At 40.4% G+C, this 57,671-nt stretch carries 55 protein-coding genes (2 of these 55 only partly in view); 46 read left to right on the top strand and 9 right to left on the bottom strand.

The features are described 5' to 3' along the window. The 17 genes from yfmF to ACQV1I_RS16635 all read left to right on the top strand — a co-directional run. Positions 1 to 501, top strand: partial view of an EF-P 5-aminopentanol modification-associated protein YfmF gene (gene yfmF / locus ACQV1I_RS16715; protein WP_116333328.1) — the final stretch only. Its footprint begins 795 nt before the window's first position; 501 of the gene's 1,296 nt are visible here — the last part of the coding sequence; the start codon falls outside the window, past its left edge; the stop codon is at positions 499 to 501. Between the two features lies 1 nt (position 502). Then, a complete protein-coding gene (yfmH, locus tag ACQV1I_RS16710) occupies positions 503 to 1,786 on the top strand; it encodes an EF-P 5-aminopentanol modification-associated protein YfmH (RefSeq protein WP_018670900.1) in 1,284 nt (427 codons plus the stop codon). A 25-nt stretch (positions 1,787 to 1,811) separates the two neighbouring features. Beyond that, positions 1,812 to 2,546, top strand: a complete 735-nt coding sequence (gene ymfI, locus ACQV1I_RS16705) for an elongation factor P 5-aminopentanone reductase (protein WP_094699340.1) — start codon at positions 1,812 to 1,814, stop codon at positions 2,544 to 2,546. Between the two features lie 127 nt (positions 2,547 to 2,673). Beyond that, positions 2,674 to 2,931, top strand: coding sequence for a DUF3243 domain-containing protein (locus ACQV1I_RS16700; RefSeq protein WP_018670902.1), 258 nt, complete (start codon positions 2,674 to 2,676; stop codon positions 2,929 to 2,931). Positions 2,932 to 3,265: 334 nt separating this feature from the next. After that, positions 3,266 to 4,057, top strand: coding sequence for a DUF3388 domain-containing protein (locus ACQV1I_RS16695; RefSeq protein ID WP_018670903.1), 792 nt, complete (start codon positions 3,266 to 3,268; stop codon positions 4,055 to 4,057). Positions 4,058 to 4,069: 12 nt separating this feature from the next. Beyond that, a complete protein-coding gene (locus ACQV1I_RS16690; protein WP_094699339.1) occupies positions 4,070 to 4,996 on the top strand; it encodes a helix-turn-helix domain-containing protein in 927 nt (308 codons plus the stop codon). Positions 4,997 to 5,238: 242 nt separating this feature from the next. Next, positions 5,239 to 6,582, top strand: coding sequence for a 30S ribosomal protein S12 methylthiotransferase RimO (gene rimO, locus ACQV1I_RS16685; RefSeq protein WP_018670905.1), 1,344 nt, complete (start codon positions 5,239 to 5,241; stop codon positions 6,580 to 6,582). Continuing rightward, entirely contained in the window at positions 6,583 to 7,158 is a 576-nt protein-coding gene (gene pgsA / locus ACQV1I_RS16680; RefSeq protein WP_018670906.1) for a CDP-diacylglycerol--glycerol-3-phosphate 3-phosphatidyltransferase, read from the top strand. A 19-nt stretch (positions 7,159 to 7,177) separates the two neighbouring features. Beyond that, positions 7,178 to 8,422 carry a competence/damage-inducible protein A gene (locus ACQV1I_RS16675; protein WP_094699338.1) on the top strand — a complete coding sequence of 415 codons (1,245 nt, stop codon included), beginning with the start codon at positions 7,178 to 7,180 and terminating at the stop codon, positions 8,420 to 8,422. Between the two features lie 16 nt (positions 8,423 to 8,438). Next, the gene (locus tag ACQV1I_RS16670; protein WP_094699337.1) at positions 8,439 to 10,028 is read left to right on the top strand and encodes a DEAD/DEAH box helicase; all 1,590 of its coding nucleotides are present in this window, start codon (positions 8,439 to 8,441) and stop codon (positions 10,026 to 10,028) included. A 174-nt stretch (positions 10,029 to 10,202) separates the two neighbouring features. Continuing rightward, positions 10,203 to 11,261 (top strand): recombinase RecA, encoded by a 1,059-nt coding sequence (recA, locus tag ACQV1I_RS16665; protein WP_018670909.1) that lies wholly within the window; start codon positions 10,203 to 10,205, stop codon positions 11,259 to 11,261. Positions 11,262 to 11,343: 82 nt separating this feature from the next. Beyond that, positions 11,344 to 12,006, top strand: coding sequence for a RecX family transcriptional regulator (locus ACQV1I_RS16660; RefSeq protein ID WP_094699336.1), 663 nt, complete (start codon positions 11,344 to 11,346; stop codon positions 12,004 to 12,006). A 360-nt stretch (positions 12,007 to 12,366) separates the two neighbouring features. Continuing rightward, positions 12,367 to 13,917 carry a ribonuclease Y gene (rny, locus tag ACQV1I_RS16655; protein ID WP_018670911.1) on the top strand — a complete coding sequence of 517 codons (1,551 nt, stop codon included), beginning with the start codon at positions 12,367 to 12,369 and terminating at the stop codon, positions 13,915 to 13,917. Between the two features lie 151 nt (positions 13,918 to 14,068). Beyond that, positions 14,069 to 14,863, top strand: coding sequence for a TIGR00282 family metallophosphoesterase (locus ACQV1I_RS16650; RefSeq protein WP_018670912.1), 795 nt, complete (start codon positions 14,069 to 14,071; stop codon positions 14,861 to 14,863). A gap of 115 nt (positions 14,864 to 14,978) precedes the next feature. Beyond that, positions 14,979 to 15,239, top strand: a complete 261-nt coding sequence (gene spoVS, locus ACQV1I_RS16645; RefSeq protein ID WP_003337012.1) for a stage V sporulation protein SpoVS — start codon at positions 14,979 to 14,981, stop codon at positions 15,237 to 15,239. A 577-nt stretch (positions 15,240 to 15,816) separates the two neighbouring features. Continuing rightward, positions 15,817 to 17,595, top strand: a complete 1,779-nt coding sequence (locus ACQV1I_RS16640) for a 2-oxoacid:acceptor oxidoreductase subunit alpha (protein WP_104032762.1) — start codon at positions 15,817 to 15,819, stop codon at positions 17,593 to 17,595. Further along, positions 17,567 to 18,433 carry a 2-oxoacid:ferredoxin oxidoreductase subunit beta gene (locus tag ACQV1I_RS16635; RefSeq protein WP_018670914.1) on the top strand — a complete coding sequence of 289 codons (867 nt, stop codon included), beginning with the start codon at positions 17,567 to 17,569 and terminating at the stop codon, positions 18,431 to 18,433. The genes ACQV1I_RS16640 and ACQV1I_RS16635 overlap by 29 nt, the downstream gene beginning before the upstream one ends. A gap of 185 nt (positions 18,434 to 18,618) precedes the next feature. On the opposite strand, the gene ACQV1I_RS16630 is transcribed toward ACQV1I_RS16635, so the two are convergent. After that, positions 18,619 to 19,677 (bottom strand): YkvI family membrane protein, encoded by a 1,059-nt coding sequence (locus ACQV1I_RS16630; protein WP_018670916.1) that lies wholly within the window; start codon positions 19,675 to 19,677, stop codon positions 18,619 to 18,621. Positions 19,678 to 19,728: 51 nt separating this feature from the next. Between ACQV1I_RS16630 and ACQV1I_RS16625 the strand changes: the two genes are divergently transcribed. From ACQV1I_RS16625 to ACQV1I_RS16615, 3 genes are all read left to right on the top strand, one after another. Then, positions 19,729 to 20,466, top strand: coding sequence for an MBL fold metallo-hydrolase (locus tag ACQV1I_RS16625; protein WP_116333327.1), 738 nt, complete (start codon positions 19,729 to 19,731; stop codon positions 20,464 to 20,466). Positions 20,467 to 20,482: 16 nt separating this feature from the next. After that, positions 20,483 to 21,037 (top strand): tRNA (mnm(5)s(2)U34)-methyltransferase, encoded by a 555-nt coding sequence (locus ACQV1I_RS16620; RefSeq protein ID WP_018670918.1) that lies wholly within the window; start codon positions 20,483 to 20,485, stop codon positions 21,035 to 21,037. A gap of 179 nt (positions 21,038 to 21,216) precedes the next feature. Next, the gene (locus tag ACQV1I_RS16615; protein ID WP_116333326.1) at positions 21,217 to 22,278 is read left to right on the top strand and encodes a YheC/YheD family endospore coat-associated protein; all 1,062 of its coding nucleotides are present in this window, start codon (positions 21,217 to 21,219) and stop codon (positions 22,276 to 22,278) included. Between the two features lie 108 nt (positions 22,279 to 22,386). Here ACQV1I_RS16615 and cbpB read toward each other — a convergent pair whose 3' ends face one another. Both cbpB and ACQV1I_RS16605 read right to left on the bottom strand, forming a co-directional pair. Further along, the gene (gene cbpB, locus ACQV1I_RS16610) at positions 22,387 to 22,827 is read right to left on the bottom strand and encodes a cyclic-di-AMP-binding protein CbpB (RefSeq protein WP_094699584.1); all 441 of its coding nucleotides are present in this window, start codon (positions 22,825 to 22,827) and stop codon (positions 22,387 to 22,389) included. Positions 22,828 to 23,140: 313 nt separating this feature from the next. Beyond that, positions 23,141 to 24,013: a lipoate--protein ligase family protein gene (locus ACQV1I_RS16605; protein ID WP_116333325.1), complete on the bottom strand. Its 873-nt coding sequence runs from the start codon at positions 24,011 to 24,013 to the stop codon at positions 23,141 to 23,143. Positions 24,014 to 24,171: 158 nt separating this feature from the next. Between ACQV1I_RS16605 and ACQV1I_RS16600 the strand changes: the two genes are divergently transcribed. Continuing rightward, the gene (locus tag ACQV1I_RS16600; protein ID WP_094699331.1) at positions 24,172 to 24,642 is read left to right on the top strand and encodes a GNAT family N-acetyltransferase; all 471 of its coding nucleotides are present in this window, start codon (positions 24,172 to 24,174) and stop codon (positions 24,640 to 24,642) included. A gap of 104 nt (positions 24,643 to 24,746) precedes the next feature. On the opposite strand, the gene ACQV1I_RS16595 is transcribed toward ACQV1I_RS16600, so the two are convergent. Beyond that, the gene (locus tag ACQV1I_RS16595) at positions 24,747 to 25,997 is read right to left on the bottom strand and encodes an S-layer homology domain-containing protein (RefSeq protein ID WP_094699330.1); all 1,251 of its coding nucleotides are present in this window, start codon (positions 25,995 to 25,997) and stop codon (positions 24,747 to 24,749) included. Between the two features lie 329 nt (positions 25,998 to 26,326). Between ACQV1I_RS16595 and ACQV1I_RS16590 the strand changes: the two genes are divergently transcribed. From ACQV1I_RS16590 to ACQV1I_RS16555, 8 genes are all read left to right on the top strand, one after another. Continuing rightward, the gene (locus ACQV1I_RS16590) at positions 26,327 to 28,453 is read left to right on the top strand and encodes an AMP-binding protein (RefSeq protein WP_116333324.1); all 2,127 of its coding nucleotides are present in this window, start codon (positions 26,327 to 26,329) and stop codon (positions 28,451 to 28,453) included. Between the two features lie 19 nt (positions 28,454 to 28,472). After that, positions 28,473 to 29,675: a lysophospholipid transporter LplT gene (lplT, locus tag ACQV1I_RS16585; protein ID WP_094699328.1), complete on the top strand. Its 1,203-nt coding sequence runs from the start codon at positions 28,473 to 28,475 to the stop codon at positions 29,673 to 29,675. A gap of 115 nt (positions 29,676 to 29,790) precedes the next feature. Next, on the top strand, positions 29,791 to 32,619 hold the full coding sequence (locus ACQV1I_RS16580) for a sigma 54-interacting transcriptional regulator (protein WP_116333323.1): 2,829 nt from the start codon (positions 29,791 to 29,793) through the stop codon (positions 32,617 to 32,619). A 188-nt stretch (positions 32,620 to 32,807) separates the two neighbouring features. Continuing rightward, positions 32,808 to 33,110 (top strand): PTS sugar transporter subunit IIB, encoded by a 303-nt coding sequence (locus tag ACQV1I_RS16575; protein WP_094699326.1) that lies wholly within the window; start codon positions 32,808 to 32,810, stop codon positions 33,108 to 33,110. A gap of 15 nt (positions 33,111 to 33,125) precedes the next feature. After that, on the top strand, positions 33,126 to 34,475 hold the full coding sequence (gene celB, locus ACQV1I_RS16570) for a PTS cellobiose transporter subunit IIC (RefSeq protein ID WP_116333322.1): 1,350 nt from the start codon (positions 33,126 to 33,128) through the stop codon (positions 34,473 to 34,475). Positions 34,476 to 34,511: 36 nt separating this feature from the next. Continuing rightward, a complete protein-coding gene (gene chbG / locus ACQV1I_RS16565; protein ID WP_094699324.1) occupies positions 34,512 to 35,261 on the top strand; it encodes a chitin disaccharide deacetylase in 750 nt (249 codons plus the stop codon). A 29-nt stretch (positions 35,262 to 35,290) separates the two neighbouring features. Next, a complete protein-coding gene (locus ACQV1I_RS16560) occupies positions 35,291 to 35,626 on the top strand; it encodes a PTS lactose/cellobiose transporter subunit IIA (RefSeq protein ID WP_018670930.1) in 336 nt (111 codons plus the stop codon). Then, on the top strand, positions 35,613 to 36,968 hold the full coding sequence (locus ACQV1I_RS16555) for a 6-phospho-beta-glucosidase (RefSeq protein ID WP_116333321.1): 1,356 nt from the start codon (positions 35,613 to 35,615) through the stop codon (positions 36,966 to 36,968). The genes ACQV1I_RS16560 and ACQV1I_RS16555 overlap by 14 nt, the downstream gene beginning before the upstream one ends. A gap of 145 nt (positions 36,969 to 37,113) precedes the next feature. Here the strand turns inward: ACQV1I_RS16555 and ACQV1I_RS16550 are convergent, their stop codons facing one another. Genes ACQV1I_RS16550 through ACQV1I_RS16540 form a run of 3 tightly spaced genes read right to left on the bottom strand, consistent with a single transcriptional unit; the run spans position 37,114 to position 38,396 of the window. After that, a complete protein-coding gene (locus tag ACQV1I_RS16550) occupies positions 37,114 to 37,428 on the bottom strand; it encodes a DMT family transporter (RefSeq protein WP_018670932.1) in 315 nt (104 codons plus the stop codon). A gap of 2 nt (positions 37,429 to 37,430) precedes the next feature. Then, complete coding sequence (locus tag ACQV1I_RS16545; protein WP_018670933.1) at positions 37,431 to 37,787, bottom strand: DMT family transporter; 357 nt, start codon at positions 37,785 to 37,787, stop codon at positions 37,431 to 37,433. Between the two features lie 21 nt (positions 37,788 to 37,808). Continuing rightward, complete coding sequence (locus ACQV1I_RS16540) at positions 37,809 to 38,396, bottom strand: TetR/AcrR family transcriptional regulator (protein ID WP_104065122.1); 588 nt, start codon at positions 38,394 to 38,396, stop codon at positions 37,809 to 37,811. A 260-nt stretch (positions 38,397 to 38,656) separates the two neighbouring features. On the opposite strand from ACQV1I_RS16540, the gene ACQV1I_RS16535 reads away from it, so the two are divergent. Further along, positions 38,657 to 39,298, top strand: coding sequence for an FMN-dependent NADH-azoreductase (locus ACQV1I_RS16535; RefSeq protein WP_176452335.1), 642 nt, complete (start codon positions 38,657 to 38,659; stop codon positions 39,296 to 39,298). Between the two features lie 266 nt (positions 39,299 to 39,564). Here ACQV1I_RS16535 and ACQV1I_RS16530 read toward each other — a convergent pair whose 3' ends face one another. Then, entirely contained in the window at positions 39,565 to 40,773 is a 1,209-nt protein-coding gene (locus tag ACQV1I_RS16530) for an NAD(P)/FAD-dependent oxidoreductase (protein ID WP_116333320.1), read from the bottom strand. Positions 40,774 to 41,374: 601 nt separating this feature from the next. On the opposite strand from ACQV1I_RS16530, the gene ACQV1I_RS16525 reads away from it, so the two are divergent. From ACQV1I_RS16525 to ACQV1I_RS16505, 5 genes are all read left to right on the top strand, one after another. Then, positions 41,375 to 42,046, top strand: a complete 672-nt coding sequence (locus ACQV1I_RS16525) for a hypothetical protein (RefSeq protein ID WP_003337041.1) — start codon at positions 41,375 to 41,377, stop codon at positions 42,044 to 42,046. Then, positions 42,039 to 42,563, top strand: coding sequence for an accessory gene regulator B family protein (locus tag ACQV1I_RS16520; RefSeq protein ID WP_116333319.1), 525 nt, complete (start codon positions 42,039 to 42,041; stop codon positions 42,561 to 42,563). The genes ACQV1I_RS16525 and ACQV1I_RS16520 overlap by 8 nt, the downstream gene beginning before the upstream one ends. Further along, positions 42,560 to 42,694, top strand: coding sequence for a hypothetical protein (locus tag ACQV1I_RS16515; RefSeq protein WP_268878061.1), 135 nt, complete (start codon positions 42,560 to 42,562; stop codon positions 42,692 to 42,694). Before ACQV1I_RS16520 ends, ACQV1I_RS16515 begins: the two co-directional genes overlap by 4 nt. Beyond that, positions 42,691 to 43,065, top strand: coding sequence for a LytTR family transcriptional regulator DNA-binding domain-containing protein (locus ACQV1I_RS16510; RefSeq protein WP_003337044.1), 375 nt, complete (start codon positions 42,691 to 42,693; stop codon positions 43,063 to 43,065). Before ACQV1I_RS16515 ends, ACQV1I_RS16510 begins: the two co-directional genes overlap by 4 nt. A 166-nt stretch (positions 43,066 to 43,231) precedes the next feature. Then, positions 43,232 to 43,399, top strand: a complete 168-nt coding sequence (locus ACQV1I_RS16505; protein WP_022584449.1) for a hypothetical protein — start codon at positions 43,232 to 43,234, stop codon at positions 43,397 to 43,399. Here ACQV1I_RS16505 and ACQV1I_RS16500 read toward each other — a convergent pair. After that, positions 43,393 to 43,785 (bottom strand): helix-turn-helix domain-containing protein, encoded by a 393-nt coding sequence (locus ACQV1I_RS16500; RefSeq protein ID WP_116333318.1) that lies wholly within the window; start codon positions 43,783 to 43,785, stop codon positions 43,393 to 43,395. The genes ACQV1I_RS16505 and ACQV1I_RS16500 overlap by 7 nt on opposite strands. Before the next feature lie 490 nt (positions 43,786 to 44,275). Here ACQV1I_RS16500 and ACQV1I_RS16495 point away from each other — a divergent pair, with 490 nt between their 5' ends. The 11 genes from ACQV1I_RS16495 to ACQV1I_RS16445 all read left to right on the top strand — a co-directional run. Then, entirely contained in the window at positions 44,276 to 45,091 is an 816-nt protein-coding gene (locus tag ACQV1I_RS16495; protein WP_116333317.1) for a (2Fe-2S)-binding protein, read from the top strand. A 394-nt stretch (positions 45,092 to 45,485) separates the two neighbouring features. After that, entirely contained in the window at positions 45,486 to 46,997 is a 1,512-nt protein-coding gene (gene miaB, locus ACQV1I_RS16490; protein ID WP_018674307.1) for a tRNA (N6-isopentenyl adenosine(37)-C2)-methylthiotransferase MiaB, read from the top strand. Between the two features lie 6 nt (positions 46,998 to 47,003). After that, entirely contained in the window at positions 47,004 to 47,456 is a 453-nt protein-coding gene (locus tag ACQV1I_RS16485) for a RicAFT regulatory complex protein RicA family protein (protein ID WP_018674308.1), read from the top strand. Positions 47,457 to 47,561: 105 nt separating this feature from the next. Further along, positions 47,562 to 48,116, top strand: coding sequence for an outer spore coat protein CotE (gene cotE, locus ACQV1I_RS16480; RefSeq protein ID WP_018674309.1), 555 nt, complete (start codon positions 47,562 to 47,564; stop codon positions 48,114 to 48,116). A gap of 168 nt (positions 48,117 to 48,284) precedes the next feature. Continuing rightward, complete coding sequence (locus ACQV1I_RS16475; RefSeq protein WP_116333316.1) at positions 48,285 to 49,589, top strand: putative amidoligase domain-containing protein; 1,305 nt, start codon at positions 48,285 to 48,287, stop codon at positions 49,587 to 49,589. 53 nt (positions 49,590 to 49,642) lie between these two features. Next, entirely contained in the window at positions 49,643 to 52,423 is a 2,781-nt protein-coding gene (gene mutS, locus ACQV1I_RS16470) for a DNA mismatch repair protein MutS (protein WP_116333315.1), read from the top strand. 30 nt (positions 52,424 to 52,453) lie between these two features. Next, a complete protein-coding gene (gene mutL / locus ACQV1I_RS16465) occupies positions 52,454 to 54,712 on the top strand; it encodes a DNA mismatch repair endonuclease MutL (RefSeq protein WP_116333314.1) in 2,259 nt (752 codons plus the stop codon). 279 nt (positions 54,713 to 54,991) lie between these two features. After that, positions 54,992 to 55,783 carry a class I SAM-dependent methyltransferase gene (locus ACQV1I_RS16460; protein ID WP_094701877.1) on the top strand — a complete coding sequence of 264 codons (792 nt, stop codon included), beginning with the start codon at positions 54,992 to 54,994 and terminating at the stop codon, positions 55,781 to 55,783. Further along, positions 55,780 to 56,733 carry a tRNA (adenosine(37)-N6)-dimethylallyltransferase MiaA gene (gene miaA / locus ACQV1I_RS16455; protein WP_094701876.1) on the top strand — a complete coding sequence of 318 codons (954 nt, stop codon included), beginning with the start codon at positions 55,780 to 55,782 and terminating at the stop codon, positions 56,731 to 56,733. The genes ACQV1I_RS16460 and miaA overlap by 4 nt, the downstream gene beginning before the upstream one ends. Positions 56,734 to 56,762: 29 nt before the next feature. Then, the gene (gene hfq, locus ACQV1I_RS16450; protein ID WP_116333313.1) at positions 56,763 to 57,005 is read left to right on the top strand and encodes an RNA chaperone Hfq; all 243 of its coding nucleotides are present in this window, start codon (positions 56,763 to 56,765) and stop codon (positions 57,003 to 57,005) included. Positions 57,006 to 57,133: 128 nt separating this feature from the next. Beyond that, positions 57,134 to 57,671, top strand: partial view of a DeoR/GlpR family DNA-binding transcription regulator gene (locus ACQV1I_RS16445; RefSeq protein ID WP_236645704.1) — the 5' portion only. It continues 278 nt past the right edge of the window; 538 of the gene's 816 nt are visible here — the first part of the coding sequence; it begins with the start codon at positions 57,134 to 57,136; the stop codon falls past the right edge of the window.

Genomic DNA, 57,671 nt, shown 5'->3' with positions numbered 1-57,671 from the left:
ATAGGATGTCGTTCAAATATTGTTTACAAAGACGACGATTATCCTGCTTTGCTTGTGTATAACGGAATTCTGGGTGGTTTCCCACACTCCAAACTCTTTTTAAATGTACGTGAAAAGGCTAGCTTGGCCTACTATGCAGTGTCTCGTTTGGAAAGCCATAAGGGCGTAGTTATGATGATGTCAGGTATCGATGTAAATAATTATGAAAAAGCTGTCACTATTATAAAAGAACAGATGGCGATGATGGAAAATGGCGAGATCAGTCAAGAAGAGATGGATATGACGAAAGCTACGTTGTATAACCAATTTAAAGAATTGCTTGATAGCGGTAGAATGATGGTGGACTTTGCTTATAACGGGGTCATAAGTGGCAGAGCACGTGATTTACAAACCCTGCTGTCCGAGATTGAAAAAGTGAAGGTACAAGATGTCGTTAACGTAGCTCAAAAGATTGAACTGGATACAATTTATCTATTACGCGATAAGAAGGGTGGGGAATAGAGTGAAAACAGTAACATTTGATCAGTTAAATGAAACACTCTATCATGAAAAACTGCCAAATGGCTTGTCCGTCTATTTGTTACCAAAAGAAGGCTTTAGCAAGACATATGCAGTTTTTACAACCCGTTATGGTTCAAATGATAGTCATTTCCGATTAAATAATCAGGAAACCATCAATGTACCTGATGGCATCGCCCATTTTTTAGAGCATAAGCTATTTGAAAAAGAAGACCGCGATGTTTTTCAGGATTTTTCACGTAACGGTGCTTCTTATAATGCATTTACCAGCTTTAACCGAACAGCGTACCTCTTTTCTTCTACGGATAAAGTAGAGGAGAATGTGAAGATATTGCTTGATTTCGTACAGGAACCATATTTTTCTGAAGCAAGTGTTGAAAAAGAAAAAGGAATTATTGGTCAAGAAATTCAGATGTATGATGACAATCCGGATTGGAAAGTATACGTTAATTTGTTGAAAGCCATGTATCAAAAATATCCGGTACGAATTGAGATTGCTGGAACCATCGAAACCATTACTCCGATCACGAAAGACATGCTATACCAATGCTACGAGACATTTTACCATCCAAGTAATATGGTGTTATTTGTGGTGGGGGGATTTGATAAAGACCAGATAGGTGAATTGATTCGCAGTAATCAACAAACTAAAAAGTTTCCACCAGCCCCTATCATTGAACGCTTTTTTCCAGAGGAACCGGCTGAGGTTGGTGAAAAGCTTGTGGAAGCCCATCTTTCCGTGGCAATTCCGAAGATATACATCGGGTTTAAAGAAGCGAAAAACCAATTATTTGGTGAAGAGCTGTTAAAACGAGAACTAACCACAAAATTGATGCTAGATTTACTTTTTGGAAACAGCTCTAGCTTTTACCAAAAATATTATGATGAAGGACTAATTACTGAAGCCTTTGATTTTGATTACAGCAACGAGACTGATTACGGCTATACCATTCTAGGTGGAGATACTCCTGATCCTGAAAAGCTAGTTAGCGTTATTACACAGGAAATTAAGGAGGCGAAATCGCGAGGAATTGATGAGGAATCGTTCCAACGGCAAAAACGAAGAAGAATCGGGCTGTTCCTACGCTCGCTCAATTCCATTGAATTTATTGCCAATCAGTTTACTAGTTACAAATTTAATGGGATTGATTTGTTTGAGATCGTACCTACTTTAGAAAAAATTACATTAGAGGATGTACAGAAACGTATGCATGATCATCTGCAAGAAAGTCAGATGGCTGTTTCGATCGTGCGTTCACAGTCTTAGGCAACGTGGGGAAGAGGAGAAATACATGGAAGACAAGCAAGTATGGGCGTTGGTTACGGGAGCTTCCGGTGAAATTGGGCAAGCTATTGCCAGAAAGCTAGCAGACGAATCAATCCCACTATATCTTCATTACAACACACAGATAGACAAAATAAATTTGCTGTTATCGTATTGTGAAAGCAAAAATGTGCCAGCGATTGCTTTGCAGGCTGATTTATCTCAACCAGATGCAGTCGCCACTATGTTTACTCAAATGCCAGTGAAGCCACTCTATATCATTAATAATGCCTCGATTGATCATGTGGGCCTACTAAGCGAGGTTAGCCCAGAGTTATTTGATGAATTGGTTCGAGTTAACATGGGCTCTTGCTTTTTTGTATCACAGCACGGATTACCTGCGATGCTACAGGCTAGATTTGGGCGAATTGTTACCATCTCCTCCATTTGGGGAGAGACAGGTGCAGCGTGTGAGGTCCTGTATTCTATGACAAAAGGTGCCATTCTTAGTTTTACGAAAGCTTTGGCCAAAGAAGTAGCCCTTAACCATATTACAGTCAATGCAGTATCACCAGGTGCTGTTTCAGGTGGGATGATGGATCGATTTACCTTAGAGGATAGGGAAGCTGTATGCGAAGAAATTCCGATGGGACGACTTGGACGACCAGAGGAAGTAGCTGTCGCAGTTTCGTTCTTATTACAAAAAGAAGCCGAATATATTACTGGCCAAACCATCTCTGTTAATGGTGGCTGGCATACCTAAGAAATGAAAATATGAACGTTGGAGTTCAGTACTTTCCTTGCTACTTGCATAAAAATCAGGACTGAAACGCATTCTAATTCTGAGCGGACAAGAGAAAACGTCCGAAGAGTGCTAAGGAGGGATTTGGATGTCAGTGCTTGATAACTTTAGTGATTGGAAAGGTTTTTTATCTGAACGCGTCCAACAAGCTACACAAGCTGGTATGAACTCCGATACCATCCACAATGTAGCATATCAAATCGGTGGATACCTTGCTGAACAGGTAGATCCAAAAAACGAACAAGAGCGTTTACTTAAACAACTATGGGATGCTGGAGATGACGAGCAGCGTCGTGCGATCGCTAGTGTTATGGTTAAAATTGTAAGCGATGGTAAAGCAGAATAGATATTTATTTCTCTTGACAGAAAAGTAGCTCTTACGTTAAAAACGTAAGGGCTGTTTTTTTATAAGAGGGAATGTAAGGTCACAGCCAGATTGTAAGAAGCACATTTTCTTATAATGGCATAAAAAGTAGAACATAGCATAGAAATGATTATTGATAAACAAAAGAAGAGACTTATTGATAAAATGTAATAAAAGAATTTTTATTAGGTTGATTGGCATGTTTTCTGCATTTTTCCTTTGTCCTTCTACATGCAAATGGTATACTATTGTTGAAAAGCCATCTATCACGGGGGAAGAACAATAGGATTGTTCTTACAGAAAAAGGGGATACATGATGCTCACGGAGGAGAAAGAATTTTTTGAGTGGTATCTAGAATATCGCTTAATTAAGGATCGTCCTGGTCTGCTAGGAGACTTAGCTTCTATTCTGGGGATGCTTAACATCAACATTCGTACAATTAATGGTGTACAAACCAACACGCGAGGAATGTTATTATCCACCGATGACAATGATAAGATTGAAGCCTTACGTAGCTTGTTGTTAAAAGTAAGCAATATTGAAATTAACAAGTTACGTCCGCCTACCATGCTTGACCGTCTAGCTGTTCGTCATGGACGTTATATTGAACGTGATGCGGAAGATAAAAAAACATTTCGCTTTATCCGTGACGAATTGGGGATTCTGGTTGATTTTCTGGGCGAGCTATTTAAAAAAGAGGGCCATCAATTAATTGGAATTCGCGGAATGCCTCGCGTAGGTAAAACAGAGTCTATGATCGCAGCCAGTGTATCCTCCAATAAGCGTTGGACGTTTATTTCATCAACTTTATTGAGACAAACAGTTCGTAGTTCCTTGACCGTTGATGAAATGACAGCCAATCATGTATATTTGATTGATGGGATCGTCTCAACCATGCGCTCTACGGAACGTCACCACAGCTTGTTGCGTGAGATTATGGCTTTCCCAGCTACTAAAGTCATTGAACACCCTGATATTTTTGCAAGAGAGACAGAGTACAAGCTGTCTGACTTCCACTACATTATTGAGTTGAGACATCATCCTGATGAAGAGATTACATATGAATTAATCAACACGAGAAGTTTTAATGACTTCGAGATGACGTAAGGAGGCTACATTGTGTCTGAGCTCGGCCAAGTATTGAAGAGAGCAAGAGAAGAAAAAGGCATCTCGCTCAATGATATACAAAAAATGACAAAAATCCAAACCAGATATTTAGAAGCGATTGAGCGGGGAGATTTTCACATGTTGCCCGGCCACTTTTATGCAAGAGCTTTTATCAAAAGCTATGCGGAAGCGGTAGGATTGGATCCTAATCAGATCGTAGAGCATTACCAGGCCGACTTGCCATCCCAACCTCCACAAGAACAGGTGGAACGACTACAACGACGTCATGTGGTTCAAAGGCGATCACCTTTTCAAACCGGTAGCTGGGTAGCTCCTACTTTGTTAACTCTATTTATCATCTTAGTTCTTGGTGTTGCTTACATGGCACTAGTGAATCGGGATAGCACACCACCTATTGTTCAAAAGCCTGCTGAAGGTATCATTGATACCACACAAGGTGGAGGAGGAGTTCCTACTCCGAATCAAACACCGGATCAGGGACAGGTTCCAACTACTCCTGAAACAGCTACTCCGCCAGCAACTACAACACCACCAGATGCTACTATGCCTGATGTGAATATGCCTGAGACTGATGGGGTTGGGGCTACTGGTACACTTACTTTTGAATCCCAACAAGGAAAGTATTACAATTATAAGGTTGGTAATACGGATAAAATCTCAGTGACGATTAAAGCAACTCATGGCGCTTGCTGGGTACAGGTGCGAGATAAAGATCAAGGTAAAAAACTATTTGAGTCTACTCTTAAAAAAGGTGAAGAAAAAACCATAGAGGCACAAGATACTGCTTTTCTACATGTAGGTTTTTCACCTGCAGTTGAAATAATAGTTAATCAGGTTCCTATTACGATGAGTGATATTAAAGCACAAACGGCTAAGTTTAATTTCACTTTGCAAAAGGAAGAAGTGCCGGTACAATAGGTTTTTAAAAGGTCTTCAACTCCCGTTTCACTATTAAAAGTGAGGCGGGAGTTTTTTATCTGGGAGTCAGGTTTCTATCTTTAATTAATTGTGTATACAATCAAAATAACTCATTTAGAATAAAGGCTTTGAATGCTTGTAAACAGTTGATTTTAAGTGTTACTCTTTTTGACTACTCGCCTTTGCTTATATTATACTGGGTAGGTGAATTTGGGCTGGAATATGCAATTGGAGGAAGAAAAATGACCGAAAAGACAACACCCCGTGAAAAGGTTGCCATAGTGACCTTGGGTTGTGAGAAGAACTTGGTTGATTCAGATATGATGGCACATCTGATCGATGAGAAGGGTTATGAGCTAGTTGATAATCCAGATGACGCAACAGTCGTTATCGTGAATACCTGTGGATTCATCGATGCTGCAAAAGAAGAATCCGTGAACAAGATTTTAGACATGGCCGAGTTAAAAGAGAGCGGAAAATTAAAGTCGTTGGTAGTAGCTGGCTGTTTAACCCAACGCTATAAAGAAGATTTATTACATGAGATCCCTGAAGTGGATGGTATTGTTGGAACCGGCGATTTCATGTCCATTATTAACGTGATTGAAGATACACTAATTGGTAAGCGTACAAGCCTGATCGGAAATCCCGTGTTTAACTACGAGCAAGTTGTTAAACGGAAGGTAAAAGAGGGAACTTATACGACATATACCAAAATTGCAGAAGGCTGCGATAACAATTGCACATTCTGTAGTATCCCACTCATGCGCGGTAAATTTCGCAGTCGTTCAATAGAATCTATCGTAGAGGAAGCGACATATCTGGCAACGAAAGGCATTGTAGAAATTTCGTTGATTGCCCAGGACTCAACCAACTACGGCATGGATTTATATGGCAAGCTAATGTTGCCTGAGCTTTTGAACAGACTGTCTGAAATAGACGGTATTGAGTGGGTTCGACTACACTATGCATATCCAGGGTTCTTTACAGATGAGCTAATTGAAACGTTTGCTAAAAACCCGAAAGTTTGTAAGTATATTGATATGCCTTTGCAACACTCAGAGGACGGTATTCTGAAACGAATGCGCCGTCCGGGACGTCAAACTGATATTCGTAAGCTTGTTGCCAAAATCCGCGCTGAAGTACCGGATGTAGCTTTGAGAACCTCTTTAATTGTTGGTTTCCCAGGTGAAACAGAGGAGGACTTCTTGAAGCTGTGTGATTTTGTGAAAGACATTAAGTTTGATCGTCTAGGTGTGTTTACGTATTCAAATGAAGATGATACTCCTGCGACACGCCTGCCTGATCAGATTGATGAAGATGTCAAAGAAAAACGCGCTAACATATTGATGGAAATTCAACGTGAGATTGCTAACGAGAAGAATGGTCAATACGTGGGTAAGGTATTGGATGTCCTAGTAGAGAGATACGAAGGCAGAAACAACATTTACGTAGGCCGTACCCAATACGATGCTCCAGAAATCGATGGGGAAGTCTTTATTTCAAATTATCAAGGAGAACTAGGTAAGATTGTAAAGGTGAGAATTACCCACTCATACGATTATGATCTAGCTGGGGAGGTTATTTAGTTGAATCTTGCCAACCGCATCACGCTTGCCAGAATTTTTCTGGTTCCTGTCGTCATGTTTTTTCTACTAGTAGAATACAAATTTGGCACGTTTACCATCGGGACTCTAACTATGACGTACAATGAGCTGATAGCGGCTTTGGTATTCATCTTGGCAGCCAGCACAGATGGTCTAGATGGGTACATTGCCCGTAAGCGGAAGATTGTTACGAATCTGGGCAAATTTTTAGATCCATTAGCGGACAAATTGTTGGTATCGGCTTCGCTTATTTCTCTTGTTGAGATGCAACGAATCGAGGCGTGGGTCGTTATAGTGATTATTAGTCGTGAATTTGCAGTGACAGGACTTCGAATGATTGCAGCGGCAGAAGGAAAGGTCATTGCTGCAAGCGCTTGGGGAAAAATTAAGACCTGGGTGCAAATCGTAGCGATTGCTGTATTAATGATGAATAATTTCCCATTTGAGTTTATTGGTATACCTTTTGACAAAATCGCGATTTGGGCAATGGTTTTAATTACCCTTTGGTCAGGGTATGACTATTTTTCTAAGAATCGCAATGTCATTCAATATTCGTAAAAGATTGGGATGAAGAGTGATGAAAGCGGAAATTATCGCGGTTGGAACTGAGTTATTACTTGGACAAATTGCTAATACAAACGCACAATTCTTATCGCAAAAGTTAGCTGAAGTAGGAATTAATGTTTATTATCACATAACAGTTGGCGATAATTATGAACGAATGCTACAAGTGATAGAACGTGCGAAATCGCGTTCCGATCTCATCATTTTTACCGGAGGGTTGGGCCCTACGCAGGATGATTTGACCAAAGACGTAGTGGCCGACCATCTTGGTCACAAGCTGGTCACGGATGAAAAAGCAATGGCGAACATTCGTGATTTTTTTGAGCGACGCGGTATTGACATGACAGATAACAATCGTAAGCAAGCCCTTGTAATTGAGGGATCGACGGTCTTTGACAATGATCACGGAATGGCACCAGGAATGGGGATTACCCAAGAGGGCGTAACGTATGTCTTGTTGCCTGGTCCCCCAAGCGAAATGTATCCGATGGTGGAAAATTATTTGATGCCATTTTTGGCTTCTTTAGGGAATGAGCATCAAATCTTTCATTCTCGTGTCTTTCGCTTTTTTGGTATCGGAGAATCTTTGTTAGAAGCAAAGCTGATTGACTTAATTGAAGGGCAATCCAACCCGACAATTGCCCCATATGCCAAGGAGTTTGAGGTGACGTTGCGCATAACGGCTCGCGCTACTTCTGTGGAGGAAGCCGAGAGTTTGTTACTTCCTGTCGAAGAGGAGATTCGCAATCGCGTAGGTGAGTTTATATATGCAGTAGGGGAATCTCCGTTGCATCAGGTACTCTATGAGCAACTACTATTAAAACAGCAGACGATCTCTTTTGCTGAAAGCTGTACAGGGGGCACTGTTTCACAACTGCTTACCTCGATTCCTGGCGCGTCGCAAGTATATCGAGGAGGTATTGTTTGTTATTCTAACGAAATGAAACATCAATGGCTGGATGTGCCTCTTGACGTCCTAGAGACAGAAGGAGCTGTCAGTGAAACAACGGCTCGGCTTTTAGCTGAGAATATTCGCCAAAAGATGGGCACAACCTATGGCGTTTCTGTTACCGGTGTAGCAGGACCTGAATCTTCCGAGGGAAAACCTGTAGGACTGGTCTATATCGGAATCGCCAGTGAGAAGCAGCCTACTTTGGTAAAAAAGGTGCAGGTTGCGGGACAGCGCAGAGCTATAATTGGACGTGTTGCCAAGTATGCTCTATATCACACCCTCCAGCAGCTTCACTGTAATGACTAAAAGAAAGGTGACTATCATGACGATTTTTTCAGATTTAGCTTTACATAAAAATGTGTTGCAAGCTATTCATGATATGGGCTTTGAAGAACCATCACCAATTCAAGCGGCTTGCATCCCCAAGATATTAGAGGGTGGCGACCTGATCGGACAGGCTCAAACAGGAACAGGGAAAACTGCTGCGTTTGGGATTCCACTAGTCGAGGCCTTAAACCCTACTAACAATCGGATACAGGCGATTGTGTTGACTCCAACTCGTGAACTTGCCATACAGGTGGCAGGAGAATTGGTGAGAATATGTAAATACAAAAAAATTCGCACCCTTCCCATCTATGGTGGTCAATCGATTAGTCATCAGATTCGTGCGCTTCGACAAGGTGTGCATGTGGTGATCGGTACTCCTGGGCGTGTTTTGGACCATTTGCGTCGTAAAACGCTCCATCTTGAAAATGTAAAAATGCTTGTTCTCGATGAAGCAGATGAAATGCTGGATATGGGTTTTATTGAAGATATCGAGACAATTCTTAGTCACATGAAAGCTGAACGTCAAACCTTGCTTTTCTCAGCAACGATGCCTCCTGAAATCAAGCGATTAGCTCATCGCTACATGAAAAATCCCGAGACCGTGGCTATCAGTCGTGAAGAAGTCACAGCTCCTTCTATTGAACAAGTGTATTATAAAGTTTTTGAACGTAATAAACGGGAGAGCTTATGCCGGATTCTCGATAGTCAGGATGTAGAGCTTGGTATCATTTTCTGTAGGACAAAGCGTGGAGTAGACGAATTAAGCGAAGCCTTGCAAGCACGAGGATATTTGGCAGATGGATTACATGGTGACTTATCGCAAGCACAGCGCGATAAAGTGATGAAGGCTTTCCGGGAAGGTACTATTGAGTTCTTGATTGCTACAGATGTAGCAGCTCGTGGTATTGATGTAGGTAACGTATCACATGTTATTAATTATGATATTCCACAAGATCCGGAAAGCTACGTGCATCGAATTGGCCGTACAGGACGGGCTGGACGTAAGGGAATTGCCATGACACTAGTTACTCCACGAGAGATGCGTCAACTGATGGTGATTCAAAAACAGACCAAAGCATCTCTGGTTACTCGCACTGTGCCTACCTTAGAAGAGATTGCTGAGCGTAAACGTACCCAATTACGTGAACAACTACGTTCGTTGATTGTAAGTGATTCTACGAACAGTATGTATCAAGAAATTGTTGAAGAGTTAATGCAGGAGCATGAACCGGCTAAAGTTGCCGCGGCAGCCCTACATCTTGCATTTCATACTGATCCAAGTGGAAATGATGAGGAAGAAGGGTACAACTTTGGTGAGACGGGTGCAGCTAGAGGAATGGTGCGTTTCTTCCTAAATGTAGGACGAAATGTTAACATGAAGCCTCAAGATCTTGTACGGGAGATTTCCGAATCGGTGGGCATTCCGGGCAAATCAGTCGGACGGATTGATATTTTTGAAAACTTCACCTTTGTAGAAGTTCCAGAAGATGTTGCTCCGTTTGTTTATGAGGCGTTAAGACAGACGCGCATCAACGGTAAACGTATTAATCTGGAGCCTGCTAAACCGCGAACACGAAAATCATAATTTGGCCGTATAGAAGGTTTTTTCACCTGGAGGTTGAGTGAAAATGCCTTCTTTTTTCTATATAATTTCCATGCGAATATTTGTTCGCAAAAAATACTTGGCAAACCCCTCTATCTCGATGTATGATACATACATAAGAAAAAGTTGAGTGGAACGAGAAAGGGAGTGTCACTATTGTCAGATCGTCGCGCTGCGCTAGAGAGTGCTTTAAGACAAATAGAAAAACAGTTCGGGAAAGGCTCCATCATGAAGATGGGGGAAATGGCACATTCACAGGTTTCTACTGTTTCAACAGGAGCCTTAGCTCTTGATATCGCACTTGGTGTCGGCGGTTTCCCACGTGGTCGTATTATTGAGATTTATGGACCAGAATCCTCTGGTAAAACGACGGTTGCGCTTCATGCCATTGCAGAGGTACAGAAGCAAGGTGGACAAGCAGCCTTTATTGATGCAGAGCATGCCTTAGACCCTGTTTATGCTGCTAAATTGGGTGTTAACATAGAAGAATTACTTTTATCCCAACCAGATACAGGAGAACAAGCATTAGAAATTGCGGAAGCTCTCGTACGCTCTGGCGCTGTAGATATTATCGTAGTAGACTCCGTAGCGGCTTTGGTTCCAAAAGCTGAGATTGAAGGAGAAATGGGAGACTCTCACGTTGGTCTACAAGCTCGTTTGATGTCTCAAGCTTTACGTAAGCTTTCTGGAGCTATTAACAAATCCAAAACGATTACGATCTTCATTAACCAGTTGCGTGAAAAAGTGGGTGTTATGTTTGGTAACCCAGAAACTACTCCTGGTGGACGAGCTTTGAAGTTCTATGCTAGTGTACGTCTAGATGTACGTAAAGCAGAGGGTATTAAACAAGGCAATGATGTAGTAGGTACGAAGACTAAAATTAAAGTTGTAAAAAATAAAGTGGCTCCTCCGTTTAAAGTAGCCGAAGTAGATATTATGTATGGAGAAGGTATTTCTAGAGAAGGAAGTATTCTGGATATTGGAGCTGAGCTGGACATTGTTGCAAAAAGCGGTGCTTGGTATGCATTTAATGATGAACGATTAGGTCAAGGTCGTGAAAATGCAAAACAGTTCTTGAAAGAGAACCCAGCTATTGCGGCTCAGATTGACCAAAAAATTCGAGAATATTACAGCCTGAATCCTAATTCCATCCCAGAGGGGGAAGCGGTTCTCGATCCAGAGCAGGAGGAAGAACCAACTTTTGATTTAGAGTAGAAGAGATGTAAGCCTGTCGTATTCTGTGCGACAGGCTTTTTATGTAAAGAGAAGGCAGTATTCGATAAGAGTAGGAGGAAACATGAAAACCTCAGGGGTAATCACGGCCGTTCATAGGGATTCTAAACGAAAACAGATATATTTGATTGATCTGGACAATGAATTTGCATTTGAAGTGCACGAGGAAGTCTTCATTAAGTATCACTTGATGAAAGGGACAGAGGTAGATAGTAATTTTTTCGCAGAGGTATTACGAGCGGATCATGAGAACAGAGCCTATTTGGCTGCTATCAATTATCTTAGCTATCGTCCACGTAGTTCCAGAGAAGTGGAAAGATATCTAATGGGTAAGGAGTTTTCACTAGAACTAGCGGAACGAATAGTAGAGAAGTGTACGCGAGAAGGGTATGTAAATGATGAGTTGTTTGCTAAAAAATGGGTAGAAGAGAGACTACGTTTGAAACCTCGGGGAGCTTATATGCTAAAGATGGAATTGAAGCAGAAGGGAATTGCCCCAAGTTTGATAGAAAAAGTATTGGGAAGAATAGAATATGAACAGGAGCTAGATGCAGCTCGTTCTTTATTACGAGGAAAATTGGCAAGGAAAACAGCCTCAATCGATCAAAAAACAGAGTATAAGCTCTTACAATTTTTGTTACGGAAAGGTTTTTCGCATTCTATTGTTCAACAGGTAAGAAATGAATGGAGAACAAAAAACTGGACTGAGGAAGAAGATGAGCAGTGAGGGCGTATACTGTATAATCTTTCCCTATTCGAAGCAATCCTACTCCCCACAAGGTCTACTCCTTGACAAGGCTTGTTCGCAAATAATAAAATAGGTTTGTATTACTTGGTGTTTGATAACTTTTTGCGATTAGCAATCCATAACTGAACATCCATGAGACCTATGTCTATCATGATTGCAGTCGACCGAGTCGCATCGGTCTTGTTTTTTAGGCTATGGATGCCAAATGTTTCCTTCTTCGCTCTTACTTGGTTTTCATTTGGTGTACCAAGATATGAAGATGATAGGAATCACCAAGAAAAAAATGATTTGTATGAGAAATGTAAAAGTCATAGACAAAGGAGGTGTAAGAGAACACGTATGGATCTATCTAACCCACTATTGTTAGTTTTGCTATTGTTGGTAGCACTAGCAATTGGTTTTGGGGTCGGATACTTCTTACGTAAATCCATTGCAGAAGCCAAAATTTCAAGCGCAGAAGAGGCGGCGAAGCAAATCGTCGAAGAAGCAAAACGCGATGCGGAGGCAGTGAAAAAGGAAAAAGTCTTAGAAGCCAAAGACGAAGTGTTTAAGCTGCGTACAGATGCTGATCATGAAATCAAAGAGCGTCGGAACGAAATTCAGCGTCAAGAGAGACGTATCCTTCAAAAAGAGGAGTCTCTTGACCGAAAGCTGGACCAATTGGAACGTAAAGAAGTAGAGCAGAGCGACCGTGAAAAATCAATTACTGAGTTGCAAGCCAAGGTTGAGCAATTATATAAAGATCAAGTTGCTGAACTCGAACGCATTTCAGGACTAACTCAAGATGAAGCAAAAACGATTATTTTAACAAACGTAGAAAACGAAGTACGCCATGACATGGCAATTATGATCAAGGATATTGAAACGCATGCTAAAGAGGACGCTGACAAAAAAGCTCGTGAGATTATCACAACAGCTATCCAACGCTGCGCGGCAGATCATGTGGCAGAGACGACCGTTTCAGTTGTTACTCTTCCCAATGATGAAATGAAAGGTCGAATTATCGGTCGTGAAGGTCGTAACATTCGAGCACTAGAGACATTAACTGGTATTGATCTTATTATTGATGATACTCCTGAGGCAGTTATTCTTTCAGGCTTTGACCCGATTCGACGTGAAATTGCTAAAACCGCCCTCGATAAGCTGGTGGCAGACGGACGTATTCACCCGGCTCGTATTGAGGAAATGGTAGAGAAATCACGACGTGAAGTAGATGAACGTATTCGTGAGTACGGGGAACAAGCAACATTTGAGACAGATGTACACGGATTACATCCTGATTTAATAAAGATTTTAGGACGCTTGCGTTACCGTACAAGTTATGGACAAAATGTCTTGAAACATTCAATGGAAGTAGCTCATCTTGCTGGTCTTATGGCTGCGGAATTGAAAGAAGACGTTAAACTGGCAAAAAGATCAGGTTTGTTACATGATATCGGTAAAGCAATTGATCATGAAGTAGAGGGTTCTCACGTAGAGATTGGCGTGGAACTAGCGAAGAAGTACAATGAGCACCCTGTTGTTATCAACAGTATTGCTTCTCACCATGGTGATACAGAACCTACCTCTGTTATTGCAATGTTAGTAGCTGCAGCTGATGCCCTTTCTGCTGCACGTCCAGGCGCTCGACGTGAAACCTTGGAAACATATATTAAACGCTTGGAGAAACTGGAGGAAATCTCCGAATCCTTCGATGGCGTAGAAAAATCATATGCAATCCAGGCAGGCCGAGAAGTGCGAGTGATGGTACAGCCAGAAAAAATTGATGATGCTGAGGCAATGAGGTTAGCTCGGGAAATTACGAAACGTATTGAAAATGAGCTGGATTATCCAGGACATATACGCGTAACAGTGATTCGGGAAACCCGCGCTGTTGAATACGCGAAGTAAAAATAAAGTGGCGAGATGCCACTTTATTTTTTTGACAAGATAGGAATTTATCTAAATTCTCATCTCTATATGTACAATCAAGCTACTGCTGGCAATAGAGACTTGGTCATCGCCCATTTTCTTTAAAGAACGAATAGTAGAGGTGATTAGAATGAAATTATTATTTATTGGGGATATTGTAGGTTCTCCAGGAAGAGAAATTGTGAAAGAATATGTACCACGTCTGAAACGTAAATATACTCCTGATCTGATTGTAGTAAACGGTGAAAATGCAGCACATGGACGTGGAATTACGCGAAAAATTGCTAATGAGTTTTTTCAGGTGGGTGTTCAGGCGATCACGATGGGGAATCACACGTGGGATAATCGAGAAATTTTTGATTTTATAGATGAGGACTCACGTATCGTTCGACCGGCAAATTTTCCTGAGGGAACTCCAGGTAGAGGTCTTACCTATGTTCAAACACATCTGGGAGAGGTAGCTATCATTAATGTACAAGGGAGAACCTTTTTACCACCATTGATGTGTCCGTTTGAAACGGCAGAGCAGCTAGTAGAAGAAGCAAGAAAGCGTACCAAATATATTTTTGTAGATGTGCATGCTGAGGCTACATCAGAAAAACAGGCACTAGGCTGGTATCTCGATGGCAAAATTAGCGCAATGGTTGGAACACATACCCATGTACAAACAGGAGATGAACGAATCTTACCTAATGGTACAGGCTATATTACTGATGCAGGGATGTGCGGTCCAACAGATGGGATTCTGGGTATGGAGCGTAGCGCAGTTATTATGAAGTTTTTAACACAATTACCTGTTAGATTTGAAGTAGCAGAAGGACCGACACAACTAAATGGTGTTCTCTTTACCCTTGATAAGTCAACAGGAAAAACTACAAAGATAGATCGAATTCGAATTGACGCCACTTGTCCTTTTATGGAATAATACAAGGTAGATTCGAATTTTGCGAATATTAATCGTAAAAGGCAGGAATTTTTAGGGGTTATGCGAATATCATTCTAGAGATAAGAGTTATTCTATCTGACGGGAGGTACAAAGGATGGACGTATTAAAAGTTTCAGCAAAGTCTAACCCCAACTCTGTTGCTGGTGCTCTTGCAGGCGTACTCCGTGAGCGCGGGGCCGCTGAGATTCAAGCTATTGGAGCGGGGGCGCTCAATCAAGCTGTGAAGGCAGTAGCTATCGCACGTGGATTCGTAGCGCCTAGTGGTGTTGATTTGATTTGTATCCCAGCCTTTACAGACATTATAATTGATGGAGAAGAGCGTACAGCCATAAAATTGATTGTGGAACCCAGATGATAGAGAACTAACCTACCTATTCACCTGTTTGTCCTCTTGGGAATAAACAGGTTTTTTATTTGCAGGGTAAGAAACAAGCCTGCCTGAACAAAGAGAGTTAGATGCCAAGCCTATCAGTCGATTGGCTTGGCTTTCTTATAGTATTTACATATAATTATCCTCAAAATTACATCGTAAAAAAGATGTCCAAGCAGTCAGAAAACAAAAAAATAAACATGACTTGCTTTCAGCGCTAAAATCGACGAAGATATAAAGAATAGCTAATGAATCAGCTTCAATGGAAGGACAAAACCTTCTAAATTTTTAGTAAAAATAGTTGCGACTTTATGGGAACATGTTACAATTACTTCAGAAGATCATTAATATACCGAGTACATTTATTTACACAATGCAACCATCTTTAGGAAAAGTACTTGCAATTTGAATAAGCTAGGTCTAAAATTGGTCTTGCTTATACACAAATTCTTCACAATTTGTCTACTATATTACATAGACAAATGCTGAATGACAGCTGTGTGCAGTTCGGATTGAATGATGATTGTAGATTTTCTCACAGTCGCTGAAGGGGTGGAATTTCATGATTAGTCAACTTTCTTGGAAAGTTGGAGGACAACAAGGGGAAGGTATTGAAAGTACGGGTGAAATCTTCTCTATTGCCATGAACCGCATGGGTTATTATCTGTATGGTTACCGTCATTTCTCCTCGCGTATTAAAGGAGGACATACCAATAACAAAATTCGTGTAAGCACGAAGCCTGTTCAGGCCATTTCGGATGTCCTAGATATGTTGGTAGCGTTTGACCAGGAAACGATTGATGTTAATGCTCCAGAGTTACGTGAAGGCGGAGTCATCATAGCAGATGCTAAATTCAACCCAGTGTTGCCAGAAGGATTACAGTCTGTTCGCCTATTAGCTGTTCCACTAACTGAAATTGCTGATGAATTGGGTACTTCCTTAATGAAGAACATGGTGTCCATTGGGGCAACCAGTGCGATCCTTGGTATTCCAGTTGAAGGATACCGAAACATTGTAGAGGACATGTTCTTGCGTAAAGGTGAAAAAGTAGTCGAATTAAACATGCAAGCGATTACTCGTGGAGCACAGTTTGTAAATGAATTGACAGGTGGACAACTTCCAGAATTCCAACTAGAGCCGGCAGATGGAAACAAACGTCTTTTCATGATCGGTAATGATGCGATAGCTCTAGGGTGTTTGACGGCCGGAGTCCGCTTTATGCCTGCATACCCAATCACACCAGCGTCTGAGATCATGGAATATCTTATTAAAAAATTACCGAAATTTGGCGGTACAGTTATACAAACAGAGGATGAAATTGCAGCTATTACAATGGCAATTGGAGCTAGCTACGGTGGTGTGCGTGCATTGACCGCATCAGCTGGTCCTGGTCTGTCTCTCATGATGGAAGCGATCGGTTTAGCAGGAATGACCGAGATGCCTGTCGTGATTGTAGATACACAACGTGGCGGTCCTTCTACAGGTCTACCTACAAAACAAGAACAATCAGATGTTAATGCCATGATCAATGGTACACATGGTGAAATTCCTAAGGTAGTAATGGCACCTACATCGGTTGAAGAGTGCTTCTATGATGCAGTAGAAGCTTTTAATATTGCGGAAGAATATCAAGTACCGGTTATTCTGATTACCGATTTGGCATTATCACTTGGTAAACAAACCGTCGAACCGCTTGATTATAATCGTGTTGAGATTCGTCGAGGAAAGCTACTTGCGGGTCAGGAGCTCCCAGAAACAGAGGCTGGTGCGATGTTCCAGCGTTATCAGGTAACAGAGGATGGCGTATCTCCACGCGTCATTCCAGGTCAAAAATTTGGTCTTCACCACGTAACAGGGGTAGAGCATGACCAAACAGGTAAACCATCAGAAAGTCCTACGAACCGTAAAGCCCAAATGGATAAACGCTTACGCAAATTAGACGTACTTCCTGCTAAATTCCCAACTCCGGTTCGCATTAATGGTGAGGGTGTAGAGTCTGATGTACTATTGGTTTCTATTAACTCTGTCGGGGGTACAGTAGAAGAAGCGCGTACACGTCTAGAAGCAGATGGACTAAAGGTAAATCATGCTCAAATCAGATTGCTTCACCCATTCCCTGTAGAAGCCATCAAACCTTACGTAGATCAAGCTAAAAAGATTATTGTGGTTGAAAATAACGCGACTGGTCAAATTGCCAATCTAGTTAAATTGAATGTAGGCTGTGCTGATAGACTGGAGAACGTGGTAAAATACGATGGAAATCCGTTCTTACCGAACGAGATTTATACACAAGTCAAGGGGCTGATAAAAGATGGCGACGTTCAAAGAGTTTCGCAATAGTACCAAGCCAAACTGGTGTCCAGGGTGTGGTGACTTCTCCGTACAAGCTGCAATTCAACGGGCAGCAGCAAACGTGGGATTGGAACCAGAAAACTTAGCCGTCGTGTCTGGTATTGGTTGTTCAGGACGTATTTCTGGTTATATCAATTGCTATGGTTTCCACGGCGTACATGGTCGAGCTTTACCAATCGCCCAAGGTCTAAAAATGGCAAACCGTGAATTAACTGTCATTGCATCTGGTGGAGACGGAGATGGTTTCGCCATTGGAATGGGGCATACTGTTCATGCGATTCGTCGTAATATGGATATTACGTATATTGTTATGGATAACCAGATCTATGGACTTACTAAAGGTCAAACTTCGCCTCGCTCTGCGGCAGGTTTTGTGACTAAATCTACCCCTGCTGGTGCGATTGAACAAGCTATTTCTCCTATCGAATTAGCCTTGTCAGCGGGAGCTACTTTTGTCGCACAGTCCGTATCCAGTGATTTAAAAGGGCTAACGGATGTTATTGAAAAGGGGATACAACATAAAGGCTTCTCGTTAATTAACGTATTTAGCCCCTGTGTAACCTTTAATAAAGTGAACACATATGACTGGTTCAAACAAAATATCGTACCAGTTGATAGTATTGAAGGCTATGACAAACACAATAAGATTATGGCAATGTCCCACTCGATGGCGAACAAAGGCTTGCTAACGGGCATTGTGTACCAAAATACAGAGCAACAGCGCTACGAGGATTTGGTAAAAGGATTTGATCAAGAAGCTCTTGTGAAAAAAGATTTGCATCTTGGTGAAGAACTCTTTAATCAATTACAAGCGGAATTTGCGTAAGGCAAATGCTAGAATAACTATTCTTATCTCATAACAACACATCCCTTCATCTACACTGAAAGCAAGGATTTCTTTTGCTAAACTAGTGTTTATGAGGGGATGATTTTTTTGTTGGCAAATTAGCAGATAACGAAAGCAAGCTGATTCTAGAAAAAACACAGAATCAGCTTTTGCACCTGCAAATATCAGTTCCATCGTCTGGATCGATCCATCAGTTGGCGATAAAATAGCATCACTAAAAAGAACACGACAATCTGTCCAAAAAGCGGGTACAATATAGTAAGCAAAGAACTAAACCCTACAAAACTAACCCCATAGCAGATTAGCAGTATGATCAATAGGATTAGTGAAAAGTGCAGGTTAATATAGCTTTTTACCTGTTCAACTAAGCCAAACAGATTGGCAACAAGCGAGGAGAAAACCTCTGCATAGACCAATAGCGCAAACAGGAAGGTAATCGTTTTGCCTAGCCCAGACAAAATGAAAATCGTAGGAGTATCTACAAATTGAACGTGGGGCATATTGTCGAGTAGTGATGCATACGCGAGAAAGAGAAGGAAGCCAATACCTAATCCACCAACTAAGCCTCCGTAAACTAAAGTACGCCTAGAAGAGCACTCTCGCCCTATAGGGATTAGGACTGCTTGTGCTAATGCAACATTAAGCGATACATAATAGATGGGGGATTGGAGCCATCCGTCACTCTCTAGTTCATCAAGAGGCAAGCCGGTTACGGTGGCAGTACTATCCCATGGCTTCGTGTAAAAGAAGACAAGCAGTGTAAATCCAATAAGGATCGGAACAAAAATACTATTTACCGTGTGGATAGCTCCCATACCTCTAGCCGTTACCAGGAAAATAAGTATCATACTTGCCCAAATTCCTATCTGAGCTGGTAAATGGAACGATTCTTTAAAAAGGGAACCAGTAAAGGCAAGCATAACTGAAGTTGTCCCGATTAAGACCAGAAGTAATATTGTATTAAAAAAAGTGCCGATCGTTTTGCCAAATAGGTAGAAGCTAACTTCCTGATAGGATTTGGCCTGTATGCGCTGTGCTACCAGCATGACCTGTATAGCAGACCAGACAAATAATAGACTAGCGATGCCAATTCCAAGTAAACCGTAGGGTCCAAAACGTACAAAAAATTCAAGAATCTCTCGACCTGAAGCAAATCCAGCACCTACAACCGTTCCGATATAAGTAAAGGCGATCTGCAAAATAGCTTTCCATGACTTTTGCATCGAGTACCTCCTGTCCACCATACTACATCCTATGAAATGGAGAGTGAAAACATGCGTATCACTGTGTTAGGCTTTCAATCACCATATCCAGGACCTGGAGGAGCTACCCCTGGTTATTTACTACAAACAGAATCAATGAATATATTAATTGACTGTGGGAGTGGGGTAATCAGCCAAGTAACGAAATACATACCAATTCATCAGTTAGATGCGGTTTTCTTATCACATTATCATCAAGATCATATTGCTGATGTTGGGGTTTTGCAGTATGGTTTGAATGTGCATCAAAGAGTGGAAGGAATACGCGCTAATCAACCTGTACCAATTTATGCCCCGACAGAGCCAGCCGAATATAGCAGTCAAATGGTATATAAAGAAGCAACAATTTATAAGCCCATAACCGAGCAGACAGAAGTGATTCTAGGAGACATAGCTGTTCGTTTTATCAGAACAGATCACCCCATTTTATGTTATGCTATGATGTTTACGCATAATGGGAAAAAAATTCTGTATGGTGCTGACACAGGAATGCAGATGCACTGGGAGAAGGTTATGGAACCCGATATATTTATATGTGAAGGCACGTATCTTGACGGTTTTGAGCCAAACAAGCCGAGTGGTCATTTATCTGTGCGCCAAGCGGCTCAGATTGCAAATGATATAAAAGCAAAATCATTATTGATAACGCATCTATTCCATAACACAAAGGAAGAGGATGTTTACGAACAGGCTAGCTCATATGGGGAATTATGCTACGTAGCACAGATAGGATTACAGATAGAGATATAAAAAGGAGAGAATCAACGTGTTTCCAAATGTTTTAGAAGTTGTACGTCAATATATTAGAGAGCGAGTAGTAGAGGGAGAGACTGTAGTGGACGCCACTATGGGCAATGGAAATGATACATTATTTCTTGCTCAATTAGTTGGGGAAAGAGGAAAAGTGTACGCTTATGATGTTCAAGCAGAAGCGATTGAGAAGACTAGAGCACGCTTAGAACGTGAACAGGTAGTAGAGCGGGTAAATTTGTTATTAACCAGTCACGAACAAATTAAAGAGATTCCGGTTGATCTTGGAGCCGTTATGTTTAACTTAGGATATTTACCGGGCGGAAATAAGGATATTACCACACAGGCTAATACTACCATTCGTGCAATTGAAGCCGGCTTGGATAAGCTACGAACAGGCGGAATAATGACTATCATTATTTATTGGGGTCACGAAGCAGGTACTATTGAGAAAGATGCAGTAGTAGCCTATTGTGAAAAATTACCGCAGTCAGAGTACCTTGTGCTCAGATACCAATATATGAATCAACAAAACCAAGCCCCTTTTATCATTGCAATTGAAAAACGGTAAGAACAAAACAAAAAAATAAACAATCTTATCCGAGTAATGGAAAATGTTCGTAGAATCCTTTACTCGGTTTTTTATTAGAAAGGAAGCAGATGAAAAATAGGCACCCCATTTGCCTATAGCCTACATAGAGTGATAAAGAGGAAAAATGTACTAAAGAAATGATGTAGGAAGGGATTAATGTGGAGAAAATTGGAATAATGCTCAATAAGAAAGTTATTTCTTTGAACAAACGGCGACGACACACTTATGAGCGACTTGCCTTTTATGTAGAGATTGGCGCTAGGCTTGGACTAGAAACTGTTTTTTTTCATTCAAGTCAAATTAACTTTGCCACGAATAAAATTAAAGGCTATGTGTGGAGAGATAAGAAGCTGGTACCATCCACTTTTATAATCCCAAAAGTCATTCACAATCGAGTACTTTCTGGTAAGAAAGATACGATTAAACGAATTAAAAAATTAGAAAAAGTAAGCCGGGTGTACAATGGAATTGTAACACGCAATAAATGGATAGTGCACAAGAGGCTTTGGACACAGGACAATTTACGTCATTATCTTCCAGAAACCAAATTATTTCGTAACCGAGCCTTTACTGACATGCTAAATAAGTATGATATTATATACGTCAAACCAGTCATTGGATCTGTAGGTACAGGTGTAGCTCGCATAGAACAAAAGCCAGATGGATATTTTTTTTACTCATCACAAACAAGCGAAAGTTTTCAAAATCTAGAAGAACTAGTACAATTTGTGGAAAAATGGGTAAATAATAAAACCTACATTATTCAACAAGGTATCCCGCTTTGTAAGTATCAGGATCGTACTTTCGATGTGCGTGTCTCTATTCAAAAAGATCAACTACACGAATGGAAAATATCGGGTATGGTAGCAAAGCTAGCAAATCTCGATAATAAATTAAGCAATTTAGCACAAGGTGGCAGTGCAGAACAACTGGAAATCGTTCTAGGCTCTCTTTTTGCTACTCAAAGTATTCCCATCGTTGTGAGACGTTTGCAGACTGCCTGCTTTGCTATTGTAGAGCATCTAGAACTCAACGAACCCTCACTTGTTGATTTGGGGTTAGACATGGGGATTGACCAGTTTGGATTACCTTATTTCATTGAGGCGAATGTTAGAGATCAAAGGTACTCATTTTTTAAAGCAGGTGAAAAGGCAATGTTTTATCAAACTTATGAAACCCCACTAGAATTTGGAGCTACTCTATACAGGAAGAAAAAATAATTAGATGAGATGTGAGACACCTATGCGTAATAAAAGGCCTGCTCCATGTGGATGCGGGCCTTTTTCTTCATTTCTAACATAACATGGTGTGTGTAAACTGAGACTGTCTTATTCGGCGTTACGGAAATGGTGGTATACGAGGGCAAGAACTGCTTTACGGGTCAAAATCCCCTCAAAGACACCTTGCTCATCCTCAACACATACAAATGGGTGATTAATGGACAACTCTAGAGCACGTTGAAAAGAGTCAGTAGGATGCAAACGTGGGATGTTGCGTTCCATAACCTCTTCTACATGATGTTCGTGCAATGTTTCATACTCCACACGCTCTAAACCTAGAATTGATTCCAGTATCATTGTTTTACTAATTTGTCCCATCACTTTATAGGAAGAATCCAATACAGGAATGGCTGAATATCTACTTTTCACCAATACCAGTAAAGCGTGTTCCAAAGAATTGCCCAATTGAACATGAGCTACTTTTGAGGCGGGCAATATTAAATCCATAATTGGGTAATTGAAAATATGCTTAGCTTGAGGATTATTCAATGCAAGATCCTCCTTACCTTTCATTGTTAATGGACATTCTTCTTTTATTGTATAAAAAATTAAGCAAAAATGCATTTTTTTCTCTATTTGAAATAAGATGAAAAACAACTTATCAGTAGCTCCCTATGATTTCGGGTACAGATGAATAGCTATTGTCCTGTTTTTGTCGAGGGTTGTTCACGGGACAATCATAACAGTTACTTTACAAAAGGATAGGTGATAAAGAAAAAACCTGAGACAATGAATCCTCAGGTTTTTTGAGTGAGAAGATGTCTTTTTTATAGATATGCAACACATGTCTTCGATTATGTGTCTATTTTAATAACTGCCAATCAGCTCGTTGAATCTCTGCTGCTGTAAAAGAGAAAAGACCAAGACGACCCGTTAGATGCTGGATTGCCACTTCTTTATCTGTTTCTGTCAAAGGCAAGGTTCCTTTAGGTGCTGTCCATTTTTTTGTAATGGCAAGATAAAGCTGCTCTTTTACTTCATCTACAGAGATGGCACGTCCAATATGTTCGGAGATACTGCCAATAGTCTCTTTTCGGACGGCTGGAACGGGACGTTGGGCTACTTCCATTTCATGTAATCCAGCTTGATGATAGAAGTCTTCCATCAGGGCTCCACGTTCTAATCCACTTCCTTCAATATTGATACAGAGTTGCAAAATGGAACCATAGCGCGTTCGGCGTTGTGCCATCCCACCAATTTTTTTACCAGCAAGCGCAAAATCATAATCACCTACACAATAGGAATCTACGACTTCTCCCAGTTCAATCTTTCCGTAGTCAGCAAGCCCGACTGACAGAATTTCGGCAGCTAGCTTATAAAAATCATCAATTGTCAAATTACACTGGGGGAATAAAATAGCCATATTTAAAACACCGCTATCTAGTGGAACACATGCGCCACCAGAGGAACGGAGTAGAGCCGAGTACCCTTTATGACTGTATGATTTCAATGCTTGTTCTAAGTGTGGTAGCTTGGCGTCACGTCGACCCAACCAAAAAGCTTTATCATAAATCCATAAATGGATAATCGGTTTTGCATTAGGCTCTTTCATAGCAGTAGCTAATGCTTCATCCAACGCAATCGGTTCTACCGGAGATTGTCGATAGATGCCGGAATCAATCCAGGTAAATGGAGAGTGCAGTAGTTCAGAATACACAGTAAAACCCCTTCCCAAATACCCTCCTGTAAGAGAGGTGTCTTTCTCCATTATACACATGTCATGAAAATCTCTGCTAGGTAAAAGGAGTATTCAGAAAAGATGGATTTTTCGATTTGATTTGTTTAATATTTGAGGAGAAGTCAAAGAAGTCCATGTAAGAGAGGAAGAGCGATTTGTCAGAGAAGGTAACTGTAGTCCTTGTACCCATGGAAGAACGAGATAAAGGTGAATATGATCGATTGTTGTTAGAGGCTGATGAATCAGAAGAAATGATTGCACGTTATAAGCATCGTGGTGATATGTACGCTGCCTATACGGAGGAGCGTTTGCTGGGTATCGCAATTTTGCTTCCGTGTACAGAGGAAATGGTCGAAATTAAAAATATTGCAGTATGTAGAGGCGAACAAGGAAAAGGCTACGGTAAACAATTTATTTCGTGTTTAGAAGAAAAAGCTAAAGAAGCAGACTATAAGGTGATGGTTGTAGGAACAGCTAATTCTAGCTTGGATAACCTAGCGTTTTATCAAAAGGTAGGGTTTCGAATTACTGGAATCAAAGCTGATTTCTTTTTACAGTATCCCTATCCAATTTGGGAAAATGGAATTCGTGCATTAGATATGGTGATCTTAAAAAAAAATCTATAAAACAAAAGCTGGTTTCCAAGAACATTTCGCCAAAGGTACCACAGTTTCCACAATTGTACCTTTATCTTAAAATGAAATGTTGTTCAAGGAGACCAGCTTCTTTTTTATTTTTTCGTAGCTGTAAATGTGAAATTGTCAAACCAAGTAGTCTTTGATGGAATTTGTTTAAAAGCATCTTTGCTCATGTACAATCCTATTTCGGAATGATCCCACTTCACCTTTTGCAGCGTATAGATATTTGTGCCGTTTAAATAAACGGATAATGTATCATCTTTTGCTTTTATTTTCAGGTTGTTGTTTGTTTTTAGCTTGGTGGCAATGCTTGCAATTGCTTTTGTCTCTTTCTTTTCTGGATCAGTAAGGTGACGAACTTGCAGGGAGTCTTTTGTCAAATAAACGATATCTGCTTCTCCGTCTTCACCATTAAAAAATATACCAGCTTCACCATCTGTTTTTACTGGATTAATATCTACTTCTATTTCCCATTCTGTATCATCTTTGTTTACCTTTTCTTGTAGAGGCAGAAGATAATGTTTTAGATCGCTGTCATTGCTATAAGCTGTTACACGTTTATCATAAACCACCCACGATCCAGTTCCTCGTGCACTGTTCCATTTTTTCAATTGATTATCTGAAAAATCATCAGTCACTTCTCTTGTTTTTTGATCAGGCTTTGGTTGTGGGACAGGAGAAGTAGGATCAGTTGGGAAAACCACTTTTTGTTCATCTAATTTAGCACGGTACAATAGAGATGCGGCTTCAGCACGTGTGATGGCATCTTGTGGACGGAAAGTACCATCATTGAAGCCTTTAATAAGATCGTTATCTAAGGCGATTGCGATAAAGGTACGAAGATTGTAAGAAATCTTTTCTTTATCTCTGAATTGATTTAATAATGTTATTTTTGCTGATTTTGATTGGTCATAACCTAGCAGGCGTACCAAAGCAACCGCAATGTCTTCACGTACCGCATTTTGATCAGGCTTGTAGCTGTAGGTCGAACCTGATTTGTAGCCAGTCAGGTAAGGCTTTGCATACTCGACATACGTAAATGCCCAGTGACTGCGTGGTACATCTTTAAAGGTCTGAGAAATACCCCATTTATCCCCTAATTGAACTCCAGAAGCTGCAATCATAATTTTAGCAAACTCGGCACGGGTAACTTTTGAGTTTGGACGGAATGAACCGTCGCTATAACCATCAATAATTCCCTTGTTGGCCATATCTGTAATTGCTTCATAAGCCCAATGATCTCGCGGAACGTCCCAAAAATTTGTGTTTTTAGCTTGTGCAAGCAGGGGCATCATGGAAAACAGCAGTAGGAACGACAACAGTAAAGCAGATATCTTTTTCATGGTTTCCTCCTCATATTCTTTTTCATGTGTGATGTTTGTCAATTTTCTTGACGTGGAAAACAATAAGTTAGTTTCAGTGTTTATCAGAAAAAACAAAAAATAGGTCGGATTGAGTAGGGCTAATCTCCTTAGCTTGGATTCTAATTGGCCAAATAGACTTGTTTTGTACAGAGAAGAATAAAATATGCTATGAAAAAAGATAGAAAAAACCAGCATTACAGAAGATGGATGGTTAGGTGTAGAGATATGTCGTATATATTAGTTGACAAGTCTGTTATGATTTTTTGAGAATACAAGTAATTTGGAGAAAAGAAGAAGGGTGGAATCGTGTGGGTATTGTAGATGGTTTGTTAAAAACGGTGGTAAATGCGAGTTATCGAGTCGAGATAGAGGGACTCTCAAAACTTGATTTTTCCAAGCCGGTTATTTTAGCACCAAATCACGTGTCAATCTTAGATGCGGTATTGCTGGCTTGCAATCTTCCTAAAGAGGTATGCTATGTAGTGAATACGGATATTGCAAAGAAATATGCCAGCTTTTTATCGCAGCGAAAATTTATAACGGTAGATCCTTTTAATTCCTATTCCATTCGTAAAATTGTACGTGAAGTCAAGACTGGCATACCTTTGGTGTTGTTTCCTGAAGGCAGGATTACAACGACTGGTGGAATAATGAAAATATATAGTGGGCTCGGTTATATTGCACTTCGTACAGGTGCAACTATTTATCCCGTTACATTGCTGGGACCTGAACGTACACCATTCTCTTACATTACGGATAAGTGGAAAACGAAGCTATTCCCCAAAGTGCGTATCCGTATTGGAGAGCCCTATACAATTCCAGTAGAAGCGGGAGTATCTAAGCGCATTCAAAAGGAAAAGGCCGGTAGTTTAGTCCTGAGAACGATGCAAACAGAGTTATTTTATTCCAAGGAGAAGCATCATGTGCAATTATTTAATGAAATGCTGGATGCATGTCGTCTTAATGGTCCCAACCGGATGATTGGTGAAGAATTAACACAGTCTATCACTTACAAAAAGTTGGCGATAAGTTCATATGCATTAGGTAATAAATTCCAAGCTCTTGTTCGCAATGAGCAACGTATTGGTACTCTATTACCTACATCACTCGGGCATGCAGTAGCTTTATTTTCATTGTTTTATTTAGATAAGTCAGTTGCCCTACTCAACTTTAGCATGGGAGTGCAAACGGTGTTGGATGCATGTGAAACCGCAAGCATTTCCATCATTTTAACCTCCAGAGAATTTATTCAGAAGGCTAATTTACAGCCCATGGCTGATGCGCTTGAAAAACATATACAGGTTATTTACTTAGAAGACGTAAAAGCTTCTATTAGCACAACTGACAAAGTAAAGGCCATGTTTGCTTATATGAGCAATCAGCGTGCTCTAAAAGAGAATCCAAAACAGGAAAGTGAACTTATTTTATTTACATCTGGAAGTGAGAGCAAGCCAAAAGGGGTGGTGCTTACCCATAGTAATATTTATAACAATATTCAGCAGGTCCTGAGCATGATGGATATGACGTCGAAAGACAAGTTTTTAAATACCCTGCCAATGTTTCACAGCTTCGGTTTAACGGTAGGTACGATTTTGCCAATTGTGACAGGAATACCTGTATTCTTTTACCCTTCGCCGCTCCATTATAAGGTGATTCCTGAGATTGCTTATGATCGTAATTGTACAGTGTTATTTGGAACCTCTACATTTCTCGCAGGTTATGCTCGCACTGCCAAACCATACGATTTTTACGCCATGCGGCATGTAGTGGCGGGAGCAGAAAAATTAAAGGAAGAGGTCCGACAGCTCTGGATGGACAAATTCGGTATAAGAGTGATGGAAGGATATGGTACGACTGAGGCTTCTCCTATTCTTTCACTGAACACCCCGCTACAGCATAAAAAGGGAACAGTAGGCCAATTTCTGCCAGGTATTCGTTATGAACTAGAGAAGATTGAAGGCATATCTGAAGGCGGTAACCTTTGGGTGGATGGAGCGAATGTCATGAAAGGCTATTTATTTCATGGAAAAGGGTTTGAACCTAGAGAAGGCTACTATGATTGTGGAGATATCGTAACGGTGGATGACGAGGGGTACATTTCTATCGTAGCTCGCAAAAAACGTTTTGCAAAAATTGCAGGTGAAATGGTCTCACTAAATTTAGTCGAGCAATTGGTTACAGAAGTGGCGCAAGATACAAGGCTTGCCGCTGTGACGACAGGTGATCCACGAAAAGGGGAACGCATCTATCTATTTACCTCAATTCCCATTACAATGCGTGAGATTAAGGAATATGTACTAGCTAAAGGCTTCTCAGCACTGTTGGTTCCTTCTAAAATTGTAGAGATCGAGGAACTCCCTTTGCTGGGTAGTGGCAAGGTGGACTATGTAACATTAAAACAATGGGCAGAACAAGGAAACCCATCTAATCGATAAGGAGAGGAGAGCGGCATTCGTGAAAAATAAAGCCTTGAAGTATCTATACATCACTCAATTTTTATCTGCATTTGCTGATAACATGGCATTATTTGTGATTGCCAATCTGTTAAGACAAAATGGCTTTTCTCCTGTCGCACTTGCCTTAGTTTCCATGGCATTTTTCTTGCCATTTATTTTAATGGCACCTGTGGTAGGACCCATAGCTGATAAGTATTCCAAAACAGCAATTTTACTTGCGGGTAATTTTTTGAAGCTACTTGGTATCGTGTTATTAATGTCAGTGGACCACCATAGTATTATGGCGTTGATGGCTAGTTACTTTACAGTAGGAATAGGAGCTGTTGTCTATTCACCTGCCAAGTATGGCATATTAGTAGAGCTTACTGAGAATGAAATGGAGTTATTTGAAGCTAATTCGCGGATTGAAGCCTATACGATACTTGCCATTTTGTTGGGGATTGGGGGAGGCGGGGCGATTGCAGCCGTTACTAGTGTAGCTGTTTCCTCTAGCATTTGCTTGCTTCTCTTTGCGGCTTCTATCGCTATGACTTTTTATATTCCAATGCAACGAGGCAATCCCCATATTAAAATTAGTGAAGAAATTCGCTTGTTTTTTGAAAATTTTCGTTTGCTGTACCGTCATCCGACTACGCATTACGCATTGATCGGAACAGGAGCATTCTGGATGAGCTCGGCGGTACTCCGGATTGCTGTACTTGCTTGGATTCCGCTTACATTAGGCTTTGCAGAGAATGACTTTCGAGTATCACTTATTCTAGCGACTACCTCTATTGGGATTATTGGAGGAGCTTTCTTTGCTCCCAAGGTTATTCCCTTATCTAGATTTACCAAAGCCATTTTCTATGGGTTTCTTATGACGGGCTGTATTATGCTGTTTCCTTGGATTCATTCTACATTCATTGCGATCCTGATGTTGCTTGCCGTTGGTTTTATGGGTGGGGTATTTATCGTTCCGATGAACACAGTCATTCAGGAGCAGGGACTTCAAATCATTGGATCAGGCAAAACGATTGCGGTCCAAAATTTTGTGGAGAATAGCTTAATGCTAGGAGGAACTGCTATTTACTATGCGGTAGCCTATATGGGTGGCTCCGTTTCTTTCGCTATATTATTTCAGGGTATTCTCCTTGCAGTCTTTCTCGGTTATCTGGTAATCAAAATTCCAGAAGTAGATCGGGCTCGGACCAAGCGAATTTAGCCTTCACAAAAATGATCCATGGATGAATAGATATAAATATGAGATGATGGATAATGAATGATGAAAGAGTTTTCATAGTGAACCTGTCAGTTAAAAATCGGCACAAGGTGATGAAATGAAACGCATAGAGCTGATTATGCAACAGATTGTATCCAATTCACGTGAAGGACAAGCAAGCAGTGCTCAAGAGTTGGCTGAGCTCCTCTCGTTAAGTCGAGCCAATGTGAGTTCTGATTTAAACCAGCTATGGAGAGAAGGGCGTATAGAGAAAAGTACAACCCGGCCTGTACGATTCTCCTTGCCTGGTACTCAACCTACTGCTTTGATGAATGAACAGAAAGTGGAAGCGAAAGCATTTGAACAAAGAAAAGCTGAAGGAAAACGGACTTGGGAACGTAATAGTGCAGGCTCTTTTTCAACGGAAACCAAGAGAAATAATCATCAGGGAGTAAATCAGCTACAAGATAGCGTGATGGACCAGTTAGCTAAAGATTGTCAAAGCTTAACAGCACTCATTGAACAAGCTAAAGCAGCTTTGCTCTATCCGCCCTATGGCATGCATACACTACTCTTTGGTGAGACGGGTGTAGGGAAGACCATGTTTGCTGGGCTCATGTACGAATATGCTGTGGAAAAAGGAATCTTAGCAGCTACTGCTCCGTTTATCACATTTAACTGTGCAGACTACGCTCATAATGCTCAGTTATTGGTAGGTCAATTATTTGGTGTGAAAAAGGGCGCATACACTGGCGCTGATCAAGATCGTCCAGGACTAATGGAAGCCGCTGATAATGGCATTCTATTATTAGACGAAGTGCATCGCTTGCCATCAGAAGGGCAAGAGATGTTATTTACTTTCATTGATAAAGGCTTCTTCAGACGTGTAGGTGAAACCGATGGAGTGCGTCAGGCTAATGTCAGATTAATTGCGGCAACAACAGAGAATCCTACATCTGCCTTGCTCGCTACTTTTACCAGACGGATTCCTATGATGATTTCTCTGCCCTCCTTAAAAGAAAGAGGACTGGAGGAGCGTCTACAGCTAATCAAGCAGTTTTTTCAAGAAGAGTCTTATCGATTAGGGAAGGATATTCATGTCTCAGGGAATTCTATCCGTGCTCTTTTACTGTATCACTGTCCGAACAACATCGGTCAATTGAAAACGGATATTCGACTATCCTGCGCAAAGGCATATGCCGATTTTATTTCTTTACGGAAAACAGAAATGCAAATTACTACAGCTGATCTACCTCCTCATGTAAAAGAGGGCGTGCTACATGTGGAGCAGAATAGACAAAATATCGAGAAGCTTATTGGAGAAAAAAAATATTTTCTGTTTCATCCAGATCAAGAGCCATATATTCTAGAAGATTCATCTGTGATTGATAATAATATCTATGAACGAATGGAACAAAAGATTGTTCAGCTACGAGCTACAGGAGTATCTGATACAGAGTTGTACACAGTTTTGACTAGTGAGATTGAGAAATATTTTACTAATTATCTGACTAATGTACGAAAAAGCTTTAATCAGGAGGATGTATTAAAAATCGTCCATCCCGATATTGTCAATCTGGTCGAAGACATCGTCAAGTATGCCGAGACTATTTTGAATAGAAAATTAACACGTAATGTTCTCCTGGGAATGTCGTTACATATTCAGACACTGATTGATCGTATTGGAAGGGGTAAAACAATCTCGAATCCGCAGTTAAATCAAATTAGCAAGCTACATAAAGCTGAATTCATGGTGGCTCTTGAATGTGTGAGCAAGATAGAAGAGGCTTTTGATCTCGACATACCACTAGATGAAGCTGGTTTTCTCTGCATGTTCTTTGTACTCGATGAAGCACAACCTGAAGAAATTAAAAATTATGTTGGTATTCTCGTCATGATGCACGGTAATTCCAGTGCTACTTCTATGGTAGAGGTGACAAACCGCCTGCTGGGCACAGATCACGCTGTTCCATTGGATATGCCCTTAGAAAAGACACCCCATGAATTATTAGAGAAAGCGAAAGAAATTGCCAAGACGATTGGTAACGAAGAAGGACTGCTGTTTTTAGTAGATATGGGCTCTTTGCTTACCTTTGGGGAAATCGTCCAAAAAGAATTGGGAATACCCGTAAAAGTTATTCCGTTAGTTAGTACCACTCATGTTTTAGAAGCTACGCGCAAAGCGATATCAGGCTCTACTTTAGACGAGATTTATCAAAGTGTGTTAGCTGTATCAAGTCATGAAATACAAGAGCAGTCTGTTAAACGGGAACGTAATAAGCTACCGAAACAAGTGATCGTAACGGCGTGTTTGACAGGTGAAGGAAGCGCACTTGTGATTAAAAATTTGTTGAAAAATTATCTGCGGTTTCATAATGAATCATTACAAATTATACCGATTACTTGTGTAGATCAAACTAAGGCCAAACAGGAATTGGAAGACCTAAAGGAAAAACGCCAAATTTTGTGTGTTGTGAGCAATTTTCGATTGGATATTGAAGCACCTCAATACAATATTGAGCAGGTCTTAAGCTTACAGGCAATTCCAGAGATTCAGCAGATTATCAATCAGGAAGAAATATATATAAAAATGGGTGAAACACTAGAATCTCATTTAAAATACCTCTCCGGCGAACAAGTCCTAGCAGATGTTCGTGCTACTATTAAACGTATGGAGAAGGAGCTACAGCAGGACCTATATCAGGATGAACTGATGGGAATTACATTGCACATGTGCTGCATGATTGATCGGTTAAAAGGTAGAGAAGAAGTAGCGGTATTTAAAGAAAAGGAAGCGTACAAGCAAAATTATAAGGAGATGCTTACTGTTATACAAAGGCTTATGCAGCCAATTGAACTGACTTATGGCATTATGGTGGAGGAAAATGAAATCTGTTACCTTGTTAAATTTTTCCTGATGAGTGAAGAAAACCAGTCTCAACCATAAGTAAACACTCGCTTTGCTTAAAACGAAACACTATCTCATTAGTGTTTCGTTTTTCTTATGGATGAGCAATACACTAATAGAAGAATTAAGAGATGACAGCCTACACATAAAAGAATTTGTGTTTTGGCATAGCAATTGCAATATAAATAAAATGTAAACACTTACATGATCAAAGGGGGCATATAAAGATGAATATTGTACTGTGTTGTTCAGCAGGAATGTCAACTAGCCTACTCGTAACTCGAATGGAGGAGGCAGCAAGGGAGTTAGGAATTGAGGCAACGATTTGGGCTATCTCTGCAGATGATATGCGTGATAACTGGGATAAAGCAGAGGTCGTGCTACTCGGACCCCAAATTCGTTATAAATTAGCAGAATTTAAAAAGGAAGGCGAAGCGAGAAATATACCAGTTGATGTCATAAACCCTGTTGATTATGGCATGGTCAATGGCCAAAAGGTTCTAGAATCTGCTCTAAACATGAAGAAATAGAGGGGAGTGATATCAATGGACAGACTCGTTCAATTATTCGAGAGAGCGTTGATGCCCATTGCAGGGAAGATTGCGGGGCAGAAGCATTTACAAGCCATTCGTGACGGTATCGTCTTAACAACTCCCCTGCTAATTGTCGGGTCCTTATGTTTGGTTATTGGGTTTATTCCAATTGACGGTTATGATGACTTTATGAAAGGGATTTTTGGTGAGCTATGGCGTACAAAGCTCTTATACCCGGTAGGCGCTACTTTTGATATTATGGCACTCATTGCTAGTTTTGGTGTAGCGTATCGGTTAGCAGAGAAGTATAAGGTGGACCCTTTATCGGCAGCTTCCATATCTGTTGCTTCCTTCTTGTTGGTAACGCCATACAATACCATGTTTACTCCGCCTGGGACAGAAACAGCCATACAGGTTAGCGGTGTCATACCTGTAACATTGATGGGTAGCCAAGGCTTGTTCGTTGCCATGATTATGGCTCTTTTATCAACTGAAATTTTCCGTATTGTTATACAAAAGGACATTGTAGTAAAAATGCCGCCAGGTGTGCCACCAGCGGTTGCAAAATCCTTTGTCGCTCTCATTCCAGCCTTTATTGTACTTGGAGCCTGCTGGATTATTCGTTTGATTATGGAAGCGACCACTTTTGAAAGCGTACACAATATTGTTAAAACGCTGTTAGGAGTTCCGTTACAAGCATTAGGCTCCAGCTTTGCAGGCGCTTTAATCGCTGTTATTTTGATTCATCTTTTATGGGCTTGCGGTCTACATGGAGCCAATTTGGTTGGTAGTGTAATGAGTCCAATCTGGTTAACTCTGATGGATGCAAACCGAGCTGTTTACATGAGCAATCCTAATGCAGAATTACCCAATGTCATCACCAGTCAATTCTTTGATCTATGGCTCTATATTGGTGGGTCAGGCACAACACTTGCGATGGTTGTTGCAATGGCCTTTCTGGCGAAGAGTCAGCAGATGAAAAGCTTAGGTAGACTCTCACTTGCACCAGGGCTATTTAACATCAACGAACCGGTGATCTTCGGGATGCCGATCGTAATGAACCCGCTATTAATAATTCCATTTGTAATAACGCCTGTTGTTCTATTGTGTGTCTCTTATTTTGCAATGTCCACGGGACTTGTAGCGAGACCTAGCGGTATATCCGTGCCTTGGACGACTCCATTATTAATCAGCGGTTATCTAGCGACTGGTGCTAAAGCGTCTGGATTAATACTTCAACTCATTAACTTTATATTAGCTTTTGCGATTTACTATCCATTCTTCCGTCTGTGGGATCGTCAAAAATGCAAAGAAGAGCAGGAGGCAACAAAAAATCAAGCTGTCAACACATTACAAGCATAAGTAAAATTGTGTTTTGCAGATATATAGAAAGGGGTAATCGTTACGAAACTGATTATAAACGCAGATGATTTTGGTTACTCAAGAGGAGTCAATTATGGAATTATTACTTCCCATGCGTGTGGTGTTGTTACATCGACCACGATGATGATGAATATGCCTGAGGTAGTGCATGCCTTTCAGCTGGCGGAACAGCACTCAGGTTTAGGAGTAGGAATTCATTTGGTTCTGACCTGTGGGAAACCACTCAGTGACGATGTACCTTCCTTAGTAAATGAATCAGGTCGATTTCACTCATTGCGGGAAGTATTTCATCAAATGAATACAGAAGATGTGGAAAAAGAATTTACACGTCAATTAGAAGCATTCCTCTCATTCGGGAAGAAACCAACCCATATTGATAGCCATCATCATGTACATGGGCATGAGAAAATATTGCCTATCGTGTTGAAATTAGCGGAGCGGTATAATGTACCGCTTCGTCTCTTCCACACAAATGATGAGACTAATAGGTTACAAGCAGGGGTACGGAGCACTGTTGCTTTCGATCATACTTTTTATGGGGATGAACTTTCCCTTGAGTCTTTGGAACAAATCTTGGATAAGTATGTTGGAGTTGAATCGCTTGAAATTATGACACATCCCGCTTTTATCGACCAACCTCTTTACCAAGGAAGTAGCTATGCGCTTCAACGTATGAACGAATTGGCGATTTTGACTGACCCGCATGTTAAAGAACGGCTGAACTGCCGAGATATACAATTGATTACATTTGAACAACTTGGCTGACAGTGGGTCATGGGATAGGAGGCAACCATATGGAAATTACGGATGTAGCTTTTCACATTATATTACATGGTGGTAACGCCAAAAGCTTTGCGATGGAGGCAATTGCAGCAGCAAAGCGCGGAGAGATAGAGGAAGCACGCAAATTAATGGACGAAGCAACCACAGAGTTACGCGAAGCCCACCATATTCAGACTTCTTTAATTCAGGAAGAAGCTGGTGGGCGCAAGACAGAGTTAACCTTATTAATGATCCACGCGCAAGACCATTTAATGAATGCAATCACCGTTAAAGACTTAGCAAATGAGTTCATTGACCTTTATGCAAAAATAAACATCGAAGGGGGACTTACAGTTGAGCGGAATTAAAATTGTAACCATTGGCGGTGGCTCTAGCTACACACCAGAGTTAGTTGAAGGCTTTATCAAGCGTTATGAGGAATTACCTGTGCGCGAACTCTGGCTAGTCGATATTCCAGAAGGAAAAGAAAAGTTAGAAATCGTAGGAAATTTAGCAAAACGCATGGTGGAGAAAGCTGGTGTCCCAATGCAAATTCATTTGTCATTGGATCACAGAGAAGCGTTGCCAGGGGCTGATTTTGTTACGACTCAATTACGTGTAGGTCTACTAAAGGCTCGTGGATTAGACGAAAGCATACCATTAAAGCATGGATGCATTGGCCAGGAAACAAACGGCGCAGGTGGTTTGTTTAAGGCATTGCGTACAATCCCAGTTATTTTAAGCATTAGTAAGGATATGGAGGAACTATGTCCAGATGCATGGCTCATTAATTTTACGAATCCTGCGGGAATGGTGACGGAGGCGGTTCTACGCCACAGCAATATTAAAAAAGTAGTAGGTCTTTGCAATGTTCCAGTCGGCATGAAGATGGCTGTTGCCAAGATGCTAGATGTAGATGGTAGCCGTGTGCACATTGATTTTGCAGGATTAAATCATATGGTTTTTGGGACAAACGTCTATCTGGATGGTAGGAAAGTAACGGAGCAAATAATCGAAAAGCTGACAAGTGACGAAGAAACTGGTCCTTCCGTAAAAAATATTGTAGATATGGGCTGGGAAAAAGAGTTCATTCGTGCGTTAGGTTTATTGCCGTGTCCGTATCATCGCTATTATTACCAGACAGGACCAATGCTTGAACATGAAGTAGAAGCGGCGAAAAAAGAAGGAACAAGAGCAGAAGTAGTTCAGAAGGTAGAAGCTGAATTGTTTGAGCTGTATAAAGACCCTGAGTTGGCCATCAAGCCACCGCAGCTGGAGAAACGAGGCGGCGCATACTACAGTGATGCGGCATGTAACCTAATTTACTCGATTTATAATGATGTACGTGACATCCAGCCGGTTAACGTTCGAAACAACGGTGCAATTGCAGGTATTTCCCCAGATTCAGCTGTAGAAGTGAACTGCGTAATCACAAAAGAAGGGCCTGTGCCAATCTCAGTCGGTGAACTACCAATCGCTGTAAACGGCTTAGTTCAACAAATTAAATCCTTTGAACGAGTGGCGATTGAAGCAGCGGTGACAGGTGATTACCATAAGGCGTTGTTAGCAATGAGCATTAATCCATTAATTCCATCAGATACCATCGCTAAAACGATTTTAGATGAAATGTTGGAAGCTCATAAGGCATATCTGCCGCAGTTTTTCAAATCGAAGACAGGTAAAGTGACCGCAGAAGTTGGTAATGCTTAGATGAAACCAAAAAATAATAGAAACTAGGTAGTGGTTTTACTAATACAAAAAGCACAGGAGGTATCATTGCGAAATGTTGATCATCCCCGCAATATCAACCTTCTGTGCTTTTTTGATCCAGTTTTGTAAGCTGTCCCATGTATTGTTATGATATCATTTTCAAACCAATTGCTGCGGACACAATCATCATAATAAATAAAATCCTCCGCCATTCTTTTGGTTCCTTATAAACAAGCATGCCCAATAAGGCGCTCCCAACTGTACCAATACCAGTCCAGATTGCGTAAGCTGTACCCATTGAAATACTTTTCATGGACAAGTTCAAAAAAGTAAAACTAAGAGCGAATCCACCAATTAAAATAAGATAAGAGGCTAAGCTTTGTTTTAATGAGACCTTTTTTAGCCCCAGCACGCCAACAATTTCAAAGCATCCTGCAAAAAATAAGAAAGCCCAGCCCATGTTTAGCTCGCTCCTTTCAGCTTCGTTTCTCTGGTTCCTGAATCATCAGTTGTGATCAATTTCAATCCGATAACACCTACCAGCAATAAAGCAACAAGGATTACTTTAGCTAAATGGAACGGTTCACCAAACAACAACATCTCTGTCAAAATAGTACCAGCAGTACCGATTCCAGTAAAAACAGCATAAACCGTCCCAATTGGGAGATTTTTGGTTGCACGGATAAGCACGGCGAAACTAAGAGTAATCGTAATCAAAGTTCCAGCCCATTCATACCAGGTCGAGGAGTGTTTAATCCCCGAGACCCAAATAATTTCTAATAATCCACCAACTAGTACGTATGTCCAATTCCGATTCATCGCATGTTGCCTCCAAACCTTTTACTTGTGTAACTGAAGGTGAATCCCCTCAGCGAAAATTTTCCATGAGGAGGCCCAACGTTTCTCATATCGTTCTGACCCACCAAACAATAATTCTGCAAATAGACCGTCCATTAAACAAAGAAAGGCAATCGCGGCATCTTGAGGATCATCAACCTGAATTTCCCCTAACTCCTTTGCACGCTTAAAGAAGGGGACTAGCATAGCCTCCAGTTCGTCCAAAAACTGATTGGTTACATCACTAACCGTCTCTACCATACTAGATGGGGGAAAGAAAGCCATCCGGAGCCAAAATGTAAACGTGCCATCATTGGTAAAATTTGTTTTGTAATGGTTCAAAAGCTGAGGTAACAAGACTGATAGGTGTTGATTCTGATTGACCACAAAAAATTGTTGAATAATGGCTGTCTCTTTAGCAAATACATCATGGATCAGGTGTAAAAAAAGATCTTCCTTTGCTTTAAAGTGGGCATAAATGGAGGGTTTTTTAATCCCAACCTCATCTGCAATTTGAGCAAGCGATGTTCCTTCATAGCCGTGTTGAGCAAAACACTGCAATGCAGCTTCTTTTATCTTGTTGGCAGTCATAAGACAAAACCTCCTACCTAACGTTCGTTAGGAAGAGCATCTCACAAGATTTTATCCGTGTCAAATGAAGAATGCTCCAAGAGATCAAAAAATATACAGAAAAATATGGAAAAATACTTTCTATATAAATGTGTTGACAAATTTTCTATCAAAAAGTACTATACTTGTATAAGGTAAGTAAATAAATATTAATGTATTACATGCTGTACACCTAGTAAGGAAATAATAAGGTACATACAACAGAAGGGATGATTACAACAATGGCAAAAGTATTGTATATTACAGCAAATCCGAAATCTGTAGAGGAATCATTTGGACTAAGTGTGGGAGAAACTTTCGTAGAGGCATATCGTCAAGCAAACCCGCAAGATGAGGTAGTTCGTGTTGATCTATTTAAAGAAGATATCCCAACAATTGATGGGACAGTATTGGACGCTTGGAACAAATTGGGTCAAGGAACTGCGTTCGGGGATTTAGCTCCAGAAGCTCAAGCTAAAGTAGGCCGTATGGGTGAAGTCTTGGAGCAGTTCTTGGAAGCAGATCGCTATGTATTTGTAACACCAATGTGGAACTTGAGCTTCCCTCCTGTAGTGAAAGCATATATTGACAATGTATTGATTGCTGGAAAAACCTTCAAATATACAGAAGCTGGCCCAGCAGGATTACTAAGTGGCAAAAAAGTTCTCCATATTCAAGCGCGTGGTGGTATGTACTCAGAAGGTCCTGCTGTTGACTTTGAATTTGGTGATAAATATTTACAAGCAGTAATGAACTTTATCGGTATCACTGAATATGAAACATTGGCAGTAGAAGGTATGAATGCACTTCCTGCTGAGGCGGAAAATATCAAGGCAAAAGCGAAAGTACGTGCCGCTGAAATCGCTAAGACGTTTGGTAAATAAATAGCAAGAAGCATACAATAAACGACCAGTTTATAAAGAAAGAGATATTTCAAAACAAAATCCATTCAGCAAAAAAACGCCATGGCTTATGACAAGTTGTGGCGTTTTTCTTTTGTTCCCCGGCTTCTTTTAATAATTCCAAAATCAATTTCAGCATGAGATCCCCAATTATAAAATATTATTTAAGCTTAAACGCCTCTCTCTACATGATTTCCTTACACTCATTATGCGTAGCGTGTTGAAAAAATACCTTTTGAAAGAAAGAATTAAACACGGGCAAAATCTACTAAATGGGCATCCGTGTGAAAGCCTTTTACAACGAGGTCGTGAATAATTTGTGCTCCAACCATAGTGAGGACAGTTCCGTTTCCGCCGTAACCAAGCAAAAAATAGCATTGAGGGAAATCAGGCTGTGTTCCAATTAAAGGAAGACCATCATATGTTTCACCAAATGTTGCAGCCCAGGAGTATTCAATGCGCATATCAGGTATGCTGGGAAACAAGTCTTGAACCTGCTGAAGCAAGAGCTTGGCTTTATGTTGTAGATGAGAATCGCGCTCTTGCTCGTCGTAGCTGGTAATATCTAAACCTCCCGCTACAATTCGATTATCCACGGTAGTACGAAGATAAAGATAGGGACGGGCTGTTTCCCAAATAAGGGATCGCTCATGCCAACCCGTGAATGAAGGGAGCTGTTGAGTGACCAAAGCATAAGAACTAGAGAGCACTGCATTTTTATTTCGTTTGATTTGTTGTGTCTCATATCCAGTAGCAAAGATTGCTTTTTTACAGCGGATGTAGTTACCTTCTGCCGTAAAGAAAAGAAGGGTATCACCTTCTAGGATATGATGTGTTATCTCAGTTTCCGCATAAATGCGCATTCCTTTTCTGTGAGCATGCTGAAGAAGTGAATGTACCAGATTAAAAGGATTAAATTCCGCATTACCTTCAGAATAAAGGGCAGCAGGTTTGCTAAAGGAGTAACGCTCTGCTATTTCATCTGGTTGGAGGAATGTTACAGGGAAACCGTATTTGGATAACCATTCATATTCTGTTTGCAAGCTTTGTACATCCCCCGGTTGCGAGGCAAAGTAAAGGCTCGGTCGTTGTATGTAATCAGGTGAGAGTTCGAGTTGTGAGATGATATGCTGTAGTTCTTCCACAGCTTGTTTACACATCCAGTAGAATCGTGCCCCTCTGTCTTCTCCTAAGGTATTAATCATCGACGTCAGTGATTTATCATTAGCAAAATGCAAAAGACCAGTGTTAGCACAAGAGCTACCATGGGCTACCTGTCGTTTATCTACCATCACAGTATCTACACCACTGTTAACTAAATAAAAACTACAAAGTGAACCAGCTTCCCCACCACCAATAATAAGAACATCACATTGAATGTCTTTGGAAAGTTTTGGATAAACAAAAGGGGATGGTAGTGTATCAAACCAAAATAATGAGCCGGTTTTTAAATTCATAAGTACCTATCCTTTGTATTAAGATAAATGTCATCTTAGTATGCCCTGACATTTTAAAATTATGGTAACTCATTCGTTCCGAAATATTTCATGTGAGACCTTACTTGCTTTTGTTTTGGACAAAAGTAGTAATGAAATAGGACAAGGAATTTTACCAGATTTAAACAGTGAACTCCTTCCTTTTTTACTGTTAATTATTACTTTTTATTTCAATAAAAACCTTGATATAGTAAGGATTTACAGGGCTTTGTTGAGATTTTATGAAAGTATAGAATACGAAAATAATCCGTGCTATAATATCGAAGTAAAGGCTTCTTAAGCACGCTCTCTTTTATCCCATAAGGGAAGGAGGTGAGTACATAAAGGTTCACAGAGTTACCTCAGACGATGTCTTTGATGTTCATATTTGGATTTTTCTTTTTAGCCTTGATTTTTCTTTTTCAAAAAATACAAAACCCTCCCTTGAGCTGATTAAGCGAGGAGATCATTTTTCACCAAGAAGTTATGAGCGAGATACACTCTTTATGAGATAGTCTATTGTATGGTCGTGAATACGGGAGCACCTACATCGTTTTGATCTTGGCTAAATAGGGGATATATTATGAAAAGTTTTTTGTATGTATTGTTTGGATTTATTGATTCTTTTACGATTTTATTTTTAACTTTCAAAGCATTTAGGTTACCAGTAACTATGTATTTGAGGGACTTCACAATAATGGCTACAGCACTCTCCATAACATCCTTTGTCAATAGGATTGTCTTAGAGGTGAACGGAAGTGATGTTGGAGCGCAATTTGTTTTAATTGTGGTGTTTTTTAGACTTTTATTTAAGATAAGAATTTATGAATCAGCTTTAATTGCTGCTATTGGGTATCTAAGTTATCTAGGAATACAATTTGTTATATATCCTGTTCTTATATCTTTTGGTCTAGTGACACTAAGTGATGGTAAAAGTCTTGTAGAGTGGGGGACCTTTCTAATACAGCTAATTACTGATGTAACTGTTTTGGTGATAGGCTGGCTCATTGGTATGTTTAATTTTGGGTTTTCCTTTATAATGCAACCACCTCACGATTTATACCAAAAAGGAAAATTGGACTCATTAAAGATAAGAATCATTTGTGGATTGGTGTTGGGGATTATAACTATTTCTACTACTACATACTGGATTTTTATTTTTAAAGGTGATGTATGGCTGTTGATATTGCCTATTCTAGCCCCTCTTTTATTGTTACTTCGGTGGTTAATTAGGAGGGACAAGATTATTGATTGAAAAACTATCGGAAGCGATTTCTATCAAAATAAAAAATGCCAGTCCAGAGCGTACCAATAGCATAGCTGTATTATCTTACGCTCTTTCTATTTTGCTTAATTTCTTTTTTATCTGTTTCTTTTTATTCCTAATAGGTTTTTTAACAGATAGGTTACAGGAAACCTTTATTGCGTTGATGTCTTTTGTGATATTACGATTTTTTTCAGGTGGGTATCATCTGAAATCCTTAGACCACTGTGTAATTGTTACGACAGCAATTATTGCAGTGATTCCATATATTCCTGTAAACAATATCATCGTTTATCTACTAACAGCTATTAGTGTTATTCTAGTGCTCATTCATGCACCTAATAGTACATATGAAAACCTAACCGTACCTCGAAAAGTTCTAACTTTAAAATTATGTTCTGTTTTGATTGTAAGTATAAATTTTGTTATCGTTTCTCCCATAGTAGCACTAGCATTCTTTGTTCAATCATTTCTATTGATCCCAAGAAGGGAGGTGAGTATAAAATGAAAAAACATATCGCAGAAACTACATCGACTATGCTTACCGCTGTAGCTAGAGCTTTTGCTGTTTCTTTCAAAGCTGGTATCGGTAGTCCAGTCGTGCCAGAAGAACTAAAAAAGCAAAGTGAAGCAAAATGAAACCTAGGCTAACAGGAATTAGAATCGAAAGAAAGTACGATGAGTCAGATTTTATTGAATTTGGAGTAGAAGAGGTTAATTATGTAGATCTCTTTAGACCAAAAAAGAATTCAGATAGCATTTTACGCTTTCATACAAATAAAGGTGTATTTCTTGCAGTGACTACATTAGAAGGAATTCGAGCATCTTGGGGGAAGTATGGATTTGTTTCTTTAGATGCAGTAAATGTTGTCAATCTCGAAAATATTACATATGTAGTGGAGAATGCGTTATTCATCAGGGCTTACTTCGGTGACGGTTCTTATACAACGGTTTCTAGGTCTAAGTATGAATTAGTTAAACATCTAAAAAGAAAGAGTCATCCAGATTAACTGGGTGACTCTTTTTTGACATATAATTATATGTCAAACTCTCATTAATGTAAAGAAAAATTGAAGGGGGTAAAACAGACAGGCTTTATCTTCATTTTTCGACAAAAAATTCTATAATTTAATGATAAATTTTTAGAAGCAAAGAATTTTAAAGTAGGTGAAAAAAATGGAGATAAAAGCGGTACAACTCACAGATTATACCAAAATGAAAGCCGTTGAATTAGCCGAACTCTACTTAATCGAAAATAAAGACTATAGTATAAATTCCATTATTTGTTTTATAGAGAAAATTATTGAAGATGCGAAAAAACGCCATAATCAGTTCGATTACTGATCAGGACGGTTTTTGTTTTTTACGATTTCAACAGCCGCTTCAATCATTGTACCGATATTCATTTGGATGTCTTCCGGTAAGGATAAAAAATCGTTAATCTTTTCCATTTGCTTTGGAGTTAATTTTTCTAATTTTTCCTTAGGTAGGTATTCGTCCACTAAAGAGAGATCGTGATCGGCTTGTTCACCTGATCGACCGAGAAGATAATCTACCGTAACAAAATAGAGATCTGCTAACGCAATAAGAGTATCATTATCGGGTTGCGAGTGATCATTCTCATATTTGGAGATAGTGGAGTAGTCAAGTCCGAGTTTATTGGCCACTTGTTCTTGCGTTAATTTTGCTTTTTTTCTAGATTTCTGTAATCGTTGACCAAATGTCGACATTTTCTCACCCCATTTTTTCTAACAATTATACGACAGTTGAAGTATCTTCAAAAGAAATATGAAGAAAATTCAAGTATAAAGAATGTTTTTCTTGAAGTTATTTCAAGTTTTTCGTATTAAGACTAAGATAACCGTCATGGATATCTTCGCAGTAGCTAGTTACCATTTACTATGGCAAATAATAACTTAATTATAAGTTGAAAAGATAGATTTTTACATCCTTTCATTTGAAATAACTTCAAGTTTATTGTCGAACAAACGTAAGCAACAATTTTAGAAAATTGAACACAGGAGAGCAGAAATTTATGAATAAGCACATTGCTATGTCAAATAAAGAATGGCTACCCAACGTTATAAGAGAACGCTTGGTTAGCCTTTTTGAGTTGAATGCTCGTGTTTTGTGTTTTACAATTACAAATAATGAAAATCATTCTCGGACTGTAGAACCGTTTGGGGCCTCATAACTAAATGGAGGAAAAGGGGAAACATAATGAAAAAGGAATATGCTGACCTGCTTGATGAGATGTTTAATATTCATTTACTAGAACCTAAGGGAGCTTATTGTTCAATGCCTGCCACTGACTTACTTAACGAGGGGTATATGCGAAAATTTATTGATCAATACGCCCCATTGATAAGGGCATTAGATGATACGGCTACGACAGCATACCTTGCTAGCTGGTTTCTTGCGTTGGCTACTGGGCTTCAGTATATGGTGTCGGTGCAAAATAAGGCTTTGGATCTTTCTTTAACGAATGTAATAATACATATGAGCCCAAAATCTGAGGGATCGTACACCCGGATCTCTTTCCAACTACGTTCGTGGACAGAAACGGAAGCACCAGAGAGTGACGAGAAGAGACAGGGATGGAGAAAAGATGTTCTTTCCCGTTTATACGGTGAAACATTGCGTCCGCTCTTGGAATGTATGTCTGCGGTTTCTGGATTTAACGTTGGCCAGATGTGGGGGCAATTGCCAACAAAATTCCATTATTTTACAGAAAATCTTATGGAACAAACAACGAACTCAGAAGAAAAGCAGCGAGTGATTGATGACTATCATTTTTTACAGCATGAGTTTAGTCCAAGTGTCATTGGGCGTAGCAAGAATCCGTTTGATGTGAAGGTGCGATTCATCGAACATATAGAGGACCCAACAAAACAAATGAGAATGAAAAATGTATGCTGCAGATATTTTAGAACCGAGGGTGCCCAGTATTGCTACACCTGTCCTCTCATGAAAGAAGAGGACAGAGCGGCAAGAAGAACAAAACATCGAGCTGAAATCATACAAGCGAATGCATAAAAGTGAAACAGCTCCTTGCTGAGGCAACCAAAAACTTGCGTCAGTGTATGGGCAAGTACGTACGGGGCATGTATTTTCCGTGTTCAAGTGAAATGATCTTTTGACGTAGTACACCTGCTTTGATTAAAAGCTTTTCTTGGGTTTAACCAAGAAGGGCTCTTTTTCGCGTATACCATTCTTTGTGTAACCTCTCTATATAGAGCTGACTTTACAATCGAGGGATGAAGTCTCAAACAAATATCGAAAAGTGAGCCTTATCTTGAAATGAACGGCAAGTATCACCAATCGGAGGTACTCCTAGAGAACTTTTTTCCTTTTATTCTCAAAGGACAAATATGCTATAATATCTGGATGGTAGTAGAAAAAACAGCATTTTATGAGGTGAATATAGAAAATGATCGATAAAAAAGAGGCGACAACGGACTTAAAATCCGGAAAGTCTAGCAAATCCACAGCAGATTATGCAAAATATTTTCAGGCGCCAAGCTTAAAAGATGCCAAGAAACGTGGAAAAGAAGAGATTGAAGTGCATTACGACTTCAATATACCTGAAGAAATGAAACAGATAGGAAAAGGCCTTCACTATTTGATTCGTACGTATGGCTGTCAAATGAACGAACATGATACTGAGACCATGGCCGGAATTTTTGAGGCAATGGGTTATACAGCGACAGAAGATACGATGGAAGCTGATGTCGTTCTGTTTAATACCTGTGCGATCCGAGAAGGGGCAGAGGATAAGGTTTTCGGTGAGCTTGGTCACATGAAGCATCTGAAACGTAACAATCCTAATCTCATTCTCGGATTATGTGGCTGTATGTCACAAGAAGAAAAGGTAGTAAATAAGGTACTGCGCTCCTATTCGGAAGTAGATATGATTTTTGGAACACATAATATTCATCGTCTACCAGTATTATTACGAGATGCCATGTTTAGCAAAGAAATGGTAATTGAGGTATGGTCTAAAGAAGGCGATATCATTGAAAATATGCCGAAAACACGCACAGGTGATATCAAAGCGTGGGTAAATATTATGTATGGCTGTGATAAGTTCTGTACGTACTGTATCGTGCCCTATACACGTGGAAAAGAACGCAGTCGTCGTCCAGAGGATGTTATTGCCGAGGTGCGTGAACTGGCACGTCAAGGGTTTAAAGAAATCATGGTATTAGGACAAAACGTAAATGCATATGGGAAAGACTTTGAAGATCGGGAATACGGACTAGGGGATCTGTTAGACGAACTTCGTAAGATTGATATTCCACGTATTCGCTTTACAACAAGTCATCCACGGGATTTTGATGACCATCTAATTGAAGTCTTAGCAAAAGGCGGAAATTTGGTGGAGCAAATTCACCTGCCTGCGCAGTCTGGTAGCTCAGAAGTATTGAAAAAAATGGCACGTAAGTATACACGTGAACATTACATGGAGTTAGTACGTAAAATTAAGGCTGCTATTCCTGATGTTTCGCTAACTACAGATATTATTGTTGGATTTCCGGGTGAAACTGAGGAACAATTCCAGGAAACACTGTCCATGATGAAAGAAGTGGAGTACGACTCAGCCTACACTTTCATTTACTCCCCACGCGAGGGTACACCGGCAGCTTCTATGGAGGATAATGTAGCTGAAGCGGAGAAAAAGGATCGTTTGCAACGATTGATGGCTGTACAGAATGATATTTCTTTGCGGAAAAATCAGCAGATGATTGGTAAAACCTATGAGTTGCTGATCGAAGGAGAGAGTCGAAAAAACCCTGAAGTATTAACTGGACGCACTCGAACTGGAAAATTAGTGCATGTAAAAGCTGATAAATCTTTAATTGGTACACTGGTACATGTTACAATTACAGATGCAAAAACATTTACCACATACGGTGAATTAGTGACTAAAGTTGAGGTGTAATTGGAGATGGCAGAAACACCGGTTTACACAGATCAAGAAATTTTGGCAAAAGCGCGTGAATTAGCTAACATGATTTCTCGTACGAAAGAAGTAGACTTTTTCAAACGAGCAGAATCACAGGTAAAGCAAAATAAACGCGTTCAAGATTTGATTTCCAGTCTGAAAGCAAAACAAAAGCAACTAGTCATGTATGAGAGCATGAACAATGCGAAACTTGTCGAAAAAGTACAAGCTGAATTCGATGCTCTTCAGGAAGAATTAGACGAAATTCCGCTGGTAACGGAATTCAAGCAATCTCAAACAGATGTAAACGATCTATTGCAAATGGTGACACATGTTATTACCAATACCGTGTCCGATAGAATCATTCTAGATACTGGTGGTAATCCTCTTACAGGTAAAACAGGTGGCCCTGAAGCCGGTCATCATGATGATGAAGGCTGTGGTTGTGGCCACTAAAGTATGAAAGATTAATTATTGCCGCAACAGTTCTCTTTATCTTGCACTCTGAGCGAATCACCTGCATACAAATGTACAGAAACGATGTATGGAGGAGGTTACAATATGTCTGGTCCTGATAAAGATTTGCAGTGTCGAGAATTGATTGCCAAGGCTGTCTGCGGTAGAGGACATAGATTCTCGCAAACGACACATACAATCTCACCTACTCAGACGCCGACTACTATCCTAGGATGCTGGATTATTAATAATAATTTTTCAGCAGAAAAAGTATTAGAATCGGTCGTTATCAGTGGAACGTATGATGTCAATCTCTGGTATTCTTATGAGGATAATACTCAAACAGAAGTCAAAAAAGAAGAAGTACAGTATACTCTAGATGTTCCCCTCTCTTATTTTGACAAACATTGCCGCGGTGATTTAGAAATTATTTGCCAGTGCATTGAACAACCAAAATGCGTCAGAGCAGAAATTTGCGGTAGTACAGTTAATGTACGAGTTGAACAGGAGTATTCTGTGGAAGTTGTTGGAGAAACCAAGGTGTGTGTTGTAATTTGTCACAACTGTGAGGATAAAGACTCCTACTCGCATGACTTTGATGACTCAACCGAAGAGTACGATCAATTCGACTCATCAAGCTTACTAGATGATTTAGATTAAATGGAAGCAAGAAAGGCTGTCGGCCTGTACGACGGCCTTTTTATATTTTTTACGAATATACAATATTGAATCAAAGTTAAAAATGTGACTGTGTTAGACCATGCACCATACCTTTTTATCATGCATAGCGTGTAAGTAAGGAAGTAGGGAGGTAAGGGAGGTAAGCGTATGTCTAACATGGTAATGAGTAAAGTCACCGCCTCTGCGATTGAGAAGTGGAATAGGGAGAGCGCCATAAAACATACGCATCATCGAGAGAAAATGATAGCCATTTTGAAGTTACACGGAGTGCCAATTCAGACGTACGTTGGAGTAATTCCAATGCAAACGTTTGAGGTACATCTGTTTCAACATCAGGTCGCTGCCATTTATCGGATAGAGGAACGTACTGTTTGGATTTTACAGGAAGCACGAACGATTGGCAAAACCCGTAAAGAAGAGGTAAGCCAAACTTTAGACGAGACGGAAAAAAATCGGATCATTGCTCTGGCAATGCGTACCATTTACGCTCTCGGATTAGATTACGGGAAAGTGACAGTTGGAGTGCATTCCCCAACAAGAATGCGAATAGTTGACTGTCAAGCGGAACTACCGATAGATGTTTCGTTACGGGAACGTTTACAGTTGTTTATGAAGCAACGTGAACAGCAAATTCTTTTGGATCAAGTAGCCGCTCCACAGGTGATGTTAGGAGCCGATCCAGAATTTGCTTTGCGTGATCAGTCTGGACAGATGGCAATTGCTTCTGAATATTTAACGAGAAATGGTATCATTGGATATGATGGTGTCCGATTAAAGACAGAGTTTCCATCCAATCAGCATCCATTGGTTGAAGTTCGACCAGATCCTTCAACAGAGCCAGAAATCGTCTTCAAAAATATCTATAGAGCCCTTCATTTAGCTCAACGTCGGATATCTGATGATTCCATTAGTTGGTTAGCGGGGGGAATGCCCTTCGATGGTTATCCAATCGGTGGTCATATTCATGTTAGCGGGACTACTCTGCATTTCGATTTAATACGTAAATTAGATACTTATTTAGCACTACCTCTATGTTTACTAGAAGATCATGGTTGTCTTAAAAGACGACCGCGTTATGGCTTTTTAGGAGATGTACGAGAACAGCCGCATGGAGGATTTGAATACAGGACGCTACCTAGTTGGCTGGTTTCGCCACGAATCACCAAAGGAGTTTTGGCTCTTACCAAAGTAATTGCTGAATCCCAATATCTTCTCAAGCAAGATGTAAGTACAGATATATCCATGCAGCTTGCCTACTATCGAGGGGAGAAGGAAAAACTTGCTTCCTTAGTCAAGGATTTGTATTTGGAGTTAACCGTTTTACCTTTATATAAAAGGTATCGAAAATATATAACTCCCCTTTTTCATAGTATTTTTACGGATGGGGAGTGGCAATGCAACCAAGATATGAAGCTAGCTTGGAAGTTACCCCCATTTCAACTCAACAACTAGTAGGAACCATGCTATAATAGACGAAATGATTATGGGTATTAGGAGTAGAAATAATGGCACAATACACCCCGATGATTCAACAATATTTAGAGATAAAGCGTCAATATACCGATGCTTTTTTGTTTTTCCGTTTAGGCGATTTTTATGAGCTATTTTTTGAAGATGCAATTTTGGCTTCACGTGAACTAGAGATTACGTTAACAGGTCGTGGAGGAGGAGCGGAAGAGCGCATCCCAATGTGTGGAGTTCCTCATCATGCAGCTGAGACCTACATTGCTGAATTGTTAAAAAAAGGATACAAAGTAGCAATTTGTGAACAAGTAGAAGATCCTAAAGCATCAAAAGGTGTTGTAAAGCGCGAAGTAACACGAATGATTACACCTGGGACCATGATTGAAGGAAAATGGTTAAACGATAAAGAGAACAATTATCTGGTTGCTATTGCCGCTTTATCTGGAAAAGCGGCGGTAGCAGCGTGTGATTTAAGTACTGGTGAAATGTATACAACTTCATTATCAACCATGTATGCAGCAGTAGAGGAAGCGATGCAGTATCGGCCGAGCGAGCTATTGCTATGTGATATCGCTGAAGATGAGCTTCGAGGCAAAGGATTATCACCGCATATGTCTATTACCTGCCTAGCTACCAATGTAGTGTCGCAAACAGCTATAGATGAGCTGTATCCAAAGGAAGCTGCTCAGTTAGAGGATGCAGTTCGCCTAGCGATGAATGGTCTCTTGCATTATGTAGGATCTACGCAAAAGCGAGCGTTAACACATATGCGTTCCTTACAACATTATGTGGCAGATGAGTTTCTGCAAATGGACCATTTCTCGCGCAGAAATTTAGAGCTGACTGAAACCATTCGGGACAAGTCCAAAAAAGGCTCTCTATTGTGGCTTCTGGATAAAACGGAGACGGCAATGGGAGGACGTTTGTTACGCCGCTGGATTGAACGACCTCTCTTGAATCCTGAGGAAATCGGTAATCGTTATGACACGGTAGAAGCATTTCGTCACGATTTATTATTGCGCTCCGATGTACGTGAAGGTCTTGATCGGGTGTATGATTTGGAGCGTTTAGCGGGACGAATTTCTTATGGCAATGCAAATGCAAAAGATTTGGTGCAACTGCGCCATTCTCTCGAGGCCATTCCTAGTGTAGTACATTTGTTGGTTAATAGTGGGGAGGAAGCCTTGCAATCGATTGCTTCAGATATGGATGACTGTAGTGATATTGCCCAATTTTTAGCAGAAACGCTCGTAGAAGAACCACCTGTGAGTGTTCGTGAAGGTAATTTACTTCAAGATGGTTATGACGAATATCTGGACAAGCTCAGACTGGCTAGTCGCCAAGGTAAGAGCTGGATCGCACAACTCGAAAAAAGCGAGCGGGAGCTAACAGGAATTCGCTCCTTGAAGGTGGGCTTCAATAAAGTCTTTGGTTACTATATCGAAATCTCAAAGGCTAATCTTGCCCATATACCAGCGGGACGTTACGAGCGTAAGCAAACATTAACGAATGCGGAGCGCTATGTCACGCCAGAGTTAAAAGAGAAGGAAGCACTAATTCTGGAAGCTGAAGAGAAGCTAGTGGAGTTAGAATATCAGTTATTTACTCAAATTCGTTTGGAAGTAGCTAAGCACATCCCTCGCATTCAAAAATTAGCAGAACGAATTGCGCGTATTGATGTGTTGCAAGCCTTTGCTACCGTGAGTGAAGAACGTGGCTTTATCCGTCCAACATTATCTACGGATGGTGAGGTTTATGTAAAAGATGGTCGCCATGCTGTAGTGGAAGCAGTATTAAATCAAGAGAAGTATGTTGCAAATGACGTGACGATGAATCAAAAAGATCGTAATATTTTACTCATTACAGGTCCTAATATGGCGGGTAAGAGTACATATATGCGTCAAATGGCGTTGATTACGGTTATGGCTCAGATCGGTTGTTTTGTTCCGGCTAGTGAAGCCCGTATTAGCTTAGTAGATCAGATTTTTACACGAATTGGTGCTGCCGATGATTTAGTAGGTGGATTCTCTACTTTTATGGTGGAGATGCTAGAAACTCGTAACGCGCTAGTAAAGGCGACTCCACGTAGTTTGATCTTATTAGATGAGATTGGTCGTGGAACGTCCACCTATGACGGTATGGCTCTAGCGCAAGCTGTCATTGAATATATCCATGAGCATATTGGTGCAAAGACACTATTCTCTACACACTATCATGAACTGACTGATTTGGAGGAGAAAATTCCTGGAGTGGTAAATGTCCATGCACGTTGTGAAGAACGTGATGGCAAACTCTTATTCTTGCATAAGATCGAAGAGGGGCGAGCTGATAAAAGCTATGGTATTCATGTTGCCGAATTAGCAGAAATGCCTCTTGAGGTAATCAGTCGTGCACGTGAAATCTTACAGGGATTAGAAGGGAAGGATCGAGAAGCGCCGTTAGAGCAACTTTCACTTGATATGCTTTGGGGACAAGCTCCATCAGCATCACAGCAAGTTGCTACAGGTCAATCTGTACCTACTCATAAGAAAAAGAATAAAGTAGACGTTTCTACTGAACCAAACGTAGAAACAGAAGGTAAAACGGACAAGACCGATGTTGTAGTAGAAGTCGCAGAGGTGGTTCAATCTACAGCTACTTCTAGCCATACGGAAGATGCTATGAGGGTGGCAATGTCTTTGAATCCATCTGAACCTTCCGCAAACCCTACAGAGGCAGAAGTCCTATCAGAATTACGTGATATAGATTTAAATCAAATGACGCCTCTACAAGCACTCATTCAGTTATCTGACTGGAATGCACGTTTACGTAAACATAAGTAAGCTTTATTTCACATAGAAAGGAGGAGGAACATGGGGAAAATTCAGGTGCTTACGGAGCAGGTAAGCAATATGATTGCTGCTGGTGAAGTGGTGGAACGCCCAGCCTCTGTAGTGAAGGAGCTGGTGGAAAACGCCATTGATGCAGGTACCTCTCAAGTAGAAATTCACATTGAGGAAGGCGGTTTACAGCTAATCCGCATCGTTGATAATGGCGCAGGAATGGATCGAGACGATTGCTTGCGAGCTTTTGAGCGGCATGCTACGAGTAAGATTCGTTCAGCACGTGATTTATTCCATATTCGCTCTCTTGGTTTCCGCGGGGAAGCCTTGGCATCTATCGCCTCGGTATCTCGAATCGAATTGATGAGTGCTGAAGATAGCGGACAAGTAGGAACTAAGGTCGTTATCGACGGTGGAGATATGAAAAGCGTTGAGGATTTCGCTAGGGTAAAAGGAACAGAAATTCTCGTACGTGACTTATTTTTTAATACACCAGCACGTTTAAAATATATGCGCTCTATTTCTACAGAAGTAGGACATGTCTCAGATTATGTAAACCGTTTAGCGATTACCTATCCGAAAATTGCTTTTACCCTAACTCATAATGGGAAAAACCTCCTCCAAACGTCAGGCGATGGTAAACTATTACATGTGATGGCAGCCATTTATGGGGTTCAGGTAGCAAAGCTATTGTTGCCGTTTGAAGGGGAGACGTTAGATTTTCGCTGGAGTGGTCTATTATCTAAGACGGAGGTTACGAGAGCGAATCGCACGTACATCTCGACTCTGGTTAACGGTCGTTATGTACGTAATTATCCACTGTCTCAGGCGATTATGCGAGGGTATCATACCTTTTTACCGATTGGGCGGTTTCCGATAGTTGCTATGCATATTGAGATGGACCCTATTTTGGTTGATGTGAATGTTCACCCAGCTAAACTAGAGGTACGTTTTAGTAAGGAACAAGAATTATGTGCAGCGGTCGAACAATCAGTGAAAGAGGCACTACAAGCAGGCTTACGAATCGTGCAACCATTACAGACAAGCAGTAAACCCAAAATTAAGCTGGAAAAACCGTATCAGCCGCAGTTTAATCTTGGTGAACACCATTCAGACGAACAGCAACAGCAGATGAATCGATTATTGACCGCTTTTGATGTACCGCTCAGAGAGAAACGGTCGACCTACGTAGAGCGAACAGTGGAGCCTGCGTCTTTTGAATTGACGGCAAAAAAAATAGTTGAACAGCAGAGAGATCAGGAGCCTCTAGCAGAGGTTCCCGTTCAGCCAGATCAACAACACGAGAGCAAGTGGATGTACACAGGTAACAACAAGACCGGTTATCCTTCTAGTATTTCGAGCCAGTCTGAAGTAGAAGGCTCTAGTAATAGTTCTGTTCAAAATGATGCTAATAATGAAATTGATTCTTGTGAGCTAGAAAAGTCATCAACTGAATATGATATAACCGATTCTAGGAAGAGCGTTGAAACACAAGAGGTCGTATGGGACGATTGTATAGAAGATGACAAAAGCGTAACAGACGAGGAAGATCGTAATAGGTTGAGTTCATATATAGTGGAACGTTCAGAGACAATGGATGATAGGAGTAACTCAACAGCTGAAGAACATACTGAGAATACATCTATACTAACGGCAAGCAAGCTTGATGATTCAGCGTACTCAGATGAGGATGGAACTGCTGTCCCAGTCTTATATCCAGTAGGCCAAGTTCATGGGACTTACATCATTGCTCAGAATGATTCAGGCATGTATTTAATTGATCAGCATGCTGCTCAGGAACGAATTTTTTATGAGTATTTTATGCAAAAATTGCAAGAGGAAAAAGTTTCGAGTCAAATGCTTTTATTTCCACATACAGTGGAATGTACGATGCAAGAAGAAGTGAAATTGTTGGATCGACTTGAGTTGCTACAATCATTTGGGTTAGATATAGAATGGTTTGGTAACCGGACGTTTCTTGTACGGGCTCATCCTCAGTGGTTCCCTCAAGGAAGTGAAGTAGAGATTATTAATGAACTGATTCAATTTGTACAAGAAGCAAGTGAAAATGAACGAGTTGAAGTGAGCAAGATGCGAGAAAAGGCTGCCATTATGATGTCATGTAAAGCTTCTATAAAAGCTAATCGTTATTTGACACACGCCGAGATGGAGGCTCTTTTAAACAGGCTTCGCCAAACGACCAGTCCATTTACTTGTCCGCATGGTCGACCCATCGCTATTCACTTTTCAACATATGAATTAGAAAAAATGTTTAAACGAGTTATGTAGAGCTAAATTGATATTTTCAATTGGCATGTGCATATAGGAACATCTCGAACGTATGATTACGAGACGGCGGGGTGTTCTTCTTTTTATTGATGGTGAAGTGACGAGAGGAAAAGAGGCAACATCGTGAATAACCTAGATTTCAAGCCATTTCTTAGTCAAATTTCGTTGCTGTTGCCAGCTTGCTTTTGTTAGTATAATAGGATAGCAACCAAGGCAGGAGAAAATACACACAGGAATCCAATAGAGCGGACTTAGTATGAGTAGGAAACGAGTGATGAAATGATTGTAACAACAGGAAATGAGCCAAAATCAGCTGTTCTGGCTCATGCGCAAGAACTGGCTACTATCTTTTCCGCTCCACTAGTTTCACGTGGAGAGGATTCAATTGAAAAACTCAGAGATAAATACCAGACGAATGATATTTTAATTGTAACTGCTAAGGGAGCTAGGTTGGAACGAAGAGGTCAACAAGCTTTCTTTTTTCATCCAAATACAGCTTCATTCCGTATAAAGAGGCTGGAACGCGGCGATAATGATACTATGCTTTCTGTTTGCCAAATTTCACCAGGTGATAAGGTGTTGGATGCCACGATGGGATTGGCAGCGGATGCGATCGTATTTGCCTATGCCACAGGTGAAGCAGGGCAAGTGGTTGGAATTGAATCGGAGCCTGTGATTGCTAGACTAGTCCGAGATGGTCTTGCTCATTGGAACACGGGAACGCAAGCCTTAATCGAGGCGATGAGGCGTGTACAGGTGGAACAATCAGATCATCTTAAAAAACTACAAGCGTTGCCTGATAACTCGTTTGACGTAGTTTATTTTGATCCTATGTTCCAACAAGCTGTCTTTGAGTCACATGGTATTTCTACCTTGCGTCAATTGGCTAATGATAAGGTGCTGACTGAGGCAACGATTGCTCAAGCTCGTCGGGTAGCTAAACGACGAGTTGTTTTAAAAGAGGGGACAACAGGTACCTTGCACGAGCAATTGGGTTTTACACCTTATCGAAAACGTGATCATCAAGTGATTTATAGTTATATCGAAGCATTGGAGGGGAGTGAGAGATGAAACAAAAAGAGAACTTAGTGGTAATTGCAGGCCCTACAGCAGTAGGTAAGACTGCTTTAAGCCTCCGATTAGCACAGCAATTTAACGGAGAGATCATCTCTGGTGATTCTATGCAAGTATATCGTGGTATGGATATAGGTACAGCTAAAGCTTCCGAGGAAGAGAGAGCCACTGTTCCCCATCATCTAATTGATATCATGAATCCAGATGAGGAATACTCTGTGGCTATCTTTCAACAGCAGGCACAACAGCTAATCAACCAAATCAATCAGCGTAATCATCTACCTATTATCGTGGGTGGAACAGGACTTTACATACAGTCAGTTACTCACGCTTATCAATTCTCTGAGGCGGATCAGGATGAGGAAATGCGAGAGCGTTTGCAGAGATTTGCCGATGTGGAAGGAGTAGAAGCTCTTCACAGGCGCTTACGCGAGCATGATCCTATTACAGCAGATCGGTTGCATCCTAATGATGTCCGCCGTGTTATACGTGCTATAGAAATATACGAGTTGACTGGAAAACGTATGTCTGATTTTCAGAATCAGGCCGCTTATTCCCCTTACAACCTGAAAATCATTGCCTTAACAATGGATCGGGCGAAACTATATGAAAGAGTAAATCAACGAGTCGATTTAATGATTGAGGCTGGATTGGTAGAAGAAGTTCGCGTTTTGCTTGATCAAGGCTATTCCGCCGATCTAGTAGCGATGCAGGGGTTAGGCTACAAGGAGCTCATTCCTTATCTATATGGTGAGATTACGTTAGATAAAGCGATAGCTGATATTAAACAAAGAACCAGGCATTTTGCTAAGCGCCAGTTAACTTGGTTTAGACGTATGCCTCAGTTGGAATGGTATGATATGACTGATTCCGATTCTTATGAACAAGTGGTTGAAACAATTACCAGTGCGTTGGAAGGAAAGTTCCATTCAACGCCGAATATATAACTTACAAGTCCTTTTAGGGGGTATTGTCCATGAAACAGACGATCAATATTCAAGATACGTTCTTAAACCATTTACGTAAAGAAAATATCGCAGTTACCATATATTTGGTAAACGGGTTCCAATTGAGAGGCTATATCAAGGCGTTTGACAACTTCACAATCGTTATTGATACAGAGGGCAAACAACAATTGGTTTATAAACATGCGATCTCAACATTTACTCCACAACGTCCGGTATCTTTGATGTCGGAAAGCCAAACACAACAATTGTAATAGCAGTCAAGAAAATCAGGGTTTCTTCGGGAATCCTGATTTTTTTGCTGAAAAAAGCATAAACAAGAAGATTTTTGCAGGTAAATATTGACTTTTTTGCGGATAACGGAATAAAATGGAAGTATTACATGATGAAGGCAGGCGATGAGATGTTTGCTGAAGAGAGAAGAGGCAAGATTCTGGAGATCCTTCATGAAGCGCAACGGGTGTTGGTGAAGGAGCTAGCAGAACAATTTCACGTTTCTATTGATTCTATCAGGAGAGATTTATCCATTATGGAAGAGCAGGGATTATTGAAAAAAACACATGGAGGAGCTATCCCTGTATCAGCTGTGCGCAAGCCCGTTGTACCATCAGCTGTACGCATTAAAGATGGTCCTAGTCATATCACTGCTATTTCCAAAACAGCCGTATCCTACATACAAGAGCACGATACCATATTTTTGAGTGGAACAAACCTGCATTTTCATATGGTAAAATATTTACCTCAACATATGCCAATAACAGTGGTTACTAACTCGATTAAAATTGCAGAACAATTGCGTGAATCTGAAAATACTGACGTTTACCTGATCGGAGGACAAGTTAAGAAAACAGGTTTAATTTCTGATATCATCGCGAATGAAATGGTAAAACAATTTACAATTGATCTTTGTTTCATGACAG

The organism is Brevibacillus sp. JB24b (assembly GCF_051713385.1).
Lineage (GTDB): Bacteria > Bacillota > Bacilli > Brevibacillales > Brevibacillaceae > Brevibacillus_B > Brevibacillus_B laterosporus.
Note: the sequence above shows the minus strand (reverse complement) of the source record. Positions and strands in the feature narration are given on the sequence as shown.

Coding starts and splice junctions, on each gene's coding strand:
- ACQV1I_RS16475 (WP_116333316.1), top strand. CDS start 48,285: ATGTCTAACATGGTAATGAGTAAAGTCACCGCCTCTGCGATTGAGAAG.
- ACQV1I_RS16545 (WP_018670933.1), bottom strand. CDS start 37,787: ATGAATCGGAATTGGACATACGTACTAGTTGGTGGATTATTAGAAATT.
- rimO (WP_018670905.1), top strand. CDS start 5,239: ATGACCGAAAAGACAACACCCCGTGAAAAGGTTGCCATAGTGACCTTG.
- miaB (WP_018674307.1), top strand. CDS start 45,486: ATGATCGATAAAAAAGAGGCGACAACGGACTTAAAATCCGGAAAGTCT.
- ACQV1I_RS16580 (WP_116333323.1), top strand. CDS start 29,791: ATGAAACGCATAGAGCTGATTATGCAACAGATTGTATCCAATTCACGT.
- ACQV1I_RS16510 (WP_003337044.1), top strand. CDS start 42,691: ATGAAACCTAGGCTAACAGGAATTAGAATCGAAAGAAAGTACGATGAG.
- ACQV1I_RS16540 (WP_104065122.1), bottom strand. CDS start 38,396: ATGACTGCCAACAAGATAAAAGAAGCTGCATTGCAGTGTTTTGCTCAA.
- ACQV1I_RS16575 (WP_094699326.1), top strand. CDS start 32,808: ATGAATATTGTACTGTGTTGTTCAGCAGGAATGTCAACTAGCCTACTC.
- ymfI (WP_094699340.1), top strand. CDS start 1,812: ATGGAAGACAAGCAAGTATGGGCGTTGGTTACGGGAGCTTCCGGTGAA.
- ACQV1I_RS16530 (WP_116333320.1), bottom strand. CDS start 40,773: ATGAATTTAAAAACCGGCTCATTATTTTGGTTTGATACACTACCATCC.
- ACQV1I_RS16485 (WP_018674308.1), top strand. CDS start 47,004: ATGGCAGAAACACCGGTTTACACAGATCAAGAAATTTTGGCAAAAGCG.
- cotE (WP_018674309.1), top strand. CDS start 47,562: ATGTCTGGTCCTGATAAAGATTTGCAGTGTCGAGAATTGATTGCCAAG.
- ACQV1I_RS16505 (WP_022584449.1), top strand. CDS start 43,232: ATGGAGATAAAAGCGGTACAACTCACAGATTATACCAAAATGAAAGCC.
- ACQV1I_RS16695 (WP_018670903.1), top strand. CDS start 3,266: ATGCTCACGGAGGAGAAAGAATTTTTTGAGTGGTATCTAGAATATCGC.
- ACQV1I_RS16560 (WP_018670930.1), top strand. CDS start 35,291: ATGGAAATTACGGATGTAGCTTTTCACATTATATTACATGGTGGTAAC.
- miaA (WP_094701876.1), top strand. CDS start 55,780: ATGAAACAAAAAGAGAACTTAGTGGTAATTGCAGGCCCTACAGCAGTA.
- ACQV1I_RS16535 (WP_176452335.1), top strand. CDS start 38,657: ATGGCAAAAGTATTGTATATTACAGCAAATCCGAAATCTGTAGAGGAA.
- mutS (WP_116333315.1), top strand. CDS start 49,643: ATGGCACAATACACCCCGATGATTCAACAATATTTAGAGATAAAGCGT.
- ACQV1I_RS16625 (WP_116333327.1), top strand. CDS start 19,729: ATGCGTATCACTGTGTTAGGCTTTCAATCACCATATCCAGGACCTGGA.
- ACQV1I_RS16635 (WP_018670914.1), top strand. CDS start 17,567: ATGGCGACGTTCAAAGAGTTTCGCAATAGTACCAAGCCAAACTGGTGT.
- ACQV1I_RS16500 (WP_116333318.1), bottom strand. CDS start 43,785: ATGTCGACATTTGGTCAACGATTACAGAAATCTAGAAAAAAAGCAAAA.
- ACQV1I_RS16670 (WP_094699337.1), top strand. CDS start 8,439: ATGACGATTTTTTCAGATTTAGCTTTACATAAAAATGTGTTGCAAGCT.
- ACQV1I_RS16550 (WP_018670932.1), bottom strand. CDS start 37,428: ATGGGCTGGGCTTTCTTATTTTTTGCAGGATGCTTTGAAATTGTTGGC.
- ACQV1I_RS16495 (WP_116333317.1), top strand. CDS start 44,276: ATGAAAAAGGAATATGCTGACCTGCTTGATGAGATGTTTAATATTCAT.
- ACQV1I_RS16460 (WP_094701877.1), top strand. CDS start 54,992: ATGATTGTAACAACAGGAAATGAGCCAAAATCAGCTGTTCTGGCTCAT.
- hfq (WP_116333313.1), top strand. CDS start 56,763: ATGAAACAGACGATCAATATTCAAGATACGTTCTTAAACCATTTACGT.
- ACQV1I_RS16630 (WP_018670916.1), bottom strand. CDS start 19,677: ATGCAAAAGTCATGGAAAGCTATTTTGCAGATCGCCTTTACTTATATC.
- ACQV1I_RS16595 (WP_094699330.1), bottom strand. CDS start 25,997: ATGAAAAAGATATCTGCTTTACTGTTGTCGTTCCTACTGCTGTTTTCC.
- spoVS (WP_003337012.1), top strand. CDS start 14,979: ATGGACGTATTAAAAGTTTCAGCAAAGTCTAACCCCAACTCTGTTGCT.
- ACQV1I_RS16650 (WP_018670912.1), top strand. CDS start 14,069: ATGAAATTATTATTTATTGGGGATATTGTAGGTTCTCCAGGAAGAGAA.
- mutL (WP_116333314.1), top strand. CDS start 52,454: ATGGGGAAAATTCAGGTGCTTACGGAGCAGGTAAGCAATATGATTGCT.
- celB (WP_116333322.1), top strand. CDS start 33,126: ATGGACAGACTCGTTCAATTATTCGAGAGAGCGTTGATGCCCATTGCA.
- ACQV1I_RS16525 (WP_003337041.1), top strand. CDS start 41,375: ATGAAAAGTTTTTTGTATGTATTGTTTGGATTTATTGATTCTTTTACG.
- ACQV1I_RS16515 (WP_268878061.1), top strand. CDS start 42,560: ATGAAAAAACATATCGCAGAAACTACATCGACTATGCTTACCGCTGTA.
- ACQV1I_RS16660 (WP_094699336.1), top strand. CDS start 11,344: ATGAAAACCTCAGGGGTAATCACGGCCGTTCATAGGGATTCTAAACGA.
- ACQV1I_RS16640 (WP_104032762.1), top strand. CDS start 15,817: ATGATTAGTCAACTTTCTTGGAAAGTTGGAGGACAACAAGGGGAAGGT.
- rny (WP_018670911.1), top strand. CDS start 12,367: ATGGATCTATCTAACCCACTATTGTTAGTTTTGCTATTGTTGGTAGCA.
- ACQV1I_RS16675 (WP_094699338.1), top strand. CDS start 7,178: ATGAAAGCGGAAATTATCGCGGTTGGAACTGAGTTATTACTTGGACAA.
- ACQV1I_RS16700 (WP_018670902.1), top strand. CDS start 2,674: ATGTCAGTGCTTGATAACTTTAGTGATTGGAAAGGTTTTTTATCTGAA.